The sequence below is a fragment of the Acidocella sp. genome (assembly GCF_036489515.1).
Lineage (GTDB): Bacteria > Pseudomonadota > Alphaproteobacteria > Acetobacterales > Acetobacteraceae > Acidocella.
Map to the genome: position 1 here is coordinate 55,805 of NZ_DASXFO010000035.1, position 57,671 is coordinate 113,475.

The window sequence follows — 57,671 nt, forward strand, 5'->3', positions numbered from 1 at the left end:
ACGCAGGCAAACGAAACCCGCGTCCAGCCGAATGCCGTTTGCCCAACTAAGTCCGCCAGCAACGGCTAAAATATCGGCTTAACTTTAAAAACGGATTGACCATGAAAGTTCTTGCGACCGCTTTAGTTTTCACCGCCCTAGCTGGGGCTTGTTATGCTCAAGAAAGCCAAGCCGAATTGAATGGCGGGCTGGCCGCGATGAGTGCCGCACAGAGCCAGAATCAGGCGGCGGCTGAAGCGGCGCAAGAAGCCCAGGAACAGGCGCAGGCGCAGGCGCAAGCGCAGTATGAGGCGCGTCAAGCAGCATTTGAGCGGCGGGCCGAAGCGCGGCAGGCTGCGGTTGATGCTGCGGCTGCGGCTGATAAGACTCGGGACCAGAAATTCCAGGATCAAGAGCGCGAAATCGCTATCGAACAACAGCAGATTCAGCTGGAAAAAGAGCAAACAGACGCGAACCGTGAAAATGATATCGTTAGCGCGCAGCTGCGGGGCGAAAACGCCCAAAGCAATGTCACGCAATCGGAGGCGGATGCAAACCGTATTCTAGCTCAAGGTCAGGCAACGTCCGAGGTTGACAGGGCGCAAGGCGCGCAAACGCTGGATAGTGATGTGGGCGCGGCAGCTGTCACCAGCTCGCAAGGTACGGCGACGTTGGACGCGGACAAGGGAAAGGCTGCTCTCACCGACTCACAAGGTGCGGCGACGTTGGACGCGGACAGAGGCAAGGCTGCCGAGAAAAAGGCTAGCGGTATCTTGGGAAGCGGGATCGGAGGAAACAGCTAACTAAACGTTTTTAAGTGTAAGCCATACTGATATTTTTCTCAGTATGGCTTACCTGTTTTTTGCGGGGAGATCGCAAAAGCGGCGTCCTGGGGATTCCGAATGGCCACTGGCCACCTAGCATCGTCTTAGTCCGGCCGCCGTCTCCACCCTGCACAGGCACTTCCGGCTGCGACGAAACTTACCCACAACGCTCGTCGTACTGATGCCAAACAGCATTACGACAAACGCAAGATCACAAAATCAAAATGCGATGACGAAGCACGGCGCGCGCCAAGATAAAACTTAGCGCCGATCAGCGAGGTACGGGGTAGTAATCCGAAAGCATTCCAAAGGTCGGCTAAAGGTCGTTGTTTCTAATTCTCGTAGCCCAGCTTCTGGCGCGACGAACCTGCCGTCGAAAATCTGACCCACCGGGGTACTCTTGTGTAAGGTCACCGAATAGGTGACACAAAAGCGACACAGGGAAGCAAAAACCCTAGAAATTTCCTTGTTGTGCCGTCGATTGCGTCGTTTCCCTCACCCGGCACCATTTCCCCTGCCCGGCGAGACGATTAGGCCGATAACCACGCTCACGCCTCACGGAAACATCGTTGCGAGCGTTGCAATCGAATTTGCAAGGCGACGGCAGGGTGCAAGCAATGGGGCAGCCCTATTCTACTCTTGTCGAGGTGGCCGTAGGAGTGGGACGAAGCAGGCTGAGTTTGTCTTGGTAAGGCTTTGATTTAATTGACGTCTTTGCTGAGCGGCCCGTGTCAAAGTCCCCCAGCCAAATCTCTGATGTGCCGATTTGCCAAAAAAGACAGCAGACGTTCCCTTCTTCGAGGGTTTTGGGTGCGGGCTTTTTCGCCCCTCCTTCCATGAGCAATTTCCCGTTCCAGGCGCCCTGCCATCGGCGTGTGGTCTGCATGCGTCACGGTACGTTCTGCAGCACCGACGCGCCATGGAGTTCCGTCGTCTCGACATTGAACTTTATGCGCCAGACGAGCAGCGGGCCCATCAGCATAACGGCGATGGAGGCGAGGAAGACGATGGTCCAGTTTCCCCCCGTGGCGTCCAACAGCCAGCCGACGACCAGCGGTGACACGGCGCCAGCGATCGCGAAGCCGGTATTCACCATCGCCGTCGACGTCGCCGCGTGGGATGGCAGGACCTCCATGCCGAGCATCCAGATCGAGGGATCCGCCAGCTCAATCATGAAATAGGCAAGCGCCAGGAACGCCGTATCGATCACCAGGTTGACGCTGAATAGAAGTGGCAGGATGCACAGCGTCGCACCCAGGAACGAAACGATGACGATGTCGCGCCGGCCGCGACGCGCGCTACCGGTGCGCGTCAGCCACCAATCCGTGGCAAAACCGCCGGATACCATGCCGAAGACGCCGCCGATCAGGACCAGCGTCGAGAGTGCGGCTACATGCTTCAGGTTGAGCCCGTGGGCATGGGTGAAATAGAGCGGTATCCAGCTCAGGAGAAACCATGAGAACCAACCGTAGCAGAACGAGACGGCCGTCACCGGCCACACACGACGAAAGAACTCCGGCCACACCATCGGCGGCGAGTCCAGGACCGGCACTGTTCCCGCCGCCTCCGCGCCATGCCCCAGTTTTTCGAGTTCGCCGGTCGTGATGCCGGGATGCAGACGCGGATCATCGCGCAAATAGGCCCAGATGACGATGGTCACCAGAATGCTGACGCCGCCGAGAATCAGAAACGCGGAACGCCAGGAAAATGTGAGAATCAATACGGTGACGGCGCCGGGCGTTATCGCGGCCCCGAGGCGCCCGAAGCCGTGCAGGACGCCCTGGGCGGTGCCCCGCCTGGCTCTGGGAATCCAGCGCCCGATCACCGACGAGGAAATCGGGTATACCGCGGCCTCGCCCATGCCCAGCAGGAAGCGCGCGCAAACCAGCGTCGGCAAGCCGCCGGCCAAGCCGGTGAAAATCGTTCCGGCGGCCCAGATCAGACCGCAGATCGTAAGGCCCAGCCGAGAGCCGATGATATCTCCCAGCCTGCCGCCGACCAGCATGAAGCCTGCGTAGGCGATCGACAATGACGAGAAAGCGACGCCCAGCGAGATGTTCGTCAAACCCATCTCATGCTGAATGAGCGGCGCCGCGATCGCCATGTTTGTCCGATCCACATACATGACCACGGCATTCAAGCAGAGCAAGCCGAAGATTATTGTGGTAACCGACGGTTTCTTGTGTGTTGACACGACGTTTCCTGTTTTTTTTATGCTTGGCTTTTAGCGAAGCTGGGCGTCGTCGAGAGGCATGTCACGTCGCCATGAAAAACTCCCGCAACTTGGCATAGGTTTCATCGGGGCATTCTTCCTGCACATAATGCCCCGATGGCACCGTGGTGGCGCGAACGATGTTAGTCGCATAGTGCGACCAGATCTCCCGCGCATCGTGATTGCGGCCGACGCCGCCTTTGGCGCCCCAAAGAAGCATTGTCGGGCACGACACCTTTCGGCCTGCTTCGAAATCTTCGGTGTCCATCGCGAGGTCGATGCCGACCGTCGCGCGGTAATCCTCGCACATGCCGTGGACCGTCTCGGGATTCTTGATGCAGCGGATATATTCGGCGAGCGCCTCGGGGTCGAAGAAGCTCGTGCCTTGCTCGGTCTTCGACAGTTTGCGCCGGATGTAGAATTCGGGATCGGCCCCGATCATGGTTTCCGGCAGCGGAAACGGCTGGATCATGAAAAACCAGTGCCAGGAGAAGGTTCCCCAGCGCAGGGTCACGTTGTTGAGCAGGTGGTGCTGCGGCAGCATGTCGACGAAGGCCGCCCTCAAAACCCGATCCTCGTGATCGAGACACATGCGGTGCAGCACGCGCGCGCCGCGGTCATGGCCGGCGGCATGGAATTTCTCGAAGCCGAGCGCCTGCATCACCTCGACCTGATCTCGTGCCATCGCCCGGAACGAGTATGCCGCATGGTCGTCGCCGCCTGCCGGTTTGGAGCTGTCGCCATAGCCTCGCAGGTCCGGGCACACGACAGTGAATTCTTCCGCCAGCCGGGGCGCGACCTTGTTCCAGGACAGATGCGTGAAGGGGTTGCCGTGCATCAGCAGCAAAGGCGGTCCGCTGCCGCCATGGCGCAGGACGATCTCCGCACCGCTTACCTTGATGATGTCTTTCTTGAATCCGCTGAGTAGTGTCATTCGTTTCCTCAACTCTTGGACGGTTGGTGCTCCAGCCCTACCCTGCGCGAGGGGATTTTGTCCATCAAAATCGTCGACGATTTACGATCATCAATCAGCAATACAGGCTTTGACGGCCCCGGATTTGGTGGTAACGAATTCGCCATCAAGAGGAACCGTATCGTGTTTGCAGTGCCTGCTTTGACCGATGCCTTGCGTGCCCGGAAGGAAACTTCGCTCGCGGTGATCATCCGTGAGGAGATCGCGCGCATGATCGAATCCGGTGCGCTGTTGCCCGGCGCCTGGGTCAACGAGGCGGAGCTGGCGGCTCAATTCGGTGTCAGCCGTGGCCCGGTGCGCGAAGCCTGCCGCGGCCTCGAGCAGCACGGCCTGCTGAACTTCGTCGTGAATCGGGGCGCCTTCGTCCGGCAGATCGACATCGCAGAGGCCGCCGAGCTGTATGACATCCGCTCCGCACTCTTCAGCCTCGCGGGTCGCAGTCTCGCCCCCGTCATCTCCGATGCCGGCCTCGCGAAGCTCGACACGCTGGTGGTCGCCATGGATGAGGCCGCAGCGCACGGGGATCTGGAAACCTATTATCCGCTGAACCTGCAGTTCCACCGCGCGATCCTGGAACTTTGCGGTAACCAGCGCCTGTTGACGGCCTATCAGAACTGCGTCCGGGAGCTCCATCTGTTCCGTCGCCACGCTCTCGTCACGCGGGAGCGGATGTCGCACTCCAACGCGGAGCATAAGGCGATCGTGGAGGCTCTGCGCAACCGCAACGCGAGAAAAGTCTCCCGGCTCATGGAGGCCCATGTCCTGCAAGCCAAGGAGAGGGTCTGCCACGCCGCGCCGTGAAAACCCGCTGAAGACAGAGGCCCTGCATTGACCTCTGGTCGATCATGGGCCATTTTTTCGATCCGAAGAAGCTTCAACTCCAGTGCTTAACGAGGCTGTGTGGGTTGTCGGCTTCGCGCTTCGACGCCAGCCGGTCTCGGGTCGGAGACTTCGAGGCCCGTTTATTCTGGACATTCAGCGAAGGCCGGCGGTATTCCTCAGAATCTACATGGGGAACGTAAAATGTCACAATCAACAAGACATCCGGCACGTGACCATCACCATCAGGCAGCCGCTTATCACCACGCTGCCGCGCATCATCACCACCAGGCCGAGCATCATCACGCGCTTGGCGAGCATGAAGAAGCCAAGAAGCACGCAACTGCGGCTCACGAACACAGCGAGTTGGCTCACAAACACACCACGACCGCTCACACGCATTCTCATAAGTAATTAGCCGCATTTGGCGAATGAGCCACCGCGCCCGAGTTGAGGGGCGCGGTGGTATTAAGCCCGCTGAGACGGTGCCGGACGATCGGCAAAAAGGCGTCCGGCCCCGCCCACTGAGGATGCCCTCCCCTCCGCCGGCACGCTACGATTTTCCCGCTCAGCAAGCTCCTTCCGACCAGGCAAACCCCACGCTCGAACAACGAGCCGGCGTGGGGCGATGGCGTGTCCAAGCCGGGCGCCCCTCTTTGCGTGGCCACAACCAGCAGATAGACTTTACGCGAGCGTATATGGAATCGACGGAGGTACCGTGCTTCACGCCTATGCCTGCCACGGCGGCAAACTGACGCAGGTCGTCGAGCCGGAATCCGACGATCACCTGCGCGATGCGGTCTGGTTCGACATCGAGTCGCCGACTCCGGAGGAGATCGCCGATCTCACGCGCCTCACCGGACTTTCCATCCCTGCCGAGGCCGATCTGGCGGAGATCGAGAGTTCGAGCCGGCTTTCCTCTGAAGCCGCGCCGACCGGTGCCGTGCTGACCCTCTCCATGCCGCTGGTCTACCGGCCAGCCGAGGGGGGCCATAGCGCCCCGCTCGGTATCGTGCTCGCCCCCGAACGTTTGATCACAGTCCGCTTCGCCCCCAGCCTGGTATTCCAGAATTTCGCCAGCCAGCCGCATGAGCCCGCCGAGCCGCGGAGCGCGGACATACTGGTGGGGCTTTTCGAGGCGCTGGTCGACCGCCAGGCGGATGCGCTCGAGCAGATGCGCAGTGAGATCGACCGAATGTCCCACCATATCTTCCACCTGAAGCTCGATGCGGCCGGCAAGCTCGAAGGCGCGCGGCGGCGCCAGCAGGAGAACGATCTGCGCGCGATGGTCACGACACTGGGACGGCTCTACGATTCGATCTCACTGATACGGGATTCGCAGCTCGGGATCGCCCGCATCGTCCCCTATATCGGGACCTCCGCGGCGTGGGTGCCAAAGAGCATGGCCGCGCGGCTGAAGACCGTTGGGCAGGATGTCAGCTCGCTGAACGAATTCATCACGCACCTGACCGACAAGGTGCAGTTCATGCTCGACGCCGTGCTGGGGCTGATCAATATCTCTCAGAACGATCTGATGAAGGTGCTGACCATCGTCTCGGTGATCGGCATCCCACCGACGCTGGTGGCCGGGATCTACGGCATGAACTTCGTCAACATCCCAGAACTGCATTGGAGCTTCGGCTATTGGTACGGGCTCGCCGTGATCGCCGTGACCGGGGTCGCGCCGCTCTTCTGGTTCCGACGGAAGGGCTGGCTGTAGCACCGGCATCGGTAGCTTCTTTCCTGGGCCCCAAAAGCCGGCTTCTCCGCGCTCCGGTGCGTTCGATGCAGGTCGTTGTGCGGCGCGAATTGCATGCTAACATGTTTGCAACGGAGGGCGTTCAGGGGACTCCTTAAGGAAGGCATTTTATGACTCTTCTAGTGAATAAAACGATGGGACCGAAAGAAGCCCGTACACTTCGCCTACACGTGAACGACAACGTGCTGGTCGCGCTCGATCGACTGAACCCGGGGATTTCCATCGAGGGCGTCATCGTCGGGGCGTCCATCCCACGCGGGCACAAGGTGGCGGTGGCCCCCATCGCGGAGGGCGAGCCGATCCGGAAATTCGGCCAGATCATCGGCTTCGCCACATGCCCGATCGCGCCGGGCGCATGGGTGCACGAGCACAACGTCGCCATGCACGATTTCACGCGCGATTATCGTTTCGCTGAAGAGGCACGGCCACAGGAGCTTCTGCCGGATGCCGCGCGGGCAACCTTCCAGGGTTTTCGCCGGGCCGACGGGCGCGCGGGCGCGCGGAACTATATTGGCATCCTGACCTCGGTGAATTGCGCGGCGACCGCCGCGCGGCACATCGCGCGTGCCGTGGAGAAGGCCGGTCTGCTCGAGCAATTTCCGGGCGTGGACGGCATCATCCCCCTGGTCCACGGCACAGGCTGCGGCATGTCGAGCAAGGGCGAGAGTTTCGAGACCCTCAAGCGCACCCAATGGGGTTATGCGGCGAACCCGAATATGGCGGCGGTGCTGATCGTCGGGCTCGGTTGCGAGGTGTTCCAGATCGCGCGCATGAAGGAGGAATACGGGCTCACGGAGAGCGACGTGTTCCGCTCCTTGACGATCCAGGAAGAGGGAGGCACCCGCAAGGCCATCGAGGCCGGGCTCGCCGCCATGCGGGACATGCTGCCGAAAGCCGCAAATAGTGAACGCGAGACGATCCCCGCCTCCGAGCTGACCCTGGCACTCCAATGCGGCGGGTCAGATGGGCATTCCGGTATCACCGCCAATCCGGCGCTCGGCGTCGCTGCCGATATCCTCGTCAGCCATGGCGGCACGGCGATCCTCTCGGAAACCCCGGAGATCTATGGCGCGGAGCATCTCCTCACCCGCCGCGCCGAAACCAGGGAGTTGGGCGAGAAGCTCGTCTCCATGATCCGCTGGTGGGAGGATTACACGTCTCGCAACGATGGCGAGATGAACAACAACCCCTCCCCTGGCAACAAGGCGGGCGGGCTGACCACAATCCTGGAGAAATCCTTGGGCGCGGTGGCCAAGGGCGGCACCTCCACGCTCCGTGGCGTCTACCGTTATGCGGAAAAAATCGACCGTAAGGGCTTCGTCTTCATGGACACGCCCGGCTTCGATCCGGTCTCCGCGACCGGCCAGGTGGCTGGTGGTGCGAACGTGCTCTGCTTCACCACCGGCCGCGGTTCCGCCTATGGCTGCAAGCCCACCCCCTCGATCAAGCTCGCCACAACCAGCGACATGTTCCGCCACATGGTGGAGGACATGGACATCAATTGCGGCGACGTGCTGGACGGCGTGTCTCTCGAGAAAAAGGGCGAGGAGATCTTTGCCAAGATCCTGAATGTCGCCTCCGGCGAGCGCACAAAATCCGAGGAACTCGGATATGGGGACGCCGAATTCGTCCCCTGGCAGATCGGCGCGACGATGTGAGGAAAGGTCATTGCCGAGCGTAGAACGGATGTCCCGCGTCGACACGTTCAAAAAATAAAAGCTGGCGACATAAGCCGGCATAAAAAGAAATAGGGAGCGTAAGATGTCAAAAAGATGGTACGTGATCGCACTGCTCTTCATCGTGGGCGCGATCAACTATATCGATCGCGCGGCAATGTCGATCGTTGCGCCGATCGCTTCAAAAGCCCTGGCGTTGAGTCCATCACAGCTCGGCATTATCTTCAGTGCGTTCTTTGTTGGATACTCGGTGTTCTGCTTCGTCGGGGGATATGTCTCCGACCATATTGGACCAAAACGCGTTTTTACCATCGCCGTGACCGTATGGTCGGTCTTCTGCGCACTGACAGGGGCGGCAGGTGGCTTTGCCTCGCTCCTGATCATCCGCGTGTTATTCGGCTTCGGCGAGGGGCCATTCGCGTCGACCGGCAGCAAGATGGTCAATAACTGGTTCGGCGTCACCGAGCGGGGACGCGCGGTCGGTCTCGTCAATGCGGGTAATCCGATCGGCGGTGCGATTGCCGGGCCGCTCGTTGGGCTGCTGGCACTAACGATCAGCTGGCGCTGGACTTTCGTCATTGTCGGCTTTCTGGGGATCGCGTGGGTGGGCGTCTGGGCCTTCACGGTGCCCGATAAGAGAACGCCAGACATCATCCCGAAAAATACAACGGTCGAGAGTGTGCTGGGAAGGGAAGCCGCCCCGGACTCTATATGGACCTATATCCGCCAGCCGATCATCCTGCTGACCGCCTTTGCCTTTTTTGGATGGAATTACATTCTCTATTTCTTCCTTTCCTGGTTTCCGTCCTACCTTACGATGGCGCACGGACTCAGTATCCACAGCATGAGCATCGTGACCGTTATTCCGTGGCTGGCGGGATTTATCGGTCTGGCATCCGGTGGGTTCTTCATCGATTGGATGGTGATCCGCACCGGCAATGCGCTCAAGGCGCGAAAAATCGTTCTCGTATCGGGCCTGCTCATTTCTGCCGTGTGCGTTGGGATCGGCGGTGTGGTCACAGGGGCTGTCAGTGCGGTCGTTCTGATGACAGTGGCCATCTTTTGTCTCTACCTGACGGCGCCGGCTTACTGGACGATCATCCAGGACGTGGTGCCGTCACCACGCGTTGGCGGCGTCACCGGTTTTGTCCATTTCCTCGCGAACACCTCGGGCATCTTCGGCCCAGCAATCGCAGGGTACATTGTTCAGTATGGCGGTGGCTTCACATCGGCATTTCTGCTCGCCGGAGGCATTGGCATTGCCGGGGCGATGGGGGTTGGCTTGTTCGGCCGTACCGCGCGGGTCCCGTCACCACAAGCCGCAGTTTGAATCGTATCCAGAAGCATGTGTGAGGCAAAGCGATGTCAGAGATAAGATGGAAGCAACGGCCGGATGGATCGAATTGGGGCGATTTCGGCCCGGATGATCAGCGGGGACGCCTCAACCTCCTGACACCGGAGCGGGTGGTACGGGCGGTTGCCGAAGTGAAGACCGGGCATACCTTCTGCCTCAGCCTGCCGCTGGAATTGCCGGGCGGAAACCTTCTGAACGCGAACCGGCATCCGCCGGTGCGGCAGGTGACCCGGCGCAAGCAAGGCCATCCGAACGTCAACTACCCGTTCTCTCTTGAGCATCCTAGCTTTGTGGACATGGTGTGCGACGATGCGGTCACGCTCTATACGCAATATTCCACACAATGGGATGCGCTCGCTCATATAGGCCAGAGCTTCGATGCGAATGGCGACGGTATTCCAGAACCAGTCTACTACAATGGCTATCGCGGCGGTGTTGACATACTTGGTCCCGATGAGGGCGGACCGACGGCGAAGGCGCTGGGTATCGAGGCCATGGCGGAAACATGCGTGCAAGGACGCGGCGTTCTTGTTGATCTGCACGCGCGCTATAAAGCCCAACGCAAGCTGGTTGGTTACGACGATTTGATGGAGATCCTAAATCAGGACGGCATCACCATAGAGGAAGGCGACATGCTCTGCCTTCATACGGGATTCGCCGAGGCAGTGCTTGCCATGCGAGACAATCCTGACCCGGAAATCCTCCACAAGGGCTACGCGGTGCTCGATGGGCGCGACGAGCGGTTGCTGCAATGGATCGACAAGAGCGGCATCGCGGTTCTGATCGCGGACAATTACGCGGTGGAACAAATCCAGGGGCCGATTGAGGGATGCGCACATTGTGCGACGATGCCGCTGCACCAGGCATGCCTGTTCCGCCTCGGTATCCATCTCGGCGAGTTGTGGTACCTGACGCCGCTCGCCCGCTGGTTGAAGGCGCATGGGCGCCACCGGTTTTTGCTGACGGCGCCGCCCCTGCGATTAACGGGTTCCTTCGGGTCTCCGGTGACGCCCGTAGCGACCGTGTGAAATTGAATTGTCCCAACGCTTCCGGGGCAGTAATTCCATACACACGAGTGCCGCAAGCGGCGAACTGTCTATGAACGGAGATGACTGATGATGCGCCTGGCCTGCATCGGAGAATGCATGGTGGAACTGCGTGAGGAGACCGAAGGCCGCTTTGTGAGAGGCTTCGGCGGTGACACGCTCAATACCGCGATTTACCTGGCCCGTCTCGGCATGCAAGTCGATTACGTGACGGCGCTCGGCGACGATCCTTGGAGCCAGGAAATGGCAGCTTCCTGGCAGGCCGAGGGGGTCGGCACCGATCTCGTGATCCATTGCGCCGGGGCGATGCCCGGGCTTTACGTGATCCAGACGGATCCGCGCGGCGAGCGCCGCTTTCTCTATTGGCGGGACAGCGCCGCGGCCCGCCGGCTTTTCGCCCTGCCCGAGACCGACGCGCTGGTCCGCAAGCTCACGGAGCGCCGCCTGATTTATTACTCGGGTGTCAGCCTCTCGCTTTATGGCAACTCCGGCCGGGCACGGCTTTTCGAAACACTGGAGGCGGCGCGTGCACAGGGCGCGACCATTGCCTTCGACACGAATTTCCGCCGGCGTGGCTGGCCGGACCGCGAAGAAGCACAAGCGGCCTATGAAGCGGCACTCGGTTCCGCCGATCTCGTCTTCGCCTCGGTCGAAGATCTGGAGATGCTCTACGACACCGCGTGGCCGGGCGCGCTCGCGGCGACCACGGCCGAGGCGGAGCTTGTCCTGAAGCTCCCGGATCTATCCTGCCGTGTCCGCTTGCCTGATGGCAAAGAGGTGCAGGTGGGCACGAGGCCCGTGGCGCGCGTCGTCGATACCACGGCGGCGGGGGACAGTTTCGCCGCCGGCTATATCGCGGCGCGTGTCCGGGGGGCGGCACCGCATGAGGCTGCCGCGGCCGGGCATCGCCTGGCTGGCACGGTCGTTGGCTATCCCGGCGCGATCATTCCGCGCCAAGCCATGCCGAAAGCCGCGTAACCAAGCGCCCTGCCCTGCCTCGTCTCCGGTGCTCATTCGCCGGCTAACGGGCGCTCACGGACAACCGGGACCGCAGCTTCGGCCGTTTCGGCGCGCGGCTGGCGGACGAAGATGGCGACGCCGAGCGCGCCGAGCACGGCGATCCCTCCGGTCAGCACGAAGGCGCTGGTGAAGGTTCCCGATGCCTGGACGAGGAAGCCTGTCGCCATCGGGGCGACGATGCCGGCGAGGTTCGCGATCAGGTGCACGAACCCGCTCACAGCGCCGATGCGGCCGTCCTCCACCGTGTCGAGGACAATCGCCCAGTACGTGCTGGCGGTGAGATACATGAAGAACACGGAGGTGGCCATGAGGGTGACGACCATCGCGATGCTGGCCGCGATTCCGGTCAATGCCACGCAGACAGCGGCGATCGCGAGGCTTGTTACGAGGCTCGAAGCTGCTATCTCAAAACTCGATCGCTATCACCTCGTGATCCTCGACGATATTTCATATGTCACAAAGGATCAGGCCGAAACTTCCGTCCTCTTCGAGCTGATCAGCCGCCGCTACGAACATCGTTCAATCCTAATCACCGCAAATCAGGCTTTTGGTGAATGGAATAAAATTTTTCCTGACCAGGCTATGACCCTCGCAGCCGTGGATCGCCTCGTTCACCACGCCACCATCATGGAAATGAATGTCGAAAGCTACCGCCGGCGCGCCGCGCTCGATAACAAACGAACCAGAGGGCGGCCAGCAGCACATCAGACAATCAATACAGTTATAGAAACTGAACAGGTTGATTGACGCGCCGCGACAATCAACGCGAATTATCCCTTGCATTCAATCGCCGACCAGATATCCTTCCGCCATCGCGGTCAGATTTTCTCATCCTGATTGACGGTTTTTCTCATCCAGATTGTCGCGCTACACGTGAATACGTTCTTCGGGCCAATCTTATCGGAGGCAAATCCGCCAACGAAGCAGAACAGCGCATAGCCGAAGAAGAAGCTGCTGAACACGATGCCTAGCTGCGCCGGATCGAGATGCAGATCCTTCGAGATCAGCGGAGCCGCGACGGACAGTGCAGCACGATCGAGATAGCTGATGCCGCCCCCCACGAACAAGGTGAGCACAATGAACCAGCGCAAGCGTGCGAACATGACGTTCCTCCAACATGCGCCGGCTCTTTGTCCGGTCGCGTTCCCGATCTGCCGGTTGTTAAGCGGCGAAGCTCTTGCCTCGCCGCTTAGGTGGCACGGTTAGGCCGCCGCGGGGCGTCCGCCGGTGTCGCGCATCAGGATCTGCTGGTGGTCGCCGGTTATCTGCGCGTGGAAGGCGAGCGCTGCGGGCGAGAGGTCCGCATCCGGCGCCTGCTCGGGAATGAAATTGTGGAACGCATCGACGCCGCGGACGAGCGTCGCGCTGTCATGCGTGCCGACGACCTGGCGGACATGGGTCGGCAGGTAGCGGATGGCAAAGCCGATGCGCCGCTTGGCCGACGGGTTAGGGTCGGAACCGTGGATCAGCCGCACATGATGGAGCGACATTTCGCCCGGGTGCAGCACGAGCATCCTGGCTTGCGCCTCATCGACATCGACTGCGATCTCCTGGCCGCGCGAGAGCAGATTGCTTTCGGCGAAGGTATCGCGATGGGGGACCTGATCGCCGAGATGCGTATCGGGAACAACGCGCATCGCGCCGTTCTCCGCCGAGCTTTCCGAAAGCGCAACCCAGGCGGTGACGATGTCCGCCGGATCGAGCCCCCAATAGGTCGAATCCTGATGCCAGGAGACGTATCCGGGATCGTTTGCTTCCTTGATGAAGAAACTCGAGCCCCAGCATAGAATATTTGGTCCGATGACGTCTTCGACGGCATCGAGGATCGCGTCGTTGCGGATCAGGCTGTCGAGCCAGGTGAAGAGTAGATGGCTCTTGTGCCGCAGCGGGCCCTTGAGCCTTCCGTGCTGGGTCTCGTGTGTTTCGAGATGGCCCCGCGCGGCCGCCGCCTCGTCCGTGCTCAGGACGCGGATCGGTGCGTAGTAACCATGTTCGCGATAAAATTCGACCGCGTCAGCTGTTAGTTTTTTCATGTGGCGTTCCTCCGTCCCGGGGGCGCTTCGTGCGTCCCACTTTCTTTGGTGGGTATTTAGTTTTATATGTAAAAGCGCATGCCAAAAAATGTCAACATAAATCACCCACCCGGCGCGGTTTCAGACGTCAGTCCCCCGATGGCGCCTCAACGCGGGGACGCCAAGCCGGGTCCCAGACAGCAGGCGGCAGCGATGTCGCCTGTCCGCGCGGAGGTCAGCGGCCGCGATGGCGGCGCGCCGGCGCTGGAGAAGGGGCTCGACCTGCTTGAGGCATTGGCGGCAGAGCCGGGAGGCATCACGCAGAAGGATCTCGCCGCTCTTGTCGGCAAGTCGGTCAACGAGATCTTCCGCATGCTCGGCGTGCTGGAGCGCCGAGGCTATATCGCGCGCGATGCCAAAACCGGCGCCTACAGCCTCACCCTGCGCCTGTTTCAACTCGCACTGCATCACCCGCCGACGCGGCGGCTGCAGCATGTCGCATTGCCCATCATGGAAATGCTTGCGGCAGAAACCGGGCTCTCCTGCCATCTCAGCATGCCGACGCAGGACGGACAATTCCTCATCGTCGCCGAAGCGGAGCCGCCGCTGCCTATGGGCTGGGTGGTGAAGCTCGGCGCGGTATTTCCCTTCACCATGCAATACGCTTCCGCCCGCGTGCTCGCTGCGTTCCAAAACGGCCCAAGGCGACAGGAGATGGCGCTCCACCTCGCCGCCAACAGCAAACAACCGAAGACGAAGGTCCTCTCGCGCCTCGATACGATCGCTGCATCCGGTCATGACATGGCGGCGAGCGAGCTCGCGATTGGCCTCACCGATCTCAGCTGCCCGGTTCTGGACGAGCACGGCCATGCGGTCGCGGCCTTGACACTGCCCTTCCTGCCGCGGCTCAGGGCCAAGGCAAAAGCGATCGACATGCTGCCGGCGCTGCGTGCGGCGGCGGCGGAGATGTCGGCACGGATCGGCGGCGCTTCAGGCCAGCATTTTAGGTAGAAGAAAGCAGCCGCTTTTTAAAAAAAACGGCGCAAAAACTTTTGTTATGCTGGGTCATGGGCGGTGTCGGCGACAACGCCCATGACCCAGCATAACAAAAATTTTTTTGCTTCTTTTTGTTCACAAAAAGAAGATAGACTAACAACAAGACGGAGGAACGTGCCATGCAGACGCTCGCGGTCTATCAGTCACTTTGGGCCATGGAACGACGACGCCCCGACAAGCTCGAATGGTCGCTCGACGAGCAACTCCGCATGATACGTGATGCCGGCTTCGATGGCGCGGGCGTTCGCTTCGTCGATCCGGTTTTTGCGCGGACCGTCACGCGTTTCCTGAAGGATCATGGCCTCACCTGGCAGGCCCAATGCTATCCGCGCACGGTCGACGATCTTGCGCGCGTTCTCGATCTCGTGGCCGAACTCGGCGCCGACCACGTCAACCTGCAGCCGGACGTGCGGCCGTATCGGCTGGAAGATTGCATTCCTTATATCGAAGGCTGGCGCCGCCTGGCGGAATCGGCAGGCGTGCCGGTCTATATCGAGACGCACCGCGACCGCATGACCACCGATCTCATCTTCACGCTGCATCTCCTCGACTGCTTTCCGGATCTGCGCCTCACCGCCGATCTGTCGCATTATCTGATCGGGCGCGAGTTTGCCTGGCCCATTGCGGAGGAGAACCATGGGCTCATGCATCGCATTCTCGATCGTGCGTGGGCGTTCCACGGTCGTGTGGCCAGCCGTGAACAGGTGCAGATCCCGCTTGGCTTTCCTCACCACCAAGATTGGGTGGAGCTCTTCATGGACTGGTGGGCGTATGGATTCCGCTCCTGGCGCAGCCGCGCGGCCAAGGATGCGCGTCTGACATTCCTCTGCGAGCTCGGCCCGCCGCCCTACGCCATTACCGGCGCGGACGGCTACGAGCTTTCGGACCGCTGGGAGGAATCACGACAACTGATGACGCGCATCCGCGCCCTCTGGGCTGAGACCGCCTGAACGGACCGCAGGAGCTTGCACCGGAAGGTGTGGGCTCCTGCGCAACGCGATCATCTCGATTTGTCGACCCGTGCCTCCGCATAGACGCGCGGCATCTCCTCCAGAGAATGGCTCCGGGGACGGACGAGCAGTGTCAGAAGACCACCAACGACACCGAAAACGGCAAGCATGGTGAAAGCCGTGGTGAACGAGCCCGTTTCCTCGCGCACCCAGCCGACCAAGGTCGGCCCGATGAAGCCGCCGAAAAGATTGCCAACGCCGCCGACGAAGGCGATCGCCGGAATCGCCATGTCCCGCGGCAGGATCTCCGTGAGGAACGTGAAGATCAGCGGCAGATACATATAGAGGAACAGCCCCATGAAGGTGAACACGCCGATTTCGAGCGCAATGGAGGCACTGCCAAAATAAGCTCCGACCCAGAGCAACGTGCCGATTGCAATCATCGGCAAGCCCGCATGGTATCGCCGCTCGCGGTTTCGGTCCGAGCTTTGGGTAATCGCAATCACCCCGATCGTGCTTGCGATATAGGGAAGCGCAGACAACAACCCGATACTGCCGATATCGAGCTTGCTCGCGGCCTTGATCGCGCTAGGGAACCAGAGACCAAAGCCATAGCTGACCATGTTGACGAACGAAAACGCACCGAGCAGAAGCCAGACACTCGGTTCGCGGAGCATATCGCGCCACGTCCCGCGATGATGGCTGCGCAGCTCCGCTTGTTCCGCCTCCAGAGCCCGCGAAAGCGCCGTTCTCTCCGCGGCGTCAAGCCAGGGCGCGTCTTGCAGTCTGCGTGGTACCGTCCGCGCCCAGACGAAGGCCCAGATCCAAGCCGGCAGTCCTTCAAGCACGAACATGAGATGCCAGCTCGCATAGCTCAGTATCAGCCCCGAAACCGGGCCCGCGATCAGCGCACCAACGGGGATGCAGAGATTCCACAACCCGAAAGCGCGCGCGCGTTCGGGGGCGATGAACCACTGTGCCAGCAGCATGGATACCGAAGTCCATACCGGTCCTTCAGCTGCACCGAGCAAGAACCGCATCACCAACAATTCGTGGTAGTTCTGGACCAGGCCGGTGCCCATTGCGAAGGCACCCCATGCGATCAGGGCGCCGAGAATCACCTGGCGCCCACCAAAACGCGGCGCAAGCCAGCCCGCCGCAAGAAAAGTGATCAGATAGCCCCAGAAAAAAATACCGCCGGCGAGCCCCGCCTGTGTCGGCGAGAGATGGAGATCGCGCGATATGCTCGGAAGCGCGAGCCCGATATTGATGCGATCGAAAAAAGCGATGGTGTAGACAAGGAATACCACGGGAATAAGGCGCACCCAGCGTACACGGCTATCGAGCGCCGAGAGTTTTTCGGACATTGCGCGTTTCCTCCGCATTGTTTTTCTTGTTTCGGGAACGTCATCATGCGCTAAGACTACTTTTTGTGAACAAAAAGTAGCAAAAAAACTTTATTAATCTGGGTCATGGGCGTTATCGCCGACAACGCCCATAGCCCAGCATAAACACAAGTTTTTGCGCCGCTTTTTTCAAAAAGCGGCTGCTTTCTTCTAAGCTGCGGTCTTCTTCCTGAAATAGCTGTTCTCGATGGCGCCGAGCTGCGTCTCGTAGATCGAACCTTCCCGGCTCGGCGGCGGCAAGGGCATGCGCGCCGGCACCGGCGCGAGGCGCGGCTCAATTGTGGGCCCGGAACCGGTGATCAGCCGGGAATCGAACTCCGCCAGGTCAGACACGCCCTTGAGCGGCCACGCATCCTTTGCCGCCACCTCGTAGAGCAGCAGGTTGCGCGGACGGTCGGAGACGTTTTGCGCGGAGCCGTGCAGCGTGCGCACATGATGGAACGACATTGAACCAGCGCGGCCCACGATCGGTACCGCGCGCGCGATCTCGGCTTCGATCTCCGCAGGCGCGATCGCCCCGCAGAACCGTCCGTCACTGCCGTGGTGGCTCCAAACCGGCCCCTTATGCGTGCCGGGCACGCAGAGAAGCGGTCCGTTCTCGACCGTCGTGTCGTCGAGCATGACGCCGATCGCGAGGATGTCGTCATTCGTATGGGGGTAGAAAGCCCAGTCCTGATGCCACTCGACAGGTGAGCCATAGCGCGCGGATTTCATGTTCAGCTTGGAGCCGTACAGCCGCACATCCGGCCCGATCAGCGCCTGCAGGATGGAGACAACCTGCGGCAGGCGCACGAGCTGGTCGAACAATTTGTGCACCTTATGCGGCGTCTTGATGCGCCTGACTTTCGGTTCGGCTCGGGTATGGCCCGGCTCGAGGTCGTAGACCTCGTTATGCGCATCGACATCCGCCGCCCCTGCGACGATTTCGGCGATCACGCCACGCATTTCGGCCAAAGTCGGCGCATCGAGCACATCCGGCACGACAACGAAGCCGTCGGCCCGATATGTCTGCACCATATCATCGGTGATCATGTTTTATTTCCTCCCATTATTCTTCAGGTTCGATCCCGCGAAGGCGGTGAAATAATGATTTCGGCTGCCAGACATTCCATCGCAGGCCGTGGAAGCGCGCCCCAACCAAATGGTAGCGCTAACATGGCAATGATAGCGCTACCATTTGGTCAAAGTCTACAATTTTTTGGCTATGTGCTATGCCGAATGGGTGTCCTCTTATACCCCCTGCCCCCCGTCCCAGACCCGCCTGTTGGATGTCGCCGAACGCGCCGGCGTGTCCGTGATCACGGTCAGCCGGGCGCTCCGCACCCCTGCCAAGGTGGCGCCGGAGACGCGCGCGCGCATCGAGGCCGCGGTCGCGAGCCTTGGCTATGTGCCGAACCTCGTCGCCGGCGCACTGGCGTCCGCCCGCACCCGCACGGTTGGCATCCTCGTCCCTACGGTCTCGAGTTCGATCTTTGCCACGACGATCAACGGCCTGACCGACGCGTTGGAATCCGAGGGATACTCCATCGTCCTCGCGCAATCCGGCTATGAAGCCGCGCGTGAGGTTGCAGCACTCGCGGCCCTTCTCGGCCGCCGGCCTGAGGGCATTGTCATGGTCGGCTCGCCGATGACGGATGCCGCCCGCATCATGCTGGAAGCGGCGCAGGATCGTGGGACGATGGTCGTGGAAACCTGGGATCTCCCCGAGCGGCCAATCGGCAGCGTCGTCGGGTTCGACAACCGCGCCGTGGGCAACGCCGTCGCGGCCCGCTTCGCCGCTGCAGGTCACCAGCGCCTCGCCTTTGTCGGCGGCGATGATGACCGGGCCTCAGCCCGCTTTCACGGTTTTGCGGAAACCGCCGCTCGCCTTGGCCAGGCACCCCCGCTACGGATCCAGTTGCCCGCACCCAGTGCAATGGCCGACGCCGTCGCAGCGTATAACGCGGCCCATGGCCCCGAAAGCCTGTCGCGTGCGGATGCGATCTTCGCCGCAACCGATGTTCACGCCTTCGGCCTCCTGAGCGCCGCGCTGCGCCACGGCCGCCGCGTGCCGGAAGACACGGCCCTGGTCGGGCTCGGCGACTTGGAGATGGCCCGCTTCAGCATCCCGTCACTAACGACGGTGCGCATCGACGGCGCCAGGATGGGCCAGGCCGCCGCTTCCCTCATCCTCGAGGGGGTGCGGCGGCCTTCGCACGATTATGCCCCCAAACGGATCGATCTCGGTTTCGAGCTCATCGTGCGGGAGAGCGGGTAGGAAGAAAGCAGCCGCTTTTTGAAAAAAGCGGCGCAAAAACTTTTGTTATGCTGGGTCATGGGCGGTGTCGGTGACAACGCCTATGGCCCAGCATTAAGTTTGCTCAGCTCATCACGCCGATCTGCCAGGGCACGAACTCGTAGCGGCCGACGCCGAGCTGTTCGCTCTTCGATTTCTCCCCCGATGCGGTCCGCAGCAACAGTTCAAAAATCCGCTGGCCCATCTCCTGCAGGCTCGCCGTGCCGTCGAGGATCTCGCCGCAATTCAGGTCCATATCCTCCTCCAGCCGGCGGAACATCGGCGAATTGGTCGCGAGCTTTACCGACGGTGTGGGCTTGCAGCCGAACATCGAGCCGCGGCCGGTGGTGAAGGCGATGAGATTCGCCCCGCCGGCCACCTGGCCCGTGGCGGAAACCGGGTCGAAGCCGGGCGTGTCCATGAACACCAGCCCCTTCGCCTTCACCGGTTCGGCGTATTTGTACACTTCCATCAGCGGTCCGGTGCCGCCCTTCATCGACGAGCCGAGCGATTTTTCGAAAATATTGGCCAGGCCCCCCATCTGGTTGCCGGGGCTGACCACACCGTTGATCTGCGTGTCGCGGCCTTTGTTGTAGTCGTCCTTCCACCAGCGGATGCGCTCGATCAGCTTCTCGCCCACCTCACGGCTCACCGCGCGGCGGGTCAGCGTGTGCTCCACGCCATAGATTTCCGGCGTTTCGGACAGGATGGCCGTGCCGCCATGGCGCACCAGCAGATCCATCGCCGCCCCCAGCGCCGGGTTGGCGGTGATGGAGGAGAACCCGTCCGAGCCGCCGCATTGCAGGCCGACGACCAGATGGCTGGCAGAGACTGTCTGCCGCTGTACCTGGTTTGCCTCGGGAAGCAGCGCCTTCACCGCCTCGATCGCCGCCTCGATGGTTTTGCGCGTGCCGCCGGTCTCCTGCATCGTGAAGGTCTTCAGATACGGCCCCACCGCCATGCCCTGCTCGGCCATCAGCCCGGCGATCTGGTGCCGTTCGCAGCCCAGCCCGATGATCAGCGCCGCGGCCAGGTTCGGATGCCGCACATAGCCCGCGGTGGTCCGGCGCAGCAGGGACATCGGCTCGCCCGTCATCTCCATGCCGCAGCCGATACCGTGGCTGAACGCCACCACGCCATCGACATTGGGATAGTCAGCCAGCCGCTCCGCCGTAAAATAATCGGCGACCGCATGCACCACGGTGGCCGAGCAATTCACCGTGGACATCACGCCGATATAGTTGCGCGTGCCGACCCGCCCATCCGGCCGCACGATGCCCTGGAAGGTCGCGCGTTCGGCCTCAGCAACCATCTCCACCGCGCGGTAATCGGCGCCGTAGGCGTAGTCGCGGTCGAAATCGGAAAACACGGTGTTGTGGCTGTGCACCAGCGCGCCGGGCGGAATGTCGTCCTGCGCAAAGCCGATCGTCACGTTGTATTTGCGGATCGGCTCGCCTTTGGCGATCAAACGCGTCGCGATCTTGTAACCGGCTTGCACGGCTTCCCGGCAGGTCACGCCCTCTTCGGGAATGTTAGTGCCTTCCGTCAGCGGGACCCGGGCGACGACGACATTGTCAGTGGGATTCAAGCGGACGACGGCACCGGTGATGCGCTTTGCGGAGAGATCGATCATAGTCATGGAAATTCCCTTTTGCGTTTTTTGACCGCCTGGCCAGCGGTGGTGAAAGAGCGATGAATGTAAACGTCTACATCAGCGATATTGGTGGGGCGCCGGCTTCCAGGTCCGCCAAAAATCGGGATCGTGGCAGATCACGAGGTCGCCGTCGAGAAATTCCGAGAGCATTTTCAGGCGCTGAATGGAGGCGATCGCGTCTTCAAAATTATGTGCGTTGCCGGGCGGAACGGCGGGGTCGAGGTTCGCGGGGCAGAGCATGGAATCGCCCGTGAAGATCATGCTGCGGCCCGATGGCAGGCGGACGATGAGTGACTGGTGGCCCGGCGTGTGACCCGGCGTGGCGAGCGTCGCAACGCCGGGCTTGATGACGGTGTCGCCCTTGAGAAACTCATAGGCGACGCCGCATTCGAAATAGGGACGCGAATAGAGCCGGCCCACGAATGGATCCGGGGAACAGGCGAAGCGGTGTTCTGCAGCCTGGGCGTAGAAGCGGGCGTGCGGAAAGAGCCCGTTGCCGCCTGAGTGATCCCAATGGAAATGGCTGTTGACGACGATCTTCACGTCCTCCGGCGTGCGGCCCAGCTCGGCGAGGCGATGGCGGAGATCGTCCTCAGCTGTCTGGCGGACGATGGAGTTATGATAGGGCTTGGCTGAGGCGCCACCCTGCCCTTCCCGCTCACGGGGCAGCATGCCGGTGTCGAATAGAATATGCTCACCGTCCTGCATTTCGATGAAGCCGACGGTGACAGGGACATGGACGATCTGTCCCGCGCCAGCCCTGTAGGTGAGGATCGATTGATCGTTCTGAAGCGTGCCAACGTTGAAGAGCGACACGCTCGCGACGAGAGTTTCCGTTGTTGTTCCGATATCCTTGTCGGCCATTTTAACGTCACTTTCCTGTAGGTGTCAGACCAGATGCGCCGTTGACCGCGCCGCCGCGATGGGCGCCGCCTGGGCCTCGCGGATGAGGGAGATGAGGAGGCTCGAGAGCACGAGGCAGATGCCCATTGTGATCAGGCCGGAACCGAAATTACCGCTGAGCCCACGGACATAGCCGACGAGATAGGGGCCCGCGAAAGCGCCGAGCACGCCGATGCCGTTCATGATCCCCATGACCGTACCGAGCACCCCGCCTGACACGATGTCAGCAGGTATCGACCACAGCACCGGCTGCGAACCATAGAGCATGGCGCCGGCTGCGGTGATCAGCAGCATGTTCGCGAGCAGGCCATTGCCCGCGTAGGTCAGGCCCGCAGCCGCAAGACAGAGGCCGGAGAGCAGGATCGGCACTGCGGTGTAGAAGCGGCGGTTCAGCGTACGGTCGGAGAGTGACGTCAGAATCGGCATCACGACGATCGCCGCGGCGAATGGGATCGCCGAGAGCCAGCCCACATCCACCTGACTCAGCGACTTGTCCTGGTGCAGCACGCTCGGCAGCCAGATCACGAAGCCTAGGAAGCCGACATTCCAGAGGAAGACCGCCGCGCAGTACAAGAGGACGGGGCGACGACGCAGTTCGGCGCCGACGCTGGACGTGGCAATGGAGGCTTGTGGCAGCGCCGGAACGGTGGCGGATGGTTCTTCAAGCTTGGCCAGGATCGCGTCACGCTCTGAGGGGGTGAGCCAGCGCGCCTTGCGTGGAGAGTCGGCGACGCCCCAGAGCCAGACGAGGACCCAGACGATCGGGAAGATGCCCTCGACGATAAACAGCATCCGCCAGGAGTTGTGGCTCAACACGAGACCCGCGATCGGTCCGTTCAGCATGGCGGCTAGCGGGTAGGAAAGCTGCCACACGCCGTTAGCACGGGCCCGTTCCGAGGGAGCGAACCAGTTGCGCACGAAAAGCAGCATGGTCGGGAAGATCCCGCCTTCGAGCAGCCCGAGTGCAAAACGGACGGCCACAAGCTGCCCCGGCGTTTGAATAAAAGCCTGCAGCAATTCCGTGACGCCCCAAAGCACCAGTAGCCAGGCGATCAGCGCTTTGCCGTGACCACGATCCGCAAGCCAACCGCCGGCTGTCTGACTAACGCCGTAGCCCAGGAAAAGTACGCCCGAGGCGAAGCCGAGAATGGCCGGGCTAAAATGCAGTTCCTTGCCCATCAAAGGAATCGCAAAGCCGATGTTGGTGCGATCCATGAAAGCGATGATGTATGTCAGCATCATCACAGGCAGCAGGCGTATCCAAGGCTTAGCCATCATATCCTCCGCTGTATTTTTCTTTCGTTGATCCCGATATCGGGACCGCCGGCCTGAGCGCGCCGATAGTACAGCAGGCAAATAAGAATAAAATTACGTTTTGCTTCGTTCAGACAATAGTTTTTTTATGGTGTTCGTGTGCAAGTAGAAGAAAGCGGCCGCTTTTTAAAAAAGCGGCGCAAAAATTTTTGCGCTACGCTGGGTCATGGGCTTTGTCACCGACAACGCCCATGACCCAGCGTAGCAAAGTTTTTTTGCTACTTTTTGTTCACAAAAAGTAGTCTTCCTTACTGCTCACCGCACGCGCTCGACCTTTCCAATCACAAACAGGTACGAGCAGGTCGAAAGCAGCGCCATGCCGCCGATGAAGGAGAGCGCCGGTGCAAAATTGCCGCCTCGAACGAGAAAGCCGATCACCAGCGGGACGATGATGCCCATGCTCGTTCCGACAAAATTGAACGCACCGCTGGCCCGGCCGACCAGATTGACCGGCGCGATCGAGGAGACGAGCGACCAGGAAATGGCGCTCAGCCCACTGCCGAAAAACGCGACCGTCATGAAGCCGATGATGAGCGCGGGGCTCTGCACGAAATTCGCGCCGATGATGGATGTCGCGAGGATGAGGCCGGTGACGATCGGTGCCTTTCGCGCGAAGCTGAGCGAATAGCCGCGCCTGAGCAGGCCGTCCGACAGGAAGCCCGAGAGCAGCACACCGCAATAGGCGGCGATGAAAGGCAGGGTGGCGAGAAACCCGACCTTCAGGAAGGCGATATGCCGGTAACGGACCAGATAGATCGGGAACCATGTGAGAAAGAACCAATTTGCCGCCGTCTCGCCGCTATGGGCGAGGAGCAAGCCCCAGAGCTTGCGATTGCGGAAGGCGCGCGCGGCTGGCACGGCGTCGGCTTCGGGTCCGTCCTCCGTCTGCTTCTGTGTCCACGCAACCTGGCCGCCTCCCGCGCGGATCAGGCTGAGCTCTTCAGCGTTCGCGTGCTGCGAGTCGATCGGGTCCCGATAGAGTTGCCTAAAGCAGAATGCCCAGACGATGCCGATCGAACCGATCATGATGAACATCGCACGCCAGCCGAAATGTTCCGTCACGAAGGCCAAGATGGGTGTGCAGAATGCCAGCCCGACATATTGGCCGGAGACGAATACGCCGACGCCGCGCGCGCGCTCGTTCTCCGGAAGCCAGGCTGTGACGATCCTGTTGTTCATCGGAAAGGACGGCGCTTCAGCGCCGCCGAGCCCCATACGCAAAAGGAACAGCTGCAGCAGCGAGCTGGAAAATCCGAGCATCAGCTGCATCGCCGACCACACGGCGATGATCGCCGGATACAGAAGCCGCGGCCGCACCCGGTCGACGAGCATCGATCCGGGGATCTGCAGCGGAGAATACGCCCAGGCGAAGGCCGAGAAGACGAGGCCCATCTGCACCGAACTCAGATCCATGCCACGCCTGATGAACGGTGCGGCGATCGCAAGGCTGGCGCGGTCGAGATAGCCGATCACGACTGTGACGAAGATCAGCACCACCATGAACGCACGCACCCGTGTCGGTCGCGCAGTCTGCGCTGGCAAACTCAAATCTTTAGGCATTTTTTAGGATCGACTTCCGTGATGTCTTATCGGGAAACCGCGGCTGACCTGTGCCGCTTCATCTCCCACTCCTCAGCCAGATAATATTATCTGACAATCCCTACGGGTCCAATAACGTTTGAAGGCAAGCGCAAGGAAGGCTACTTTTTGTGGACAAAAAGTAGCAAAAATTTTTTATGCTGGGCCATGGGCGTTGTCGCCGACACAGCCCATGGCCCAGCATAAAAAATTTTTGCGCCGCTTTTTTTAAAAAGCGGCTACTTTCTTCTCTCTAATCGGGCTCGGCGATGGTAACGCGCAGCCCATCCAGCGCCTCGGTTATGCGGATCCGACAGCTGAGCCGCGACTCGTCCGTGACCGTGCGTAGGGAATCCAGCAAATCCAACTCGTCCTCGCTCGGCGGTGGCAATCGCTCCGCCCAGGCGAGATCGACGATGACATGGCAGGTTCCGCAAGCCAGAGAGCCGTTGCACTGGCCCCACAACGGCAGGCCGGCGTCGCGGGCGATGTGCATGAGATCGTCGTTGTCTGCCCCGTCGATCCGGTGCTCGACCCCGTCAGGGGCGGTGATGAACAGCGTTGGCATAGTCACTTAGTCCTATGAAGCCCAGTTAAATTCAGCGGCGACGAAGATGACCGCCTGCCCGCCACTCGACCAGCCCGGAGAACGCATATGTGATCGCCGTGACGAGGCCGAAGGCGGTTGCCGCGACAAGTAATGTCGCGTCGTGCCGACCGGGCTTAGGACAATAGAGAGCCTCCTTTGGGGACTTACCGCCCCCCAAAGGTCAGTGTTTGACTTCAGAAATCAAAAACCACTTCGGCCCGGCCGAGACCGGCGAATTCGACCGCACAACGGTCGCCGGGGTTGAGAAAGCGCAACCCTGTCCAGCTTCCTGTCGTCACCAATTGCCCAGCTTTTACGCCGGTTCCTTCGCGCATCATGTTGACGAGAGCGACCGCAACACCCAGCGGATCGCCGGTCGGATGTCCGCCTTCGCGGTCCACCACCGGCTCGTCGTTTACAAACAGGGTCACGCGCAGGGATTGCATTTCCAGGTGCGACCAGTCCGCGATCTCAGCGCCAGGCACTAGCGCGCCATTGATATTTCGATCCGCCAGTTGTTCCAGAGGCGGCTTGGCGCGCGGCTCACGATACCGGCTGGACACCACTTCTATGGCCGGCAATGCAACGAGGGCCTCAGCGACCTCCTCCCGCGTATACGGCGTGCCTCGTGCCGGCAGGTCGCGCGTGAATCGAAACGCGACCTCACCTTCAACGCCGAGATGCGGCACCTCGGCGGTCGGAAGCCGTGCAGGGCTTTGCCGGATCATATGCGCATAAATCAGGCCGCGCGTCGGCTCCTTGTCCAGTGGCGCCGTCGCCTTGAAGGCGCCGACAGGTGTTCCGGTCAGCGCCACGACACGATCCTGGATGGCGTGGGCCTCGGTGACCGACGCCGGCGCCACGGGCAGAGCCTCCAGTTGCGTCCCGCTGCGCTCGGCCTCGGCAAGCGCCGCGGCAGCCGAGGCGATTTCTTGTTCTGTCATAACGCGGGATTCCTTCTAATGGTCGGCGCAGATCATGTCGCTGCTTTTAGTTTGTTCTTTTGGAGGAAAGTAGCCGCTTTTTGAAAAAAGCGGCGCAAAAACTTTTTGTTATGCTGGGCCATAAGCGTTGTCAGCGCCAACGCCCATGGCCCGGCATAGCAAAGTTTTTTTGCTTCTTTTTGTTCACAAAAAGAAGCCTTCCCTTTCACTTGCCGAATCGCCTCCCGCTTCCTTTCGTTTGATGCAGATCATTGCGCTTCTGTCGCCGGGATGTTTGGGTTTTCGGCCACTGTGAGGAAGTGCAGCCATGCGCAAGCGTTCTCTTAACGGAATCGCGTTCGCGGCCATGATCGCGGCTCTGGGTCTCGGCACCCAGGCCAGAGCTCAGATGTTGGGTAACGGCCAGTACGGGCCTATCCCCGGGACGACGGGGCGCGATTACGGGGGGACGACGGGCAATAGCGAATCTAGCCCCAGGACGACGGGGAACGGCGGATATGGGACCAATTCCGGCACGGCGGGCACCGGCGCTGGGTCGGCCCCCGCGACGACCGGCAATACCGGTTATGGGTCCAGCCTCGGTAATTTCGGGCCAGGCTCCAATGGGTATGGGCCCAGCCTCGGCAATTTTGGGCCCAACGCCGGGACCAGCGCGCAGCCTTAGGGCGCCGGCGATTTCGGGGCTACTGGGTCAGCGCGTTGTACAGCCAGGCCACCATCGGCGAGACGACCAGGCCAATGACCAGGCCGACGGCCAAGGCGCCGCCCACATAGGCCTTCTGCCGCCTCACGTCCGCCTGCATGGCGACGATCTCGGCGAGCTTTCTGCGTTCCTCGCCCAGAAGTTTTATCGCACTGCGGCTCTCTGAAACGGCGTCATGGATCGTCGTGGTGCTGTAGCCTAGCCGCGCCAACCCCTCGCTCAGCCCGTCTTTCTGGCCATCGATCTTCCAGCTCAGCTCGCGCACCGCCGTGGCCAGATCGGCCAAACGGCGGCGGCTGTTGGTTGTGGTCATGTCATCGGGGATGACCGGTCCCGCGGCCGTTGGCGCGCTGGATGTTCCAACCGGGTTGTTCTGTGTTGTCGCCGTCATGGATTACCCCTACGCGTGAGCCAAAATCGAACCGAATTTTCATGCTCCATGACAGAAGAACAGTCATGGAGCATGCATCTGGATGCTACCTGAAGTTGTTAACCAGAGCCCGATGAAATGAATTCAGATCGGTATGTCAAGAATCCTTCCGCACAAGCAGATATAATGTGGCGTTAGAGCAATATGCGTTTCGCCGGAAGCAGAAAGTTCCGTGTCAACGCAAGAATTTTTCCAGGAGGGCTCGCGCAGAAATAAGCGCAAGGGAAGGCTACTTTTTGTGAACGAAAAGTAGCAAAAAAACTTTGTTATGCTGGGCCATGGGCGCTGTCAGCGACATCGCCTCCGGCCCAGCATAACAAGAGTTTTTGCGCCGCTTTTTTTAAAAAGCGGCTGCTTTCTTCTACTCTGCGGCAGCCGCCTCCATCACCTCGCCGGACAGGTCCTCGAGCGAGCGGCCGGCGGTTTCCGGGATCAGGGTCAGCGTCAGGATGGCGCCGACGATCGAGAGCCCGGCGAGAATTGCGATCGCTGCTTCCTCACCCAGTTTCATGAACACGAGCGGGAAGACGAAGGCGCTGAGCGAGGCGCCGAGCCGGCCGCCCACCACCGTGATGCTCTGCGCCACGGTGCGAATGCGCGTCGGTGCCAGTTCGACGCCGAGGATGCCCGAGCCGCTCACCATGCTCGGCCCCATGATCAGCATGTTGAAGGCGCCGAAAATCACCAGGCCGAGTACCGCGTTGTGCATGATGTCGCGATGCAGGACCGCGAACAGGATGAGCACCAGCGCCGCACCGATATAGCCCCAAATCATCACCGGCTTACGGCCGAAGCGGTCGAGGAGAAAAAATGTGCCGATCAGGACCGCCGGCATGATGAAACCAAGATCCATGAGCAGCGTGAAGCTCGCCGGGGTGATGCCGAGCCCCTTGGCGATCAGCGACGGCCCGAACAGCACGGTCGAGTAGATCACGATGTCGAACACGAACCACAGCAGCGCTGCGGCGAAAATCTGTCCCGCATGGGCGCGGAACACGGTCATGAAGCTGCGGCGGTCGACGGGCGGCACTGCCTGGGCGCGGCCGGTCACGGTCACGGTCACGGCGCGGGCGGCTTCGGTGTCACCTTCCATGCGCGCCAGATAGCGCGTGGTCTCGGGCATCTGCCGGCGCAGATAGAGCACGGAGAGCGCCGGCAGCGCGCCGGCAGCCAGCACGATCCGCCAGGTCAGGCCGGGCGCCACGCCACAGGCGTGCAGCACCAGCAGCAGCAGCCCGGCGACCGCACCGCCCATCCACCAGGTGACCGAGAAACCGAAGCCGATCGACCGGCCGCGATCGGCCCGGTTGGCGTGCTCGGCCATGATCGTCGGCGACAGCACATAGTCCGCGCCGACGCCGATCCCGAGGATAAAGCGTATGGCGATCAGCCACATGAGATTGGGGGCGAAAATTTGCGCCACGGCGGCGATCGTCATGATCGCCACGTCGAGGCCATAAAACGTCTTCCGCCCGCGCTGGCCCAGAAAGCCGAAAATCAAAGCGCCCAGGGCGGCACCCAGCAGGGCGGAACCGGCGAGCAGCGCGCCATCCAGGCCGCCGATATGCCCGACGCCGAAAGAGGCGAGCACCAGCGGCAGCACCACGCCGATCGACGCGAGGTCATATCCGTCCGTGAACACGCCCATCCCGGTGGTGAAGACGGCGCGCCAGTGAAACCCCTTGAACGGCTGATCGTCGAGCGGCTTGAATCCAGAGTGCGGCATAATGGCTCCTTGTAAGGGCGCCGCTTTTAGGGGGTGACCGCTCTCATTTGATGACAGTTCAGTTGCAACACAGCTACGGTTCCATGAATAACCGATGGCGTTACAAAGACTTTTTGGCTGCGCATAAATTTCCCCTTCGTCCCAAATGCCGCTATGCTACGGGCCGGGCGGAGATGATCGTCCGCGCGGCTTGCTCCGGCGCGGGTTCCGCGTAAAAGGCTGGCTGTGACTCAATTCTATCACCCTGAAGACGACAGCGCCGCGGCCGCGATTGCCGGCATCGGCGACGAGCTTTCCCTCTTCGACGACTGGATGGACCGCTACCAGTTCATCATCGAGCTCGGCCGCAAGCTGCCCCCCTTCCCCGCAGAATGGCAGGACGAGGCGCATAAGGTGCAGGGCTGCCAGAGCCAAGTCTGGCTGGCGGCGGAGCGCAGCAACGGGAAATTCTATTTCACAGGCGCGTCGGACGCGGCCATCGTCTCCGGCCTCGTGGCGCTGGTACTGCGCGTCTATTCCGGGCGCGAACGCGAGGAAATTCTCGGCACCTCGGCCAGGTTCCTGAATGATCTGGGCCTCATCGGCGCGCTCTCCACCAATCGCGGCAATGGCGTTGCAGCGATGGTCGAGCGCATCCAGGCCCTCGCCAAGGCCGGATAGCAGAGAAAGAAAGCAGCCGCTTTTTAAAAAAAGCGGCGCAAAAACTTCTACTATGCTGGGCCTGAGGCTGTGGCGGCGCCCACGCCCATGACCCAGATCAACAAAGTTTTTTTGCTACTTTTTGTTCACAAAAAGTAGCCTTCCCTTCACATCCTACGCGCCCGCGAGCCGGCGGCGGTTGGCGCGGACCTTGCGGCGATAGAGCTGCATCACCTCACCCGCGCCAAGATCCTCTTTACCGCCGAGTGCTGCTTGCATCATCAGCTGGCCGCTTTCGACCAGGGTATCGAGCTTTTCCGAGACCATCAGCGTGGCCTCCTTCTGCCCCCCCGGCCCGCCTTGTGCTAATTTGGTCAGCCGCAGGCCGATCACCTGCTGTGCTTCGACCGCCAGCATCGCGCCCTGAAAAGCGATATTGGCTAGCGCGAGAGTTGGCCAGGGCAGCAGCGGCTTGAGCTTTGCCATTGTCGGTCCTTCATTTTTCATCTTGTGCAATGCAACATAAGCCTTAACTGCCATGCCGCAAGTTCACTATCGAGCGATCAGCTCCGCCTGCCGCGCGAGTCTGCCGAGGGTTTCCGCGCCGGGGCCGGAGGGCAATGCCGGCCGTGGGCGATGATTGTTTGAAAGACAATCCTCTAGCCAGCGTTGCCATGCCTCCCAGAGCGGCCGGTCGGCGGCCGGAATGGCGGGACGGTCGAGCGAGAGCACGGAAAGCCGTCCTGCCATGCGCCGCAGCGCCGTAACCACCACCGCGCCGTGTTGGAGCGCCGGGTCCTGCCGCCGATGCGGCTCCAGCAGCGCGCGCGACAGGGCCGCTTCCAGATTATTGCTGGCCAGGCCCGCGGCGCGACGTGGCGCCGCCGGCGCCGGCTGCTCCTCCAGCAGCGCCGCGAACACCGCATGGACATAAGCGACATGAGCACGGATGGCGGTGGCGATGCCGGTTTCCAGCCGTGCCCCCTCAAATCCCGGCCAGAGCAGCAAATTCCCGAGGACCGCCAGCCCGCCCCCCAGCAACGTGTAGGCGACCCGGGACGCGGCGATGGTCAGCTCGTCGTTGCCGGGGCTTAGCTGCTCGATCAGCAGAACGACCATCGGCGTGAGCACGGCGGTGAAGGCGGTGTAGCTGACCGAACGGATCGCGAAGGCGAAGATGGTCAGCGGCAGCATGGTGAAGGCCAGCTCCATCGGCGTTTTGCTGATCAGCCCGATCCCCGCCGCCACCAGCCCGCCCAGCGCCGTGCCCACCACCCGCTCTGCCGAGCGCAGCCAGGTGGCCGAGAAATAGGGCTGCAGGCAGAGAATCAGGGTGAAGGTCGTCCAGTGCGCAAACGGGCTGCCATCGAACATCGTCCAGGTTAAGACCGGCGTGGCGACGACGGCGGCGCGCGAGGCATGGCGCAGAGCCAGCGAGGAGGTGGAAAAATTCTGCCGCAGCGGGGCGAACACGCGCTGTGAGAGCGGTGGCGGCGCCATCACCGAGCCGGGCTCTGGTCGCGCCGTGTAGCGCGTCGCCACGATCAGCACGGTCAGGTTTTCCGTCATGGCCTGCATGACATGGCGTGCCTCGGACGCCTCCGGCAGGCGCTCCAGCTCGGCCCGCAGGCGCTGCAGGCTGGCCTGCTTCTTGGCCGTGTCGAGCGGCTGGTCCGCCTCGATCTCGGGGCCGATCGTCGCCAGCCAGGCGGCGATCAGCCGCACCGGCCGCGCCGCTTCGCCGCGACAGCCGGCGTCGCTCTCCAGAATGTCGGAAAGCGCGATCAGCGCCTCAAAAATCTGCTCCAGGGTCTGCAAGCGCACGGTAAGCTGCGCGCCGCGTGGCGTGACCAGGCCGCGGCCGCGGAACGTCTCGACGGCGACGGTGCGCGCGGTCTCCATCGCCTCGCGTACATTGCGCCGGTGCTGCGCCGCATGCGCTTCGAAGGCGGCGGTATTTTCATCCGCATGCGCCAGGGCGGCCAGCTCTTTGGTGAGTTGCGCCAGCCGTAGACAGACCTCGGCGACTGCCCGGCGCGAGGGCGCGTAGGGGTGCAGCCGCCAGATCACCAGCGTCAGAAGCACCGCCCAGGCGGATCCGGCGCCGAAATTCAGGCCCGCGAATGCCGCTTGGTGCAGGCTGGTGAGCGGCGTGCCGACCGACAGCACGATGACGACCGAGAGCAGGTTGCCGACCTGCATCCCGCTCTGGCCGTAGACCCGCATATAGCTGGTCGCGAAAATCATCAGCCCGGCGGTCAGGGCGGAAATCCAGATTCCCTCGCCGCGGAGCCAACCGAACGCCGCATAGGCAATGCTGCTGAAAATTGCGAAGGCGATCACCGCCGGGGCGCGCTTCGCAATCGTGCCCCCAGGGTCGGCGAAACAGGTGAGCAGCGCGCCCAGTGCGGCCAGCCGGAAATGCGGCAGGCTGAAAGCCTGCGCCACGATCAGCATGGCGGCGACCGCGATGCCGGCGCGCGTGCCCTCGGCGAGCGACACCGCACGCGGATTGAGGGCGATGGGCAGGTCGCGCAGCTTCATGCCAAAAATGCCTGGTTCATGCCCTTACCGTCATTGTAAGCAGCCGCTTTTTGAAAAAAGCGGCGCAAAAACTTTTGTTATGCTGGGCCATGGGCTTTGTCAGCGCAAACGCCCATGACCCAAACTAACAAAGTTTTTTTGCTACTTTTTGTTCACAAAAAGTAGCCTTACTTTGCTGATTCCAACTATCAGCCCGCCTCATCGCCGAACTTGCCGGATTTCGGAAACCCATTCGGCGGCAGGCGGCCAGCCTGGGCGCGGCTGCCGAGCCATTCGGTTAGTTTGGACTCGGTGCGCGTGTTCTGGCCGAGGCGCCAGGTCAGGCCCTGGGCGAGCGTGAAAATCTTCACATCGGCGATGCTGCCATCCTTGTATTTCTGCAGCTGCACGCCCGCCCCTTTCGGCATCTCCGGCACTTCGGCCAAGGGGAAGACCAGCAGCTTGCGGTTCTGGCCGATGATCGCGACATGGTCGCCTTTGACCGGCACGCAGGAATGCCATTCCTCGCCCGGCTTCAGGGTGAGGATCTGCCGTCCGGCGCGGCGCTCGGAAACCAGTTCCGCACCCGGCACGACGAAGCCCCGGCCGGAGGTGGAGGCGACCAGATATTTGCCGAGCATGTCGGGCAGGAACAGGCGCAGGATGCCATCCTCGTTAGCCAGCTCGATCATCAGCCGGATCGCCTGGCCGTCACCGCGGCCGCGCGGAATGTCAGAGGCCTTGATGGTGTAAACGCGGCCATTGGTGGCGAGCAACGCGATTCGGTCGGTCGATTCGCAGCGCAGCAGGAAGGCGAGATGGTCGCCCTCCTTGAACTTCAGCTCCGCATCGGCGGCGAGATGGCCTTTCTGCGCGCGGATCCAGCCTTTCTGGCTGAGAATCACGGTGATCGCCTCGCGCTCGACCAGTGCCTCGGCGACGATCTCCACGACCGGTGCTGCGGCGCTGATCTGCGTGCGCCTTGCGCCGAGCGGCCCCGAACCGAATTTTTCACGCACCTCGGCGATCTCGCCGGAAATCTTCTCCCAGCGCTTGCCCTCGTCCTTCAGCAGCGCGTTCAGGGATTTCTGCTCCGCGCTCAGTTTCTTGTGCTCGTTGCGGATTTCCATCTCCTCGAGGCGGCGCAGCGAGCGCAGCCGCATGTTAAGGATCGCCTCGGCCTGCAGCTCGGTGAGGGTGAACGTCTTCATCAGCGCCGGCTTCGGCTCGTCCTCGGTGCGGATGATGCGGATCACCTCGTCGAGGTTGAGGAACACCGCGAGATAGCCCTCAAGAATTTCCAGGCGCCGGGCAATGGCGTCAAGCCGATGATTGGAGCGCCGGACCAGCACCTCGTGGCGATGGTCGAGCCAGCAGCGCAGCAGGTCGCGCAGACCCATCACGCGCGGGGTGCGGCCGTCCGCCAGCACGTTCATGTTCATCGCGAAACGCGATTCCAGCGTGGTCGCGCGGAACAGCGAGGCCATCAGCATGTCAGCATCCACGGTGCGGGATTTCGGCTCCAGCACCAGGCGGATGGTCTCGGCGCTCTCGTCGCGGATATCGCCCAGCAGCGGCAGCTTCTTCTCCGACAACAGCAGCGCGATCTGCTCGACCAGCCGGGATTTCTGCACCTGATACGGGATTTCCGTGACCACGATCACCCAAGTGCCGTTCTTTTGCGCCTCCTTCCCCCAGCGGGCGCGCGTGCGCAAAGATCCGCGGCCTGTCTCGTAGGCGTTCAGGATGGTGGCGTCGTCCTCGACCAGTTCGCCGCCGGTGGGAAAATCCGGGCCGCGCAGATGTTTGAGCAGCGCGGGCGTGTCGGCCTCGGGATGGGCGATGAGATGCATCGCCGCGGCGCAGATTTCGCCGGCATTATGGGGCGGAATGGAGGTCGCCATGCCCACCGCGATGCCGCTCGCGCCGTTCGCCAGCAGGTTCGGAAAGGCGCCCGGCAGCACCACCGGCTCGCTCTCCTCGCCATCGTAGGTCGCACGAAAATCGACCGTGTTCTCATCGATGCCGCGGAGAAGAAACTCGGCGATCTCGGTGAGGCGCGATTCGGTGTAGCGCATCGCCGCCGCGTTATCGCCGTCGATGTTGCCGAAATTGCCTTGGCCCTCGATCAGCGGATAGCGCGAGGCAAAATCCTGGGCGAGCCGCACCAGCGCTTCATAGATCGAGGAATCGCCGTGCGGGTGGAATTTACCCATCACGTCGCCGACCACGCGGGCGCATTTCTTGAAGCCCGAGCGCGGGTCCAGCTTCAGCTGGTGCATGGCGTAGATGAGCCGGCGATGCACCGGCTTCAGCCCATCGCGCGCATCCGGGAGCGAGCGCGACATGATGGTGGAGAGCGCATAGGCCAAGTAACGTTCCGAAAGCGCGCTGCTGAGGGGCGCTTCCTCGATGCGGCCGCTGATATCATCCGGCATGTTTCTGCTCCTGCTTCTGCGCCGCGAGGCGATCCGAAAGCTGGTCATAAAGACGCGCGCGCGCCGTTGGAAGGGGGCGGTGGCGGCTGCCGAACACGTCGCGTGTAAGAAAATGCCCGGTCAGGCGCAGCCCGGCGAGCGCATCGGCCAGGTCCGGCTCGGTGTCGTCCAGCAGAAAATCCGGCAGTTTCAGCAGCCGGTCCACCCATTCCCCGGCCTGCGAGAGGGTCACGGCGCGGCTAGTGCGGGGCGAGACATAGGCCAGCCGGTCATTGCCCCCGGCGCTTACGGAAAAATCCAGGCCGAAGCCAAGCTCGCGCAGCAGATCGAGCTCCCAGCGCACCAGAGCGGGCAGCGGGTGCCCCGGAATATTGATGCCCGCCAGCAGCCTTGTGAGGCCGGCGAAGACATCCCCATGCGGCTCGCGCTCCGGCAGCGCCCCGGCGGCGAGCGCGCAGGCAGCCTCGAGGATCGCCAGATTTTCGGCGCTCTGCATCGCCAAAGCAGCACCAGGGTGGACCAGTTCGCCGGTGATCGCGCCAAGCTGCTCGGCCAGCCGCGCCACCCAGCGCGCCGAGAGCAGGTTGCCCTTCTGCCAGATCGCGATCCGGCGCCGCGACGCCCCGCCTTTGGCGAGGCCGCGCCAAACGCCAAGCGGCGTCAGCACGCAAACCAGCAGATCACCCTCGCCATAGGGGGCGGTCTCCAACACGATGGCGGGTTCCTGCCACTCCATGCGGTTAGAAGGAAGGACTTCTTTTTGTGAACAAAAAGAAGCAAAAAAACTTTATTAATCTGGGCCTTGGGCTTTGTCGCTGACACCGCCCATGGCCCAGCGGAGCAAAAATTTTTGCGCCGCTTTTTTTAAAAAGCGGCCACTTCCTTGTCTGATTGAACGCCATCATGCCTACCCGAGAAACGTGGCGGTGATTTCCGCGGCGGCTTCTTCGTGATCCTCGCTTTCGGCCATTTCGGCAGTGACGATCACTTCGCAGGAGCCGCGATGATCGCGCAGCACCATCGCCACGGTCCGCTTTTCCGCGCCCTGCAGCACCACTGTCATTTCCCCCAGTTTTTGCCCCGCGGCGATAATCTGGATGGCGCAGCGTACTACCGATTTCTCAGATATTCCACGAACTACGGCATGTAATTCTTTGTAATTATAGCATTCATGGGAGAAAAAAACCGTTGCGGGCGCGCCCGAACGGTTGGGGGTGAGGCGGAAGCCGTGCGACCCGAACGCGGCAAACTGTCCCGTGCCGACATGGGCGAAGCGCAAGGGGCGCAGAATGCCACCCGGCGCGAAAACCGGCACGGCACGCGGCAGCTTCGGCACGATCATGGCCTCGCGCGGGCGGAGCAGCACGTAATCGCCGGAAAGGGTCCGGCTGTATTGCCCTTCGGGAAAGCAGCTTGCGGTCGTGAGGGGCAGAAGTTTTCCACCTGTCTCCACCGCGATCAGCCGTGTCGCCAGTGACCAGGGGGCGCGGAGCAAAGTTTTTGACGCCGCATCGGGGGTGATAATGGCAAGATGTGGCGCGCCGCATTGGCGCTCCCGCAGGAACTCCCCAACGGAACGTGCCTGAATCGGCCCCGCCGGGTCCTCGACCAGCCCAGGCTTTCTGTCTGTTCCGACCCGGTCGGCGCAGGAATAACGCCCGGCCACCGTGCTCAGGGCGCAAAAATGCAAGGAGATGTTGGGATAGGGCAGCGTGTTGAGTTTCAGCACCCGCCGCACCGCCGGGTCCGGCTCGACCGCCATGACTTTGGCGTCTGGAAATTCTTCCGCGAGGGCGGCGCTGCGGTAGCCGGCGCCCGCGCCTATTTCCAGGATCGTCTGCGGCGAAAACGGGATGTTCAGTCCGCGCCCGGACAAGGCGTTTTGGGCGGACCAGACGTCATCGGTCCCGGCGCGCAGCCAGATCGGGGCTCTGCGCCCCTCCAGCGTCACGGGCACCAGGCCCATGACACCGGACACGGCAGCGGCCAGTCGCAGAGCGACACAATCAGCCAGTCGCAGAGCGACAGAATCGGCCAGTCGCGGAGCGACACAATCAGCCAGTAGCGCGGCCCCGGAGGGGGCCGAGGGACTGGCCGCTTCGCTCACTTCAACGCGGCTTTGGCCGTTTCCGCCAGATAGCCGGCGGCAATCGGCAGAAGCGCGTCGTTATAGTCGAAGTTCGCATTGTGCAGCCCGGCCGAAGGGCCGTTGCCGATCCAGGCATAGGCGCCGGGCACGCGCTCGATGAAATAGCCGAAATCCTCGGCGCCCATCGTCGGCTTCATGTCGTGCCGTACCGCCAACCCGATGCCGGAAGCAACGCCGGCGGCGAGTTCGGCCTCGGCCTTATGGTTGAAGGTCGGCGAGAGATAATTGCCGAATTCGACTTCTGCTTTCAGCCCGAAGGCGGCGGCGGTGTGTTCGGCTACCGCGCGCATGCGCTCCTGGAGGAAATCCATCGTTGCACGGCTGTGCGCGCGATAGGTGCCGCCGATGCTCGCGGTTTCGGGAATCTGGTTGAAGGCCTCGGCGCCCTGCATCCGGGTGACGGAGATCACCGTCGGCTCCAGCGGCTCGACATTGCGGGCGACGATGGCGTTCAGCGCCACGATCAGATGTGCTGCCCCCTGCACCGGGTCGGCGGTGAGATGCGGCATCGCCGCGTGGCCGGCATGGCCGGTGAGCGTGATGGTGAAATTGCCGGAAGCGGCCATGCTCGGCCCATGATGCAGCATCACCGTCCCGGTCTCGAGATTCGGCCAGTTATGGTAGCCGAAGATGCGCTCCATCGGGAAGCGCTCGAACAGCCCGTCATTGATCATGGAGAGCGCGCCGCGATAGCCTTCCTCGGCCGGCTGGAACACGAGATGCACGGTGCCGGACCAGTTGTTGTCGTCCAGCAGCAGTTTCGCCGCTCCCAGCAGCGACGTGGTGTGGCCGTCATGACCGCAGGCATGCATCACGCCCGGGGTTTTCGAGGCATAGGGCTTGCCGGTGGTCTCGGTGATCGCCAACGCGTCCATGTCGGCGCGCAGGCCGACCGAGCGGTTGGAGCTGCCGCGCGTGATCGTCGCCACCACGCCGTGGCCGCCGATATTGGCGGTGTGGGGAATCCCCATCTCCCGCAGTTTCTCACACACGAAGGCGGCGGTGGCGGATTCCTGCAGCGACAGTTCCGGGTGGGCGTGCAGATGATGTCGCCAGGCGGTCAGTGTTTCGGCGAGGTCGAAAGGCATGGCAGATACCCCTTAAAAATGGCAAAGCGCATAGTCGAGCGTTTGCCGGCTTTTGTCGAGGCGCGTCAGGCGGCGGAGGCCTCGGCCATGGCGATGTAGTTGATCGACATGTCCCTTGTGATTGCAAAACGCCGCTTGAGCGGCGAGAACGACATGCCCGCATTATCGGCCAGACGTAGCCCGGCGCTCCGGCAGAGCCGGCCGAGCTCCGCCGGCGTGATGAAACGCTGCCAGTCATGCGTGCCGACGGGCAGCAGGCGGAGCACGTATTCCGCGCCGAATTTCGCCACCAGATAGGATTTCCCCGTGCGGTTCAGGGTGGAGATGAACAGCAGCCCGCCTGGTTCAAGCAGCCCGGCAAGGGTGGCGACGAAGGCGGCCGGGTCGGCGACATGCTCGATGATCTCCAGCGCCGTGATCACCGCATATTTGCGTCCCTCGGCGTGGAGGGCCTCGGCGGTGCCGGCGCGGTAGGCGAGGCTGAGCCCCCTGCCCTCGGCATGCGCCTGCGCCGCGGCGATGGCTTCTGTTCCGGCATCCAGCCCCAGCACGTCGCAGCCGGCTTCGGCCAGCGACTCGGAGAGCAGCCCGGCGCCGCATCCCACATCCAGCACTTTCACCGAAGTACTGCCGAATTTCTGTCGAATCCGTTCCAGAATCCATCCCGCGCGGCAGGGATTCATCATATGCAGCGGCTGCATCGGGCCGGTCGGGTCCCACCAGCGCGCCGCCAGCGCATCGAAGCGGGCGATTTCCTCAGGTCTGACCGAATCATTTTGCATCGCGCCGCACTCCATCATCATGCGCTTGGTCGGAGAAAGAAAGCAGCCGCTTTTTGAAAAAAGCGGCGCAAAAACTTTTGTTGTGCTGGGTTATGGGCTTTGTCGGGGACAACGCCTCAGGCCCAGCATAAAAAAGTTTTTTTGCTTCTTTTTGTTCACAAAAAGAAGTCTTCCCTTTCTCTCGGCAGAACAACCCCTATCGCTCTGTTGCGCCGCCAAACATTCAGGCTGTATGTGACGCCCTTGCCGGTTTTCCACAAGGGATAGGTGAATGGCGCGTATCGTGATGAAATTTGGCGGCACCTCCGTCGCCGATCTGGACCGTATCCGCAATGTCGCGGCGCGGGTGAAGGCCGAGGTCGATCAGGGCAACGAAGTGGCCGTGGTCGTCTCCGCCATGGCCGGCACGACCAACCAGTTGGTCGACTGGTGCCAGAAGCTCTCGCCGCTGTTCGACGCCCGCGAATACGACGCCGTGGTGGCGACCGGCGAGCAGGTGACGGCGGGGCTGACCGCGATCGCGCTGCAGAATGTCGGCGTCGACGCGCGCAGCTGGATGGGCTGGCAGGTCTCCGTGGAAACCGACGGTCAGCACGGCAAGGCGCGCATCGCCTCGATCGAGGGCGACGAGCTGATCCAGCGCATGAAGAGCGGGCAGATCCCGGTGATCGCCGGCTTCCAGGGCATCGGCCCGGATAACCGCGTCACCACGCTCGGCCGCGGCGGCTCGGACACCTCGGCGGTGGCCCTGGCGGCGGCGCTGCAGGCGGATCGCTGCGACATCTACACCGATGTCGACGGCGTCTACACCACCGACCCGCGGATCGTGCCGAACGCGCGCAAGCTTGCTAAGATCACATATGAGGAGATGCTGGAGCTCGCCTCGGTCGGCGCGAAGGTGCTGCAGACCCGCTCCGTCGAGCTGGCGATGAAAGAGCGCGTGCGGGTGCAGGTGCTCTCCAGCTTCAAGGATGTCCCCGGAACTCTGGTTGTTGATGAGGAAGAAGTCGTGGAACAGGAAATCGTCGCTGGCATCGCTTATTCGCGGGACGAGGCGAAAATCACCGTGCGCCGGGTGCCGGACCGTCCGGGCATCGCCGCTGCCATTTTCGTGCCACTGTCCGAGGCGCATATCAATGTCGATATGATCGTCCAGAACCTCGCCGCGGATGGCACAACCGATATGACCTTCACCGTCGGCAAGACCGATTTCCCCCGCGCCGTGCAGGTGCTGGAGACGGCCCGCCAGGGGATCGGCTACGCGGAAATCGCCTCCGACCACAATGTCGCGAAGATTTCCGTGGTCGGTGTCGGCATGCGCAGCCATGCCGGCGTGGCCGGCACGATGTTCCGCACCCTGGCCGAGCGCGGCATCAACATCCAGGTGATCTCCACCAGCGAGATCAAGGTGAGCGTGCTGGTGGCAGCCGAGTATACCGAGCTGGCGGTGCGCGCGCTGCACACGGCGTATGAACTCGATGCTTGATCTTCTGGTCCCGGCCGAGCAGCGCCTCGCGGCGCTGCAACGGCGCGGTGCGGCCTTCCTCGGCACCGAGCTGGCGATCCTGGGCGGGGCGATGAGCTGGGTGAGCGAGCGCAACCTCGTCGCCGCCATCTCCAACGCCGGCGGCTTCGGCGTGATCGCCTGCGGCGCCATGACGCCGGACCTGCTGGCGGCGGAAATCGCCGGCACCCAGGCGCTGACGCAAAAGCCGTTCGGCGTGAACCTGATCACCATGCATCCTGCCCTTGACGAGCTGGTGCAGGTCTGCCTGCGCGCGAAGGTCGGGCATATCGTGTTCGCGGGCGGTATTCCGCCGGGCCCGGCGATCCGCGCCGCCAAGGATGGCGGGGCCAAGGTCGTTGCCTTCGCCCCCGCTTTGGTGCTGGCCAAGCGCTTCATGAAATCCGGCGTCGACGCGCTGGTGATCGAGGGCTCCGAGGCCGGCGGGCATATCGGCCCGGTGTCGCTCACCGTCCTGGCGCAGGAGATCCTGCCGCATATCCGTGACGTGCCGGTCTTCGTCGCCGGCGGCATCGGCCGGGGCGAGACGATACTGAGTTACCTCGAGCTGGGCGCTTCCGGGGCGCAGCTCGGCACCCGCTTCGCGGCCTCCGCCGAGAGCATCGCGCACGCCAATTTCAAAAAGGCCTTCGTGCGCGCCAGCGCCCGTGACGCGATCCCCTCGATCCAGCTGGACGAGCGTTTTGCGGTGATCCCGGTGCGCGGTCTCGTCAATGAGGGGACCAAGCGCTTCCTCGCGCATCAGGCCGAAGTGGTGCAGAAATTCCAGTCCGGCGCGCTCGACAAGACCGCGGCGCAGCTGGAGATCGAGCATTTCTGGGCCGGGGCGCTGCGGCGTGCCGTGATCGACGGCGATGTGGAAAACGGCTCGGTGATGGCCGGCCAGTCGGTCGGCATGGTCACATCGGTGCAGAGCGTGGCGGAGATTCTGGCCGAACTGAAAGCCCAGGCGGTCGCCGCCTTGGTGGCACGTGCCGCAGGACCTTGAGAGCATAGCCAAGCCGCTGCGGCGGCGGCGCAAGCCGAAATTCGGCAGTACCAGGCAGCTTTTCGCGCGCCTGCGGGAGGCACTTGCTTCCGGCCATGCCGGCCTGCCGGACATTGCCGAGCTGGTAGCGCAGGGCCTGCCGGCCGATGCCAGTGTGATTTATGTGGCGCGCGCCGGCGAAGTGCTGGAGATGGCCGCCACCTACGGGTTGAACGTGAGCGCCGTCGGCCGCACCCGGTTACGGGTCGGCGAGGGCATCGTCGGCATGGTCGCCGCCTCGGGCGATCCGCTGAACCTGGCCGACGCACAGAACCATCCGCGCTACGTCTACCGCGCCGAGGTCGGCGAAGAGAACATGTCCGCGATGCTGGCGATGCCGGTGAAGCGCGCCGGGCGGATCCTGGGCGTGATCGGGGTGATGTCGCACGAGGCAAGGCAGTACGCGCCGGTCGAGGTCGAGGCGGTGGCGACCGTGGCCATGCTGCTGGCGGAAATCCTGGTGCAGGCCGGGGCCACGGAGCTGCCGGAAGAAGGATTTTCTGGCTCTCTGCCGCGCCGCTATGCCGGGCACGGCCTGGCGCCGGGCATCGCCCGCGGCGCGATCCTCGTCTATGGCGCGACGCCGCCAATTGCGCGGCTGCTGACCGATGACCCGGCCACCGAGCTGGAACGGCTGGACCTGGCGGTGGAAGCCGCGAACAAGAGCCTGGACGGGCTAATCTCCGCCTCGCTGCCGGGCGGCAATGCGCCGCGCGAGGTGCTGGAAGCCTATCGCATGGTGGCGCAATCCTCCGGCTGGCTGACCCAGGTGCGTCAGGCGATCAATGACGGCCTCACCGCAGAGACCGCCGTGGACAAGGTGGCGCGCAACCTGCGCGAACGGATGCGGCGCATCGCCGACCCGTATCTGCGCGAGCGGCTGGCCGATATCGAGGATATGGTGAACCGGCTGATGGTGGCGCTCGGCGGCATGGCGCCGAAGCCTGAATGCGCCGAAGGCAACATTCTGCTGGTGCGCCGGCTCGGGCCGGCGGACCTGCTGGATTGGCATGCGCGCGGGATCGCCGGCGTGGCGATCGAGGAGGCGAGCCCCTCCGGCCATGCGGCGATCCTGGCGCGCGCCCTGGGCCTGCCGGCGCTGGCGGTGGATCGAGGTGCTGTGGAAGCGGCCACCAGCGGGGAGGAAGCGCTGCTCGACGCCGAGGGCGAGACACTGATCCTGCGCCCGGAGCCGGAGGTGATCCAGGTGTATGAGCGGGCGCTGCAGGTGCGCAGCGTGCGCGCCGCCGAGCTTGCGACCTATCGCGACCGCCCGTCGATCACCAAGGACGGCACCGCGATTTCCTTGATGATGAATGTCGGCCTGGCGCTGGAGCTGGACCAGCTGGAGCGCAACGGGGCCGAAGGGATCGGCCTGTACCGCACGGAAATCGCCGCTTTGGCGGCAGGCGGCGTCCCCGACGTGGCGGGGCAGGCCGCGGAATATTCGCGGGTTCTGGATCGCGCCCGCGGCAAGAAGGTGCAGTTCCGCACGCTCGATCTCGGCGCCGACAAGCTGCTCCCGGGGGAGGCCGCCGCCGATGAGGAAAACCCGGCGATGGGCTGGCGCTCCATTCGCGTCGGCCTGGACCGGCCGGCGATCCTGCGCCGGCAGCTGCGGGCGTTGCTGCTGGGGGCGCAAGGGCGCCCGCTCTCCATCATGTTTCCGATGGTGGCCACGGTCGAGGAGTTCCGCGCCGCGCGCGACCTGCTGGAGGCCGAGATCGCCCGCGTCCGCCCGGCCCCGGCGGAGATCGAGGTCGGCACGATGATCGAGGTGCCCTCACTGCTGTTCCAGCTGCCGGGCTTGCTGGCGGAGGCGGATTTCGTCTCGGTCGGCACCAACGACCTGATGCAGTTTCTGTTCGCCGCCGATCGCGGCACGCCGGGACTGGCGGACCGCTACGACCCGCTTTCTGCGCCGGTGCTGGAACTGATCGAGCAGCTGGTCGTCGCCTGCCGACAGGCGGGCGTGCCGCTTTCGATCTGCGGCGAGGCCGCAGGGGGGCCATTGGAGGCGCTGGCCTTCGCGGCGGTGGGCGTGACCCGGCTGTCAATGTCAGGTAATGCGATTTTACCGGTCAAAGCCCTGCTGGTGGAGGCGGATCTGAACGCGCTGCGGCCGATTTTGCGTGAACTCCGCCGTGCCGGGGCCGCCGGCGGCAGCATCCGCGAGCCGCTCGCCGCCTGGGCCCGCGAACATAATTTGCCGGTCTGATATGTGCCGCAGCCCTACCCCCGGTAGCGCGCGACGGCTGAGCAGTATAGAAAGCGCAACAAGATGCCGAACGATTCACTGCAAAACGAGATGATCGACCAAGACCATGTTTCTCACCCTCCCGCAGCCTCTGGGGCGGCGCAGGTGGGGGATGGATTGCGTGAGGTGCGCGAACGGCTGGGCTGGAAGCTCGTCGATGTCGCCGCGGCGCTGCGTATCCGCCTGCCCTATCTTGAAGCGATCGAGCGCGGCGACCTCGCCGCCTTGCCCGGCCCGGCCTATCAGACCGGCTTCGTGCGCTCCTACGCGCAGATACTGGGGCTCGATTCCGAGGAGATTCTGCGCCGCTTCCGGGCTGAAGGGCTCGGCCGGGCGCCCAAGGCGGAGCTGACCTTCCTGGCCCCCGTCCCCGATCGCGGCGTGCCCACCGGGGCGATCGCGCTGGTCGGCGTGGTTGTGGTGCTGATCGGCTACGGGGTCTGGTATCATTATACCGCGCATGAGCGCCGTCTGGCGGCGGCGGTGCCGAGCGTGCCGGCCGAGCTGGCGCCACTCGCGATCCCGCCAAAGTTTTCTGCTCCGCCCAAGCCTGTGGCCGCGCCCACCCCTGTTCCGCCCGCTCCAGCCGCTATTGCCACACCAGCGCCGCAACCGGCCACACCGCTAACAGCGACACCGGCCGCACCGCTAACAACGGCACCGGCACCAGCGGCGCCGCCTATGCCAGCCGCCGTGGCGGCAAACCAGCCGCCGGCACCGGCAACGCCCGGCGTGGTGGCGCCACCGGTCCCGGACGCAGCGGTTCAGGGCGAGGCCATTCTCGCCACCGCCGACAGCTGGATCGAAGTGCGCGACGCTTCCGGCACCATCCTGTTCAGCAAGGTGCTGCGCGCCGGGCAAAGCTGGCCGGTGCCGCAGGAAGCCGGCCTGACCCTGACCTCCGGTAATGCCGGTGGCACGGAGATTACCCGGAACGGCACGCCCGGCGCGCCGCTGGGGGCTCCCGGTGTGGTCCTGCATCATTATAGTCTCACGCCTCCTGCCGCCCAAGGCGCGGCTTCCGCGACCCATTAATGGAGTTTCCATGAACTACCGCGAATACCAGCAGGTCGACCGTCGCAAGAGCCGGCAGATCAGCGTCGGCAACGTGAAGGTCGGCGGCGACGCCCCGGTTTCAGTGCAGACCATGACCAACACCCTGACCACCGACGTCGAGGCGACGGTGGCGCAGGTCCTGCGCGCCGAGGCGGCGGGCGTGGACATCGTCCGCATTTCCTGCCCGGATGAGGAGAGCACCGCGGCGCTGAAGGAGATCGTGAAGCGGGTGAATGTGCCGGTCGTGGCCGACATCCATTTTCACTACAAGCGCGGCATCGAGGCCGCCGAGGCGGGTGCGGCCTGCCTGCGCATCAATCCCGGCAATATCGGCAGCCCGGAGCGCGTGCGCGAAGTGATCAAGGCGGCGCGCGACCATAACTGCTCGATGCGCATCGGCGTGAATGCCGGCTCGCTGGAGAAGCACCTGCTGGAGAAATACGGCGAGCCGAACCCCGAGGCGCTCGTGGAATCCGCCCTGGAACACGCAAAGATCCTCCAGGACCACGATTTCCACGAATTCAAGATCAGCGTGAAGGCGTCGGACGTGTTCATGGCGGTCGCCGCCTACCAGCAGCTCGCGGATGTCTGCGACCACCCGCTGCATATCGGCATCACCGAGGCGGGCAGCAGGCGCGCCGGCACGGTGAAATCCTCCATCGGCCTGGGCTCGCTGCTCTGGGCCGGCATCGGTGACACCATGCGCGTCTCGCTCTCCGCCGAGCCGGAAGAAGAAGTGCTGGTCGGCTGGGATATCCTGAAGTCGCTCGGCATCCGCCATCGCGGCGTGCGCATCATTTCCTGCCCGTCCTGCGCCCGCCAGGGGTTCAACGTCATCAAGACGGTCGAGACCCTGGAAGAGCGCCTGGCGCATATCCAGACGCCGATCACCCTCTCGATCATCGGCTGCGTGGTGAACGGCCCCGGCGAGGCGCTGATGACCGATCTCGGCCTGACCGGCGGCGGCGGCGGACGGCACATGATCTATTCGGCCGGCAAGACCGACCACACCATCGACGGCGCGGACATGGTCTCGCACATCATCGACCTGGTGGAAGCCAAGGCGGCCCAGCTCAAGGCCGCCGAGGACGCCGCTAAGGCGGCTGTGGCGTAAGGAAGTAGCCGCTTTTTAAAAAAAGCGGCGCAAAAATTTTTGTTATGCTGGGCCATGGGCGTTGTCACCGACAATGCCCATGGCCCAGCGCTTTTCTCCTGGCACTCACTGCCGTTTTCTACTCGAAAGTTCTCTCTCTTTATGGCTCCTGCACTGCAACCCGTCCGCGGCACCCGTGATCTCATTGGGGAGGATGCCGCGCGTTACGCCCATGTAGTGGCGACGGCGCGGCGGGTGAGCGCGCTCTATGGCTTCGCCGAATGGCAGACGCCGATTTTCGAGGACACGCGCGTGTTCTCCCGCACGCTCGGCGAGACTTCCGACGTCGTGACCAAGGAGATGTACACGTTCGAGGATCGCGGCGGGGATTCCGTGACGCTGCGGCCCGAGGGCACGGCCGGTGTGTGCCGCGCGTTGATCACCAACGGCCTGACGCAGACCTTGCCGCAAAAGGTTTTCTACGCCGGCCCGATGTTCCGCTATGAGCGGCCGCAGAAAGGCCGCTACCGGCAGTTTCACCAGATCGGCATCGAGCTGCTGGGGCCGAGCGTGCCGCTCGCGGATGCCGAGGTGATCGCCGCCGGCTGGCAGATCTTGAACGAACTCGGCATTGCGCAGGACGTGGTGCTGAACATCAACACGCTGGGCGATGCCGAGAGCCGCGCCAATTACCGCGCCGCGCTGGTGGAGTATTTCACCCGGCACGAAGCCTCGCTCTCGGCCGACAGCAAGATGCGGCTGGACAAAAATCCGTTGCGGATTCTCGATTCGAAGGATGAAGGCGACCAGGCTCTGGTGGTGGATGCGCCGGTGATCTACGCACATCTCACTGAATCGGCTGCCGCGTTCTACAACGAGCTGAAAGCGGCGCTCACCGCCTTCGGCGTGCTGTTCACCGAAAATCCGCGCATCGTGCGTGGGCTCGATTATTATAATCACACCGCGTTTGAGTTCGTGACCACGGCGCTGGGCGCGCAGGGCACGGTGCTCGCCGGCGGGCGTTATGATGGGCTGGTCGAGCAGATGGGCGGCCCTAACGTGGCCGGCATCGGCTGGGGTGCGGGCATCGAGCGCCTTTCCATGCTGATCGCGGCGCCCGGCCAGGCTTCTGTTCCGGTGGCGGTGATCCCGATGAACGACAGTTTTTCCGGTCCTGCCTTGGACGTTTTGAAGTCGTTGCGCGAAGCTGGCGTGTCGGCGGAAACCGCCTATTCCGGCAACGCGAAGAAACGCCTGGAGCGCGCGAACAAGTCCGGCGCCAAGTTCGCAGTGCTGGTCGGCGAAGACATCAAGCTGAAGAATCTTGCGGACGGGGCGCAACAGGACGTGGCGCTGGCCGATTTGCCCGGCCTTCTGCTACAATGACAATTTTTGGGGTCTGGGGCCTCCCGGCCCCAGCGGGTCGAGGGCAGAGCCCTCGCCTTCACTTGGCTGTCTTGAAATGAACAACATCGACCAGAAACTAGACCGCATTCTCGCCCGCGCGGAGGAGCTGCGTTTCATGCTCTCCGGCACGCTGAGCGGTGATGCCTTTGTCAAAGCCTCCAAGGAGCTTGCGGAGATCGAGCCGATCGAGACGCGAATCGCCGAGCTGCGCGCTGCCGAGCAGGCGCGCCGCGAGGCCGAGGCGATGCTGGCGGATCCGGAAATGAAGGAGCTGGCCGCGGCCGAGCTGGAAAGTCTTCGGCAGCTTCTGCCGGAGCTGGAAATGTCGGTGCGCCTGGCGCTGCTGCCCAGGGATGAGGCGGACGATCGCTCCGGGATTCTCGAAATCCGCCCCGCGGCCGGCGGCGACGAGGCCGGGCTGTTCGCGGCGGAACTGTTTCAGGCCTACCAGAAATATGCCGGCCTGCATGGCTGGCGCTTCGAGGTTCTGGAATACGGCGAGAGCGAGCTGGGGGGGCTGAAGGAAGGCATCGCGGAAATCACCGGCAAGTCGGTTTTCGCCAAGCTGAAATTCGAGTCCGGCGTGCACCGCGTGCAGCGCGTGCCGGCGACCGAGACGCAGGGGCGCATCCACACATCCACCGTCACCGTCGCGGTGCTGCCGGAGGCGCAAGAGGTGGATGTGGACGTGAACGAGGGCGATCTGCGCATCGACGTGTACCGTGCCTCCGGCGCCGGCGGGCAGCACGTGAACAAGACGGAATCCGCCGTGCGCATCACGCATCTTCCCACCGGCATTGTGGTGGCGATGCAGGAGGAGCGCAGCCAGCACAAGAACCGCGCCAAGGCCATGAAAATTCTGCGCTCGCGCATCTATGAGCAGCAGCGTTCGAGCCTGAACGCCACGCGCGCCGCTGACCGCAAGTCCCAGGTCGGCACCGGCGACCGCTCGGAACGCATCCGCACCTATAACTTTCCGCAAGGGCGGGTGACGGACCACCGCATCAATCTCACGCTGCACAAGATCGACCGGGTGATGCTGGGCGAGATGGACGACATCATCGACGCGCTGATCGCCGAGGACCAGGCGGCGCGGCTCGCGGCGGACACTTGATTTCGGCGCGTGCCGCTCTGATGCTGATCACGGAGCGGCTCGCGGCGGCGGGGCTCGAGGAGCCGCGGCGCGAGGCCCGTATATTGCTGGCCGCGGCCGAGGGGGTGAGCGCCGCCGGGCTGTTGGCGCTGAACGAGGTGGACGAGGCGAATTTCGCGCCGTTGCTGCAAAGGCGCGAGGCGCGCGAGCCGATGGCCTATATTCTCGGCCGGCGTGAATTCTGGGGGCTGGATTTTGCCGTCTCGCCCGCGACCCTGATCCCCCGGCCCGATAGCGAAACACTGATCGAAGCGGTGCTCGCCGCCGGCGTAAAGCCCCGGACCGTGCTCGATCTGGGCACCGGGACCGGCTGCCTGCTCCTCGCGGCCCTGCACGAGTTTCCGCAAGCGTTCGGGGTCGGAGTCGATCTTTCTCCCGACGCGGCGGCGCTGGCGCGGGCCAATGCGGCGGCGCTGGGCATGGCCGAGCGGGCGGTGTTTCTGGCCGGCAACTGGGACGCGGCGCTGGCCCAAAAGTTTGATCTGGTGCTCTCCAACCCGCCTTATATCGAGGCCGCCGACGTCCCTCAGCTGATGCCGGAAGTGGCGCGCTACGAGCCACTCTCGGCCCTGGCCGGCGGGGCGGACGGGCTGGACGCCTACCGCGCCATCATCGCCGCCCTGCCCCGCCTGCTGCCCCCGGACGGGCTGGCGGTGCTTGAACTGGGCGCCGGGCAAGCCATATCAGTGGCGCGGCTGGCGGTGGAGCAGAAATTTTCCTGCAGCACGCGGCGGGACCTTGATGGCATCGAACGGGCAGCGCTCTTGACCCGTTGTAAATAGGCCATTGGCAGAACGCGAATATCGGTCTAAGCACGTGCTGCGGGCGAATTAGCCTCGAGTCTCGGCGGTGGTCGAGACCTGCTTGGGTTTGGTGGTGCTGGCGCACCCCGCCGCGCAAAGCAATCTTACGAGGATAGACGAGAAGCAATGAACATGAAGCGCATGCGTGGTCGCAACCATCGCCCGAATGGCGGTGGCGGCGGTGGTGGTGGTGGCGGCGGGTTCCGCAACCAGCAAAACGGCATCCCGCTGAACCGCAATCATGTATTCGACAGTTCCGGTCCGGAAATGCGGGTGCGCGGCACGGCCCAGCAGCTCTATGACAAGTACCAGCAGATGGCCCGCGACGCCTCCAGCAATGGCGACCGCGTGACCGGCGAGGCGTATTATCAGCACGCCGAGCATTATTTCCGCATCATCAGCGCCATCAACCAGGCGCAGGGCCTGCAAAATCCGCCGGCCGGGCAGCAGAACGCCCCCCAGGAGCGCGGTTTTGGCGGCCAGGCCAATAGCCATTCCGCCGAGCAGCGTCGCGAGCCGCAGACCGACCTGCTGGAAGCCGGCGAAACGCGGCCGCAGGAGCCACGGCCCCCGCAGGAATTCCGCGCCGACAACCGCGACAATCGTGAGCCGCGGGAGAATCGGGAGCCTCGCCGCTTCGAGCAGCGCGGTTTCGAGCCGCGTCAGCGCCCGGAACGCCCGGAGCGCAACGAACCGCGCTTCCGCCCGGAAAATGTCGTCGATGCGCGCATCGATATCAGCTCGGCGCTGGAAGCCGAACTGGCGGCGGCAACCGCCGAACCTGCTGGTCTTGGCGAGCAGCCGTCCCTGCCCGGCACGCTGGCAGCCCCGGCTCCTGCTCCCGCTCCCGAAGCGCCGCGCGCCATCCCCATCATGCGCAACGCACCGCCGGCCGAGGCAGCCCCTGAAGCCGCCCCGCCTCCGGCAGCAGCCGCCGTGCCGGAAACCCCGGCCCCGCGCGTGCCGCGCCCTCGTGGCCGCCCGCGCATCGTGCGGCCGGAGCCGGAAGCCGTTAAGGCCGAGGAGTAAGAAGCCCCTTCACCGTGGCAGCCAGGCGGTCGAGATCGGCCTCCTGGTGCGCGGCGGTGAAGGTGAAGCGTAGCCGCGCCGTGCCTTCCGGCACCGTCGGCGGGCGTATGGCGGTGACGAGGAATCCCGCCGCCTGCAATTGTTGTGAGATTTTCAGCGCCTCGGGCGCGCCGCCGACGATCAGCGGCACGATGGGGCTGGCCGCTTCGGGCAGATCCAAAGCCGCCGTGAAGCGCCGGGCCAGCGCCAGAGGGCGAGCCGCGTAATCGGGATTGGCCGCAATAAAATCCAGCGCCGCGATCGCCGCCGCCACGGTGCCGGGCGGCAGGCCGGTGGTGTAGACGAAGCTGCGCGCGCGGTTGCGCAGCAGGGCCACGACATTTTCGCTGGCGCAGATATAGCCGCCATAGCCGCCGATGGCTTTTGAGAGCGTGCCCATCTGCAGCGGCACGCGCGCGGCCCCTTCCGGCTTCGGCAGGACACCGAGGCCATGGGCGTCATCGGTCATCAGCCAGGCATCATGCGCCTCCGCCAGATCGGCCAGGGCCGCCACCGGCGCCAGGTCGCCATCCATGGAAAACACGGAGTCCGTGGCCATCATCGCCCGGCCATGGTTGCGACGATGCGCCACCAGCAACTCCGCCAGATGCGCCATGTCGTTGTGGCGGAAGGTGATGACCCTGGCGGCGGAAAGCTTGGCGCCGGCCCAGATGCAGGCATGCGCCAGCTCGTCGACAAAGATCACATCCGCGTTCCCGATCAGGGCCGGGATGATGCCGCTATTGGCGAGATAGCCGGCCCCGAACACCAGCGCATCCGTGGTGCCCTTGGCGGCGGCGAGCCGTGCTTCCAGCTCCGCATAGAGCGGATGGTTGCCGGTCACGAGGCGCGAGGCGCCCGAGCCGACGCCATAACGCCGCGTCGCCGCCACCGCAGCCTCGATTACGGCGGGATGCACCGAGAGGCTGAGATAGTCGTTGCAGGAAAAAGAAATCAGGGTTTTCCCCCCACGCTCGACCAGCGGGTGCCGCGTGCGTGAGGTAACCTGTAATTCGCGCCGGAGAGCACGCTGTTCGAGCGCGCTGAGCTTTTCGGCGGCGAATTGTTCGAGTGAGTTCATGGCAACCTCGCCGACTTGAAGAAAGCGGCGCAAAAACTTTTGGCTATGCTGGGCCTGAGGCGTCGTCGGCGACAGCGCCCATGACCCAGCATAAATAAAGTTTTTTTGCTACTTTTTGTTCACAAAAAGTAGTCTTTCCTTCGCTTGAGGGGCCTAGCGCGGCGACAACACCATAACCATCTGCCGGTTTTCCATTTTCGGCATTTGCTCGACCTTGGTCTCCACATCCATATCGGCGCGGATCCGCTCGAGCACTTTCACGCCCAGCTCCTGGTGGGCCATTTCACGGCCGCGGAAGCGCAGCGTGACCTTCACCTTGTCGCCCTCGCCGATGAAGGTCTTCATGGCGCGCAGCTTCACCTGGTAATCGTTCTCATCGATGTTCGGGCGAACCTTCACTTCCTTGATTTCGACGACCTTCTGCTTCTTCCGCGCCTCGTTCTTCTTCTTCTGCTGTTCGTACTTGAACTTGCCGTAATCGAGGATTTTCGCAACCGGGGGTTCGGCGTTCGGGCTGATCTCGACCAGGTCGAGGCCGACGGCGAAGGCCCGTGCGATGGCGTCGCGGGTGGCCACCACCCCTTGCATCTCACCATCCTGGTCGATCAGACGGACCTGCGGAATTCTGATTTCATCGTTGACCCGGGGCCCGTCGCGGAGGGGCGGCGTGGGTGGCGCTGGCGGTCTGGCTATGGAAAATCTCCTGCAAATGTTTGAGCGTATCGGCTTAGTCGAAAATCATGAGCGATTGCAATCGTCACGATGCATAGCTGTCAAAAGCCCTGAATTTTACTCCCTCCGGCGCGCGGCGCCGGGGGGAGTAAAATGATTCAGCGGCGTAGATCGGGCGGGGTTGCCTCCGCCTTTAGCAGCGCCACCGCCTCGGCCAAAGGCAGAACTTCCTGCGTCGCCCCGCCGAGCCGGCGAATCGCCACGGTGCGCTCCTCGGCTTCCTTGCGGCCGACGACCAGGATGTTCGGCACGTGGTGCAGGCTGTGCTCGCGGATTTTCGCCTGGATTTTCTGGTTGGAGATATCGAGCTCGGTGGTGAGCCCGGCGGCGCGCAGGGCTTCGGCCACTTCGGCGGCGTAATCATCGGCGTCCGAGACGATCGTCGCCACGGCGGCCTGCACCGGCGCCAGCCAGAGCGGGAAGCGCCCGGCATAGTTTTCGATGAGAATACCGAGGAAACGCTCGAAACTGCCGATGATGGCACGATGCAGCATCACCGGGCGGGCGCGGGTGGATTCGGCGGTGACATATTCTGCGTCCAGCCGCTCAGGGAGAACATAATCCACCTGCAGCGTGCCGCACTGCCAATCACGGCCGATCGCGTCGCGCAGCACGAATTCCAGTTTCGGGCCATAGAAGGCGCCCTCCCCCGGGTTCAGCGTGTAGGGCAGCCCCGCCGCCTCGCAAGCGCCTTTGAGCGCGGTCTCGGCGCGGTCCCAGTCTTCGTCGGAACCTGCCCGCTCGGCCGGCCGGTCGGAGAATTTCACCGCGAAACTCTCGAAGCCGAAGTCCTTGTAGACGGAGTCGAGGAGTTCGACGAAGCGCACCGTCTCGGAAACGATCTGGTCATCCGTGCAGAAGATATGCGCGTCGTCCTGCGTGAAGGCGCGCACGCGCATGATGCCGTGCAGCGCGCCGGACGGCTCGTAGCGGTGGCAGGCGCCGAACTCGGCCATGCGCAACGGCAGTTGCCGATACGAGCGCAGGCCCTGCTTGAAAATCTGCACATGGCAGGGGCAGTTCATCGGCTTCAGCGCCAGGGTCGTCTCTTCGTCCACCACCTCGGCGATGAACATGTTCTTCCGGTATTTGTCCCAATGGCCTGACTCTTCCCAGAGGCGGCGGTCGACGAGCTGGGGCGTACGCACCTCCTCATAGCCGGACTGCTCCAGGCGGCGGCGGATATAGGCTTCCACCGTGCGGTAGAGCTTCCAGCCCTTCTGATGCCAGAAGATCGAGCCGACGGCTTCCTCCTGGATATGGAACAGGTCCATCTCCTTGCCGATGCGGCGATGGTCGCGGCGCTCTGCCTCCTCGAGCTGGTGCAGATAGGCGTCCAGCTCCTTCTGGTCGCGCCAGGCGGTGCCGTAGATGCGGCTCAGCATCGGGTTGCGGTGATCGCCGCGCCAATAGGCGCCGGCGGTTTTTTGCAACTTGAAGGCGGTGCCAATATCGCCGGTGCCGCGCATATGCGGGCCGCGGCACAAATCGAGCCATTCGCCCTGGCGGTAGATGGTGATGGTCTGGTCCGCCGGCAGATCGCGGATCAGCTCAGCCTTGAACCGCTCGCCGCGCGCTTCAAAAAACGCGATGGCCTCGTCGCGGTCCCACTCTTCGCGCGTAAAGGGGGCGTTGGCGGCGATGATCTCCTTCATCTTCGCCTCGATCGCCGGCAGATCGTCGGGGGTGAACGGCTCGTTGCGATAAAAATCGTAGTAAAAACCGTTCTCGATGGCCGGGCCGATGGTCACCTGCGTGCCCGGATAGAGCGCCTGCACCGCCTCGGCCAGCACATGCGCGGTGTCGTGGCGGATGAAGTCCAGCGCCACCTCGTCCTTGCGGGTGATGAACTTGACCGACGCGTCTTCGGCGATCTCCCGCGAGAGATCCTGCAACTGCCCGTTCACTTCCATGGCCAGGGCGGCGCGCGCCAGGCCCGGGCCGATCGCGGCGGCGATGGTCGTGCCCGTGACCGTACCGTCGAAAGAGCGGATGGAACCGTCGGGCAGTGTGATTGCGGGCATTGGTCTCTCTTCTAGGTAATAAAAAGTCTGGGCGTTATGGCAGGGCGGCGCGGACTTGCGCAACCGGAAGATCGGCAAGATGCGGCGCGCGCAGAATCACCGGCCAGCCGCCGTCAGGATAGCGCGGGGCGGTCAGTTTCGGGTCGCTGGCGCCGGAGAACAGTACCACCGATTGCGTGCCCAGGGCGGCGGCCAGGTGCATCGGCCCGGTATCGTTGCCGATCGCGAGTTGAGCACGGGCCATGACGGCGGCAAGTTCCAGCAGGCTGGTGCGCCCGGTCAGGTTGATCCCGCCGATTTCTGCCGCCATTTTCTGCTCTTCGGCAGACCCTCCGACCACCGCCACTTGCATATCGAGGCTCTTGCACAACTCGGCGAAATTCTCCGTGGGCCAACGTTTCTCCGGCCGGTGCGGTGCCGCACCCGGCACCAGCACCGCATAGCGTTCCGGCAAGCCGAATTTCGAAATATCCGCCTTGGCCCAGGACAGGTCCGGGACCGGAAGGTCAAAAATCCCGGCAGCGTGAAGCTGCCCCTCCAGCCGCTCGCGCGAGTGCAGGAACACGCGGTTCGGGTCGGCATGCGGCAGCGAGCAGCCGGCTGCGATGCCCGACCAGGAAGGCCGGCCGGCCAGGACATAATAACGCGAGCTGCGCCCCGAGGTTTGCAGGTCGTAGACCAGATCGAAACCGCGCAATTGCCGCCGCAACCGGAGCAGGCCCGAAACATTCCAGAATTTGGGGCGACGGTCGATTTCCACATGATCGAACCAGCCAGAGGCACGGGCCAGCGGCGCGAACGGGGATGTCGTCAGCAGGGTGATCCGTGCCCCCGGATGGGCGGCGCGGATCGCCGCCATGGCGGGAAAGGCCAGCACGAAATCACCCATGGCGCTGAGCTTGATGACGAGGATTGCCATAGGCTAGGTCAAGCGAAGGGAAGGACTACTTTTTGTGAACAAAAAGTAGCAAAAAAACTTTATGAATCTGGGCCACGGGCTATGTCCCCGCCAACGCCCATAGCCCAGCATAAAAAAAGTTTTTGCGCCGCTTTTTTCAAAAATCGGCTGCTTTCTTTTTGTTTGTTTCACGTCAGAAGCTCCGCATACACGTCGAGCACGGCATTCTGCATTGCCGCCACCGAGTAATGTTCCGCCACATGCGCACGGGCATGGCGGCCCCAGGTCACGCGGTCATCGGAGGGCATGTCCAATGCGGCATCCAGGATGGCAGCCAGGGCCTCCACGTCCCCTGGCGGGACCAGAAACCCGGTCTCGCCGGAAATGATGGTTTCACGCGCGCCTCCATGGTCGGTGGCGATGACGATCCGCCCCATCGCCTGGGCCTCGATGATGGTGCGGCCAAAGGCTTCCGGGTCGGTGGAGGCGTTCACCACCACGTCGGCCAGCATCATCGCCGCCGGGATCTCCTCGGTATGACCGACCAGCCGCAGCCGGTCGGCGACACCGAGCCGCTTGCCCAGATCCATCAGTTCCGCCGCGTAGTCGAGCCGCCCCTGCGCGCTGCCGGCGAGGATCACCACCGCGTCGCGATGCCGCATTTTCGCCAGCGCCTGGATGAGGATTTTCTGCCCCTTCCAGGTGGTCAGCCGGCCGGGAAGCAAAATCACCGGATCGGCGAGATTCACCGCCCAGTCCCGCGCCAGCCGATACAGCACCTCGGCGGACATCACGGTCGGGTCAAATTTGTCCAGGTTCACGCCGCCATGAATGACGCGCAATGCCTGCTCGTCGGTGCCGTAGCGGGTGCGGATCAGCCCGGCGATGAAATGGCTCACCGCGATCACCCGGTCGCCTCTCGCCATCACCGCGTTGTAGCGCCTCTTCAGCGTGGATTTTTCGCCATAACTGCCGTGATAGGTGGTGACGAAGGGCGTGCCGGTGGCCTGTGTCGCCCACCAGGCGGACCAGGCCGGGGCGCGGGAATGCGCGTGCACCAGTTGGACGTCGCGCTGGGCGATGAGTTTTTTCAGCCGCCTGGCATTGCGGCGCATCTTGAACGGCGATTTCGTGTCCAGGGGCATCTCGACGATTTCCGCCCCGGCCCGGCGCGCGACGGCGCTGAGCACCCCGCCCGCGCAGGCGATCAAAACCTTGTGGCCGGTCGCATGGATCGCCTCGGCGATCTCGATCACCACGCGCTCGGCGCCGCCGGTGTCGAGTTTCGGCAGTACCTGGAGAATCGTGATGGGTCGCTCAATCATGGCGGGGGCGCTATCACGTATTTGCTTGCCAGGGGAGATTGAAGTGAAGACCTATCGCGTTCCGGATGTGGCACTGGAGTATGAATTTCTCGAGGGGCGCGGCCCGGTGGTGGTGTTCTGCCCCGGTTTCGCCTCGGATATGGGCGGCACCAAGGCGATGCGGCTATGGGCGCAGGCCCAAAAGCTGGGCCAGGCGATGCTGCGCTTCGACTATGCCGGCCACGGCGCCTCCGGCGGCCAGTTCACCGACGGCTGCATTGGCGACTGGACGGCGGATGCGGCCCATGTGATCGCCACCGTGGTGCCGGGCCGGGAGGTGCTGCTGGTCGGCTCCTCGATGGGCGGCTGGATCGCGCTGCTGCTCGCCCGGGCCTTAAAGACCCGCGTGGCGGCGCTGTTGCTGATCGCCCCTGCCCCGGATTTCACCGAATTGCTGATGAAGCCGGCGCTCACCCCGGACCAGCAGGAGGCTCTGCAACGCGACGGGCTGATCCTGACACCCAGCGAATATGGCGCCCCGACGCCGATCACCGCAAAACTTCTGGAAGATGGCGCGAATTACCTGCTACTCGACGCGCCGATTCCCATCGCCTGCCCGGTCCACATCCTGCACGGGATGAAGGATCCGGACGTGCCGTGGGAGCTGAGCCTGCGCCTGACCGAACGTCTCGAAACGCCTGATGTGCGGCTGATCTATGTGAAGGACGGCGACCACCGTCTCTCGCGCGAGGCTGATCTTGTGCTGCTGGAGCAGACTGCCGCCGCGCTACTTAAGTAAGAAGCCGCTTTTAAAAAAGCGGCGCAAAAATTTTTGTTATGCTGGGTCTGGGGCGTTGTCGGCGACGACGCCTCCTTCCTCTTCCTTTATTGCCCTTAGCCCTTCGCGATAGGTCGGGTAGCGCCAGGTCAGGCCCAGCCTGGCCTTGGTTTTGGCGCTGGCGACCTTGCGGTTCTCGGACCAAAAACTGCGCGCCAGCGGCGACATTTTTGCCACTGCCTCGACGTAAGGCACCGGGTCGGGCGGTGCGACTCCGAGCAGCCTCGCCGCCTCCACCACCACGTCGGCGCTGGAGGCCGGCTCGTCATCACAGAAATTGAATATTTGCACGCCGGGTGGGGCGTTGCGCCGCATCGCCACCAGCACGCCGTAGGCGATGTCGTCGCGATGGATGCGCCCGAACAGATGGTCCGGCTTGACCACACGCCGCGCCGTGCCCGCGCGCAGGTCGTCGAACATCGAGCGGCCGGGCCCGTAAATGCCGCCGAGACGAAAAATATCCACGGCAACGGGAAATATCCGCCACGCCTCCTCGGCCTGGACCCGGCGCTGTGTGCGTTCCGAGCCGGGTGCGGGCAGCGTGTCCTCATCGACCCAGCCGCCGTTTTGGTCGCCATAGATTC

52 protein-coding genes and 1 pseudogene (2 of these 53 running past the window's edge) are annotated in these 57,671 nt (G+C 63.2%); 23 read left to right on the plus strand and 30 right to left on the minus strand.

Annotated features, from left to right (window positions below):
- Both VGG47_RS05045 and VGG47_RS05050 read left to right on the plus strand, forming a co-directional pair.
- Positions 1–69: the final stretch of a hypothetical protein gene (locus tag VGG47_RS05045; protein WP_331536067.1), read on the plus strand. Its footprint begins 459 nt before the window's first position; 69 of the gene's 528 nt are visible here — the last part of the coding sequence; its start codon lies off the left edge, out of view; its stop codon occupies positions 67–69.
- 32 nt (positions 70–101) lie between these two features.
- Positions 102–782 carry a DUF5384 family protein gene (locus VGG47_RS05050; protein WP_331536069.1) on the plus strand — a complete coding sequence of 227 codons (681 nt, stop codon included), beginning with the start codon at positions 102–104 and terminating at the stop codon, positions 780–782.
- Between the two features lie 910 nt (positions 783–1,692).
- Here the strand turns inward: VGG47_RS05050 and VGG47_RS05055 are convergent.
- Positions 1,693–2,997, minus strand: coding sequence for an MFS transporter (locus VGG47_RS05055; protein ID WP_331536071.1), 1,305 nt, complete (start codon positions 2,995–2,997; stop codon positions 1,693–1,695).
- 61 nt (positions 2,998–3,058) lie between these two features.
- Positions 3,059–3,949 (minus strand): alpha/beta fold hydrolase, encoded by an 891-nt coding sequence (locus VGG47_RS05060; protein WP_331536073.1) that lies wholly within the window; start codon positions 3,947–3,949, stop codon positions 3,059–3,061.
- A 57-nt stretch (positions 3,950–4,006) separates the two neighbouring features.
- Between VGG47_RS05060 and VGG47_RS05065 the strand changes: the two genes are divergently transcribed.
- On the plus strand, positions 4,007–4,789 hold the full coding sequence (locus VGG47_RS05065) for an FCD domain-containing protein (RefSeq protein WP_331536075.1): 783 nt from the start codon (positions 4,007–4,009) through the stop codon (positions 4,787–4,789).
- A gap of 231 nt (positions 4,790–5,020) precedes the next feature.
- Here the strand turns inward: VGG47_RS05065 and VGG47_RS05070 are convergent, their stop codons facing one another.
- Positions 5,021–5,182, minus strand: a complete 162-nt coding sequence (locus tag VGG47_RS05070; RefSeq protein ID WP_331536077.1) for a hypothetical protein — start codon at positions 5,180–5,182, stop codon at positions 5,021–5,023.
- 343 nt (positions 5,183–5,525) lie between these two features.
- On the opposite strand from VGG47_RS05070, the gene VGG47_RS05075 reads away from it, so the two are divergent.
- The 5 genes from VGG47_RS05075 (at position 5,526) to VGG47_RS05095 (ending at position 11,620) form a co-directional block, all read left to right on the plus strand.
- Entirely contained in the window at positions 5,526–6,527 is a 1,002-nt protein-coding gene (locus tag VGG47_RS05075) for a magnesium transporter CorA family protein (protein ID WP_331536079.1), read from the plus strand.
- A gap of 173 nt (positions 6,528–6,700) precedes the next feature.
- Positions 6,701–8,224: a UxaA family hydrolase gene (locus VGG47_RS05080; RefSeq protein ID WP_331536081.1), complete on the plus strand. Its 1,524-nt coding sequence runs from the start codon at positions 6,701–6,703 to the stop codon at positions 8,222–8,224.
- A 121-nt stretch (positions 8,225–8,345) separates the two neighbouring features.
- Entirely contained in the window at positions 8,346–9,572 is a 1,227-nt protein-coding gene (locus tag VGG47_RS05085) for an MFS transporter (protein ID WP_331536083.1), read from the plus strand.
- Positions 9,573–9,604: 32 nt separating this feature from the next.
- Positions 9,605–10,624 carry a cyclase family protein gene (locus VGG47_RS05090; protein ID WP_331536085.1) on the plus strand — a complete coding sequence of 340 codons (1,020 nt, stop codon included), beginning with the start codon at positions 9,605–9,607 and terminating at the stop codon, positions 10,622–10,624.
- Positions 10,625–10,711: 87 nt separating this feature from the next.
- Positions 10,712–11,620 (plus strand): sugar kinase, encoded by a 909-nt coding sequence (locus VGG47_RS05095; RefSeq protein WP_331536088.1) that lies wholly within the window; start codon positions 10,712–10,714, stop codon positions 11,618–11,620.
- A 32-nt stretch (positions 11,621–11,652) separates the two neighbouring features.
- Here VGG47_RS05095 and VGG47_RS05100 read toward each other — a convergent pair whose 3' ends face one another.
- Positions 11,653–12,018, minus strand: a complete 366-nt coding sequence (locus VGG47_RS05100; protein ID WP_331536091.1) for a hypothetical protein — start codon at positions 12,016–12,018, stop codon at positions 11,653–11,655.
- A gap of 43 nt (positions 12,019–12,061) precedes the next feature.
- Between VGG47_RS05100 and VGG47_RS05105 the strand changes: the two are divergent.
- Positions 12,062–12,409: pseudogene (locus VGG47_RS05105) on the plus strand (ATP-binding protein); the annotation flags it as partial.
- 71 nt (positions 12,410–12,480) lie between these two features.
- Here the strand turns inward: VGG47_RS05105 and VGG47_RS05110 are convergent.
- Together VGG47_RS05110 and VGG47_RS05115 are read right to left on the minus strand one after the other, a co-directional pair.
- Positions 12,481–12,765 carry an MFS transporter gene (locus VGG47_RS05110; protein WP_331536095.1) on the minus strand — a complete coding sequence of 95 codons (285 nt, stop codon included), beginning with the start codon at positions 12,763–12,765 and terminating at the stop codon, positions 12,481–12,483.
- A 99-nt stretch (positions 12,766–12,864) separates the two neighbouring features.
- Positions 12,865–13,695, minus strand: a complete 831-nt coding sequence (locus VGG47_RS05115) for a phytanoyl-CoA dioxygenase family protein (RefSeq protein ID WP_331536097.1) — start codon at positions 13,693–13,695, stop codon at positions 12,865–12,867.
- A gap of 192 nt (positions 13,696–13,887) precedes the next feature.
- Here VGG47_RS05115 and VGG47_RS05120 point away from each other — a divergent pair, with 192 nt between their 5' ends.
- Both VGG47_RS05120 and VGG47_RS05125 read left to right on the plus strand, forming a co-directional pair.
- Complete coding sequence (locus VGG47_RS05120; RefSeq protein ID WP_331536099.1) at positions 13,888–14,685, plus strand: IclR family transcriptional regulator; 798 nt, start codon at positions 13,888–13,890, stop codon at positions 14,683–14,685.
- Between the two features lie 254 nt (positions 14,686–14,939).
- Entirely contained in the window at positions 14,940–15,680 is a 741-nt protein-coding gene (locus VGG47_RS05125; RefSeq protein ID WP_331536101.1) for a sugar phosphate isomerase/epimerase family protein, read from the plus strand.
- Between the two features lie 50 nt (positions 15,681–15,730).
- Here the strand turns inward: VGG47_RS05125 and VGG47_RS05130 are convergent, their stop codons facing one another.
- Both VGG47_RS05130 and VGG47_RS05135 read right to left on the minus strand, forming a co-directional pair.
- Entirely contained in the window at positions 15,731–17,047 is a 1,317-nt protein-coding gene (locus VGG47_RS05130) for an MFS transporter (RefSeq protein WP_331536103.1), read from the minus strand.
- A 189-nt stretch (positions 17,048–17,236) separates the two neighbouring features.
- Entirely contained in the window at positions 17,237–18,118 is an 882-nt protein-coding gene (locus tag VGG47_RS05135) for a phytanoyl-CoA dioxygenase family protein (RefSeq protein WP_331536105.1), read from the minus strand.
- Positions 18,119–18,308: 190 nt separating this feature from the next.
- Here VGG47_RS05135 and VGG47_RS05140 point away from each other — a divergent pair, with 190 nt between their 5' ends.
- Positions 18,309–19,343: a LacI family DNA-binding transcriptional regulator gene (locus VGG47_RS05140; protein WP_331536107.1), complete on the plus strand. Its 1,035-nt coding sequence runs from the start codon at positions 18,309–18,311 to the stop codon at positions 19,341–19,343.
- 103 nt (positions 19,344–19,446) lie between these two features.
- Here the strand turns inward: VGG47_RS05140 and VGG47_RS05145 are convergent, their stop codons facing one another.
- The 9 genes from VGG47_RS05145 to VGG47_RS05185 all read right to left on the minus strand — a co-directional run bounded on the left by VGG47_RS05145 (position 19,447) and on the right by VGG47_RS05185 (position 29,202).
- A complete protein-coding gene (locus VGG47_RS05145) occupies positions 19,447–21,000 on the minus strand; it encodes a UxaA family hydrolase (RefSeq protein ID WP_331536109.1) in 1,554 nt (517 codons plus the stop codon).
- 72 nt (positions 21,001–21,072) lie between these two features.
- Positions 21,073–21,831, minus strand: coding sequence for an N-acyl homoserine lactonase family protein (locus tag VGG47_RS05150; protein WP_331536111.1), 759 nt, complete (start codon positions 21,829–21,831; stop codon positions 21,073–21,075).
- A 72-nt stretch (positions 21,832–21,903) separates the two neighbouring features.
- Positions 21,904–23,196, minus strand: coding sequence for an MFS transporter (locus tag VGG47_RS05155; protein ID WP_331536113.1), 1,293 nt, complete (start codon positions 23,194–23,196; stop codon positions 21,904–21,906).
- 291 nt (positions 23,197–23,487) lie between these two features.
- The gene (locus VGG47_RS05160) at positions 23,488–24,774 is read right to left on the minus strand and encodes an MFS transporter (RefSeq protein ID WP_331536115.1); all 1,287 of its coding nucleotides are present in this window, start codon (positions 24,772–24,774) and stop codon (positions 23,488–23,490) included.
- A gap of 289 nt (positions 24,775–25,063) precedes the next feature.
- Positions 25,064–25,378, minus strand: coding sequence for a 2Fe-2S iron-sulfur cluster-binding protein (locus VGG47_RS05165; protein WP_331536171.1), 315 nt, complete (start codon positions 25,376–25,378; stop codon positions 25,064–25,066).
- A gap of 215 nt (positions 25,379–25,593) precedes the next feature.
- A complete protein-coding gene (locus VGG47_RS05170) occupies positions 25,594–26,343 on the minus strand; it encodes a 2-keto-4-pentenoate hydratase (protein ID WP_331536117.1) in 750 nt (249 codons plus the stop codon).
- A 32-nt stretch (positions 26,344–26,375) separates the two neighbouring features.
- Positions 26,376–26,552 carry a hypothetical protein gene (locus VGG47_RS05175; RefSeq protein WP_331536119.1) on the minus strand — a complete coding sequence of 59 codons (177 nt, stop codon included), beginning with the start codon at positions 26,550–26,552 and terminating at the stop codon, positions 26,376–26,378.
- Between the two features lie 474 nt (positions 26,553–27,026).
- On the minus strand, positions 27,027–27,437 hold the full coding sequence (locus VGG47_RS05180) for a hypothetical protein (RefSeq protein WP_331536121.1): 411 nt from the start codon (positions 27,435–27,437) through the stop codon (positions 27,027–27,029).
- 400 nt (positions 27,438–27,837) lie between these two features.
- On the minus strand, positions 27,838–29,202 hold the full coding sequence (locus VGG47_RS05185) for an MFS transporter (protein WP_331536123.1): 1,365 nt from the start codon (positions 29,200–29,202) through the stop codon (positions 27,838–27,840).
- Between the two features lie 219 nt (positions 29,203–29,421).
- On the opposite strand from VGG47_RS05185, the gene VGG47_RS05190 reads away from it, so the two are divergent.
- Entirely contained in the window at positions 29,422–29,862 is a 441-nt protein-coding gene (locus VGG47_RS05190) for a SufE family protein (protein WP_408841547.1), read from the plus strand.
- Between the two features lie 153 nt (positions 29,863–30,015).
- On the opposite strand, the gene VGG47_RS05195 is transcribed toward VGG47_RS05190, so the two are convergent.
- From VGG47_RS05195 to ubiG, 7 genes are all read right to left on the minus strand, one after another.
- Positions 30,016–30,327 carry a hypothetical protein gene (locus tag VGG47_RS05195; protein ID WP_331536127.1) on the minus strand — a complete coding sequence of 104 codons (312 nt, stop codon included), beginning with the start codon at positions 30,325–30,327 and terminating at the stop codon, positions 30,016–30,018.
- A gap of 66 nt (positions 30,328–30,393) precedes the next feature.
- Complete coding sequence (locus tag VGG47_RS05200; protein ID WP_331536130.1) at positions 30,394–32,385, minus strand: FUSC family protein; 1,992 nt, start codon at positions 32,383–32,385, stop codon at positions 30,394–30,396.
- Between the two features lie 188 nt (positions 32,386–32,573).
- A complete protein-coding gene (parC, locus tag VGG47_RS05205; protein WP_331536133.1) occupies positions 32,574–34,802 on the minus strand; it encodes a DNA topoisomerase IV subunit A in 2,229 nt (742 codons plus the stop codon).
- Positions 34,792–35,538 carry a DNA repair protein RecO gene (recO, locus tag VGG47_RS05210; RefSeq protein ID WP_331536135.1) on the minus strand — a complete coding sequence of 249 codons (747 nt, stop codon included), beginning with the start codon at positions 35,536–35,538 and terminating at the stop codon, positions 34,792–34,794. Before recO ends, parC begins: the two co-directional genes overlap by 11 nt.
- Positions 35,539–35,709: 171 nt before the next feature.
- The gene (locus VGG47_RS05215; RefSeq protein ID WP_331536137.1) at positions 35,710–36,780 is read right to left on the minus strand and encodes a hypothetical protein; all 1,071 of its coding nucleotides are present in this window, start codon (positions 36,778–36,780) and stop codon (positions 35,710–35,712) included.
- A 125-nt stretch (positions 36,781–36,905) separates the two neighbouring features.
- Positions 36,906–38,039, minus strand: coding sequence for a M20 aminoacylase family protein (locus VGG47_RS05220; RefSeq protein ID WP_331536139.1), 1,134 nt, complete (start codon positions 38,037–38,039; stop codon positions 36,906–36,908).
- A gap of 65 nt (positions 38,040–38,104) precedes the next feature.
- Positions 38,105–38,821 (minus strand): bifunctional 2-polyprenyl-6-hydroxyphenol methylase/3-demethylubiquinol 3-O-methyltransferase UbiG, encoded by a 717-nt coding sequence (gene ubiG / locus VGG47_RS05225; RefSeq protein WP_331536141.1) that lies wholly within the window; start codon positions 38,819–38,821, stop codon positions 38,105–38,107.
- Positions 38,822–39,092: 271 nt separating this feature from the next.
- On the opposite strand from ubiG, the gene VGG47_RS05230 reads away from it, so the two are divergent.
- From VGG47_RS05230 to VGG47_RS15605, 9 genes are all read left to right on the plus strand, one after another.
- Positions 39,093–40,307 (plus strand): aspartate kinase, encoded by a 1,215-nt coding sequence (locus tag VGG47_RS05230; RefSeq protein WP_331536143.1) that lies wholly within the window; start codon positions 39,093–39,095, stop codon positions 40,305–40,307.
- Positions 40,291–41,334 (plus strand): NAD(P)H-dependent flavin oxidoreductase, encoded by a 1,044-nt coding sequence (locus tag VGG47_RS05235; RefSeq protein WP_408841535.1) that lies wholly within the window; start codon positions 40,291–40,293, stop codon positions 41,332–41,334. Before VGG47_RS05230 ends, VGG47_RS05235 begins: the two co-directional genes overlap by 17 nt.
- Positions 41,318–43,591: a phosphoenolpyruvate--protein phosphotransferase gene (gene ptsP / locus VGG47_RS05240; protein ID WP_331536145.1), complete on the plus strand. Its 2,274-nt coding sequence runs from the start codon at positions 41,318–41,320 to the stop codon at positions 43,589–43,591. Before VGG47_RS05235 ends, ptsP begins: the two co-directional genes overlap by 17 nt.
- A gap of 63 nt (positions 43,592–43,654) precedes the next feature.
- Positions 43,655–44,665: a helix-turn-helix domain-containing protein gene (locus tag VGG47_RS05245; protein ID WP_331536147.1), complete on the plus strand. Its 1,011-nt coding sequence runs from the start codon at positions 43,655–43,657 to the stop codon at positions 44,663–44,665.
- Positions 44,666–44,675: 10 nt separating this feature from the next.
- Positions 44,676–45,800, plus strand: coding sequence for a flavodoxin-dependent (E)-4-hydroxy-3-methylbut-2-enyl-diphosphate synthase (gene ispG, locus VGG47_RS05250; RefSeq protein ID WP_331536149.1), 1,125 nt, complete (start codon positions 44,676–44,678; stop codon positions 45,798–45,800).
- A 141-nt stretch (positions 45,801–45,941) separates the two neighbouring features.
- Positions 45,942–47,165: a histidine--tRNA ligase gene (gene hisS, locus VGG47_RS05255; RefSeq protein ID WP_331536151.1), complete on the plus strand. Its 1,224-nt coding sequence runs from the start codon at positions 45,942–45,944 to the stop codon at positions 47,163–47,165.
- A 76-nt stretch (positions 47,166–47,241) separates the two neighbouring features.
- Complete coding sequence (gene prfA / locus VGG47_RS05260) at positions 47,242–48,300, plus strand: peptide chain release factor 1 (RefSeq protein ID WP_331536153.1); 1,059 nt, start codon at positions 47,242–47,244, stop codon at positions 48,298–48,300.
- Positions 48,297–49,121, plus strand: coding sequence for a peptide chain release factor N(5)-glutamine methyltransferase (gene prmC, locus VGG47_RS05265; RefSeq protein WP_408841539.1), 825 nt, complete (start codon positions 48,297–48,299; stop codon positions 49,119–49,121). Before prfA ends, prmC begins: the two co-directional genes overlap by 4 nt.
- 153 nt (positions 49,122–49,274) lie before the next feature.
- Complete coding sequence (locus VGG47_RS15605) at positions 49,275–50,171, plus strand: DUF4167 domain-containing protein (protein ID WP_408841541.1); 897 nt, start codon at positions 49,275–49,277, stop codon at positions 50,169–50,171.
- On the opposite strand, the gene VGG47_RS05275 is transcribed toward VGG47_RS15605, so the two are convergent.
- From VGG47_RS05275 to VGG47_RS05295, 5 genes are all read right to left on the minus strand, one after another.
- Positions 50,155–51,291: an aminotransferase class I/II-fold pyridoxal phosphate-dependent enzyme gene (locus tag VGG47_RS05275; RefSeq protein WP_331536155.1), complete on the minus strand. Its 1,137-nt coding sequence runs from the start codon at positions 51,289–51,291 to the stop codon at positions 50,155–50,157. The genes VGG47_RS15605 and VGG47_RS05275 overlap by 17 nt on opposite strands.
- Before the next feature lie 153 nt (positions 51,292–51,444).
- Positions 51,445–51,984 carry a translation initiation factor IF-3 gene (gene infC, locus VGG47_RS05280; protein WP_331536177.1) on the minus strand — a complete coding sequence of 180 codons (540 nt, stop codon included), beginning with the start codon at positions 51,982–51,984 and terminating at the stop codon, positions 51,445–51,447.
- 137 nt (positions 51,985–52,121) lie between these two features.
- Positions 52,122–54,047, minus strand: coding sequence for a threonine--tRNA ligase (gene thrS / locus VGG47_RS05285; RefSeq protein ID WP_331536157.1), 1,926 nt, complete (start codon positions 54,045–54,047; stop codon positions 52,122–52,124).
- 34 nt (positions 54,048–54,081) lie between these two features.
- Positions 54,082–54,966, minus strand: coding sequence for a glycosyltransferase family 9 protein (locus tag VGG47_RS05290; RefSeq protein ID WP_331536159.1), 885 nt, complete (start codon positions 54,964–54,966; stop codon positions 54,082–54,084).
- A gap of 167 nt (positions 54,967–55,133) precedes the next feature.
- Positions 55,134–56,270 (minus strand): glycosyltransferase family 4 protein, encoded by a 1,137-nt coding sequence (locus tag VGG47_RS05295; protein WP_331536161.1) that lies wholly within the window; start codon positions 56,268–56,270, stop codon positions 55,134–55,136.
- Positions 56,271–56,313: 43 nt separating this feature from the next.
- Here VGG47_RS05295 and VGG47_RS05300 point away from each other — a divergent pair, with 43 nt between their 5' ends.
- Positions 56,314–57,048 (plus strand): alpha/beta hydrolase, encoded by a 735-nt coding sequence (locus VGG47_RS05300; RefSeq protein WP_331536163.1) that lies wholly within the window; start codon positions 56,314–56,316, stop codon positions 57,046–57,048.
- Between the two features lie 36 nt (positions 57,049–57,084).
- On the opposite strand, the gene VGG47_RS05305 is transcribed toward VGG47_RS05300, so the two are convergent.
- Positions 57,085–57,671: the 3' portion of an SDR family oxidoreductase gene (locus tag VGG47_RS05305; protein ID WP_331536165.1), read on the minus strand. The gene runs 292 nt beyond the window's last position; 587 of the gene's 879 nt are visible here — the last part of the coding sequence; its start codon lies off the right edge, out of view; the stop codon is at positions 57,085–57,087.

Coding starts and splice junctions, on each gene's coding strand:
- VGG47_RS05145 (WP_331536109.1), bottom strand. CDS start 21,000: ATGACTATGATCGATCTCTCCGCAAAGCGCATCACCGGTGCCGTCGTC.
- VGG47_RS05220 (WP_331536139.1), bottom strand. CDS start 38,039: ATGCCTTTCGACCTCGCCGAAACACTGACCGCCTGGCGACATCATCTG.
- VGG47_RS05165 (WP_331536171.1), bottom strand. CDS start 25,378: ATGCCAACGCTGTTCATCACCGCCCCTGACGGGGTCGAGCACCGGATC.
- VGG47_RS05130 (WP_331536103.1), bottom strand. CDS start 17,047: ATGTCCGAAAAACTCTCGGCGCTCGATAGCCGTGTACGCTGGGTGCGC.
- VGG47_RS05275 (WP_331536155.1), bottom strand. CDS start 51,291: ATGAACTCACTCGAACAATTCGCCGCCGAAAAGCTCAGCGCGCTCGAA.
- VGG47_RS05090 (WP_331536085.1), top strand. CDS start 9,605: ATGTCAGAGATAAGATGGAAGCAACGGCCGGATGGATCGAATTGGGGC.
- VGG47_RS05110 (WP_331536095.1), bottom strand. CDS start 12,765: ATGTTCGCACGCTTGCGCTGGTTCATTGTGCTCACCTTGTTCGTGGGG.
- VGG47_RS05060 (WP_331536073.1), bottom strand. CDS start 3,949: ATGACACTACTCAGCGGATTCAAGAAAGACATCATCAAGGTAAGCGGT.
- VGG47_RS05170 (WP_331536117.1), bottom strand. CDS start 26,343: ATGACAGAACAAGAAATCGCCTCGGCTGCCGCGGCGCTTGCCGAGGCC.
- VGG47_RS05155 (WP_331536113.1), bottom strand. CDS start 23,196: ATGATGGCTAAGCCTTGGATACGCCTGCTGCCTGTGATGATGCTGACA.
- VGG47_RS05180 (WP_331536121.1), bottom strand. CDS start 27,437: ATGACGGCGACAACACAGAACAACCCGGTTGGAACATCCAGCGCGCCA.
- VGG47_RS05245 (WP_331536147.1), top strand. CDS start 43,655: ATGCCGAACGATTCACTGCAAAACGAGATGATCGACCAAGACCATGTT.
- VGG47_RS05185 (WP_331536123.1), bottom strand. CDS start 29,202: ATGCCGCACTCTGGATTCAAGCCGCTCGACGATCAGCCGTTCAAGGGG.
- recO (WP_331536135.1), bottom strand. CDS start 35,538: ATGGAGTGGCAGGAACCCGCCATCGTGTTGGAGACCGCCCCCTATGGC.
- VGG47_RS05120 (WP_331536099.1), top strand. CDS start 13,888: ATGTCGCCTGTCCGCGCGGAGGTCAGCGGCCGCGATGGCGGCGCGCCG.
- ubiG (WP_331536141.1), bottom strand. CDS start 38,821: ATGCAAAATGATTCGGTCAGACCTGAGGAAATCGCCCGCTTCGATGCG.
- hisS (WP_331536151.1), top strand. CDS start 45,942: ATGGCTCCTGCACTGCAACCCGTCCGCGGCACCCGTGATCTCATTGGG.
- VGG47_RS05195 (WP_331536127.1), bottom strand. CDS start 30,327: ATGGCAAAGCTCAAGCCGCTGCTGCCCTGGCCAACTCTCGCGCTAGCC.
- thrS (WP_331536157.1), bottom strand. CDS start 54,047: ATGCCCGCAATCACACTGCCCGACGGTTCCATCCGCTCTTTCGACGGT.
- VGG47_RS05115 (WP_331536097.1), bottom strand. CDS start 13,695: ATGAAAAAACTAACAGCTGACGCGGTCGAATTTTATCGCGAACATGGT.
- VGG47_RS05295 (WP_331536161.1), bottom strand. CDS start 56,270: ATGATTGAGCGACCCATCACGATTCTCCAGGTACTGCCGAAACTCGAC.
- VGG47_RS05200 (WP_331536130.1), bottom strand. CDS start 32,385: ATGAAGCTGCGCGACCTGCCCATCGCCCTCAATCCGCGTGCGGTGTCG.
- VGG47_RS05230 (WP_331536143.1), top strand. CDS start 39,093: ATGGCGCGTATCGTGATGAAATTTGGCGGCACCTCCGTCGCCGATCTG.
- VGG47_RS05080 (WP_331536081.1), top strand. CDS start 6,701: ATGGGACCGAAAGAAGCCCGTACACTTCGCCTACACGTGAACGACAAC.
- ispG (WP_331536149.1), top strand. CDS start 44,676: ATGAACTACCGCGAATACCAGCAGGTCGACCGTCGCAAGAGCCGGCAG.
- VGG47_RS15605 (WP_408841541.1), top strand. CDS start 49,275: ATGAAGCGCATGCGTGGTCGCAACCATCGCCCGAATGGCGGTGGCGGC.
- VGG47_RS05235 (WP_408841535.1), top strand. CDS start 40,291: ATGAACTCGATGCTTGATCTTCTGGTCCCGGCCGAGCAGCGCCTCGCG.
- prfA (WP_331536153.1), top strand. CDS start 47,242: ATGAACAACATCGACCAGAAACTAGACCGCATTCTCGCCCGCGCGGAG.
- VGG47_RS05095 (WP_331536088.1), top strand. CDS start 10,712: ATGATGCGCCTGGCCTGCATCGGAGAATGCATGGTGGAACTGCGTGAG.
- VGG47_RS05050 (WP_331536069.1), top strand. CDS start 102: ATGAAAGTTCTTGCGACCGCTTTAGTTTTCACCGCCCTAGCTGGGGCT.
- parC (WP_331536133.1), bottom strand. CDS start 34,802: ATGCCGGATGATATCAGCGGCCGCATCGAGGAAGCGCCCCTCAGCAGC.
- VGG47_RS05135 (WP_331536105.1), bottom strand. CDS start 18,118: ATGATCACCGATGATATGGTGCAGACATATCGGGCCGACGGCTTCGTT.
- VGG47_RS05125 (WP_331536101.1), top strand. CDS start 14,940: ATGATACGTGATGCCGGCTTCGATGGCGCGGGCGTTCGCTTCGTCGAT.
- VGG47_RS05290 (WP_331536159.1), bottom strand. CDS start 54,966: ATGGCAATCCTCGTCATCAAGCTCAGCGCCATGGGTGATTTCGTGCTG.